The sequence below is a fragment of the Paenibacillus cymbidii genome (assembly GCF_004764705.1).
Lineage (GTDB): Bacteria > Bacillota > Bacilli > Paenibacillales > NBRC-103111 > Paenibacillus_AN > Paenibacillus_AN cymbidii.
This window is the reverse complement of sequence record NZ_SHLX01000027.1, coordinates 1-57,671: the sequence shown is the minus strand read 5'-3', so window position 1 is coordinate 57,671 and position 57,671 is coordinate 1. Positions and strand designations below refer to the sequence as shown.

The following is a 57,671-nucleotide window of genomic DNA, read 5'->3' as shown; positions in this document are numbered from 1 at the left end:
TACATCGATGAAAGCTTGGGTACATCAATAGAGGAACGAGGGGGATGGAGGATGGGGGAGGTACGGCTTACCGTTTCGGTTGCGGCACTGCTTATGAATGAACGCGAGGAAGTGTTGCTGGTGAAAACTCATTGGCGTGCGGATACGTGGGAGATGCCCGGCGGGAATGTGGAAGCCGGTGAGCCTTTGGACAAAGCGGTATGCCGCGAGGTTCGGGAGGAAACCGGCATCGTGATCCGGCCGCTGGGAATAAGCGGCGTTTATTTTAACGCAACGAAACATGTGCTGGTCGTGGTGTTTAAAGCGGCGTACGTGAGCGGGGAAATCGCGATACAGCCGGAAGAGATTCAGGAAGCCAGATACATTGCCATTACCGAGGCCAATATCGACCATTATATCACTCGCCCTCAACAGCGATCGCGCACGCTCGATGCGTTGAAGGCGGAGCGGCTCGTTCCGTATGAAACCTGGGAGGTTGGAGAAGCTTACCGCTTGGCGGGCAGGGTAAGCCCCGACCCCGAGTAAAGCGGCGGCTGGGCCGGCTTTTGGCGGCCTGATCCGCCGCTTTACGCTTTACGTGCGACGGCGCTATTTGTTCGTGGCGTGCTGTTTGTTCGAGAGCTTCTTTTCCGGGCTGCCTTTGCCCTGATGCTTGCGATTGGCTTCGTCCTTCGCTTGCTGGTCATGCAGCTTTTCCACAAACTGTTGCGTATTGTCCATGCTGCGCCTCCATTGTCGGTAAAGTCGAAAGTAGTATTTCCTTGGGCGGGCGAGAGTATGAAGGCGGCGAACAATTGACATGCGCCGAATCTCCCGCAGTAAACGTTGCCTGGTATGCTTGTATTCTCTCCTTTGCCTGCTACAAGTAATTAGGAGAACGAAATAGGCCATGTTTGATGGCCTATTCGGTTCCCGACTTATCCTATGGCAATCGGATCGGGCTTGTCGTACTATGAAGGTACTGATCTTGGGGAGGTTGTCTGCGATGAATCCGCGGAAGGAACGCACCGGCAAGGGGGGATCGTCCTGGACGCCGCGCAAGTTTGGCCTGTTGCTGGCGGGGCTGATCGTGCTGTCGGCCGGGTTGACGATATTGATTCGGGAGCAGCGGCGGGCGGAGGCGCCGGCCGCGGCGCAGACGGCTGCGCCGACTCCTTCGCCGACGGCGACGCCAATCCCGGCGCCCACTCCGCGAGCGGCGACGGAGTTCCGCATGGCCGACTTCGACCGCGGCTGGGTGCGGTTCCCCGACGGAGCCATGCTGACCGAGGACGGCGGCGTCAGCTGGCAAGAAGCGCCGGCAGGCTGGTCGCCGGAAGCGGCGGCTGCGAGCGGAAGCGGCGCAAGCGCGGGAGCCAATGCGAGCGGGAACGCGACGGGGGCGGGCGCAAGTGCGAACGGGACCGGAGGAGCTGGAATGGGTACAAGCGGAAGCCCGGCAGCGAGCGGGAACGCGGAAGCGGCTGCGCCGTCGCCGGCGACGCTGACGTATGCGGGCAAGCTGTACGCAGTGAAGCAGGCGCAGTTCCTCACCGCACGCATCGGCTGGGCGCTGCCTACGGAGCGAGGCGCAGAGTGGCCCAACGCGCTGCTGGTCACCGCCGACGGCGGCCAGACGTGGCAGGCGGAAGTGAACGAAGCCGTGCGCGAAGCGGTCAAGCAGGAGAAGGAGCGGCTGCAGCGGGAACAGACGGAAGCGGCATACTACGGCACGCCGCAGTTGGCCGAGAAGGCGATGCGCGCCAAATGGCAGCTGATTCCGGAAACCACCGCGCCCGGCGATCTGGTGCTTGTGCGCTCCGAAGGGCCGGGCGACATTTCGTGGCAAGGCAAAACGTACACGCTGCAGCCGTTCGCCGCCGGTTATTTCACCTATTTGCCGATTCCGATGGGCGTCAAGGCGGGCAAGTATCCGATCGGCGACCAGACGCTGACGGTGCAAACGAAGAAATTCGAAACGCAGTATTTGCAAGTAACGGAGCAAATGGAAGCCATGAAGCAGGACACGGCGCGCATCGCCGCCGATCAGGCGAAAATCGACGCCGCCCGCAGCAAGTCGGCGCCCGAGTTTCTGTTCACGCAGCCGTTCGTGAAGCCGATCGACGGTATCCTGACGACGCCATACGGCTACACGCGTTATGTCAACGGCAAGTACGACAGCTCGCACATGGCGCTCGACCTCGCCGCCAAAGAAGGCACGCCGATCCAGGCGACCAACGACGGCGTCGTGGCGCTGGCGGATACGCTTTATTTGACGGGCAATTCCATCTACCTCGACCACGGCATGGGGCTGTTCTCACAATATGCCCACATGTCGAAGCTGCTCGTCAAGACAGGCGACAAGGTCAAACGCGGCGACATCATCGGGCTAGTCGGCACGACCGGCTTCTCGACCGGGCCGCACTTGCACTTCACGTTCTGGGCGCACAATGTTCAGGCCAACCCGGACTTGTTCTTCGGCACAACGCCGTTTCGGTGGCTGAAATAGTCGTCACACCCGGTGCAGCTTGCGGTGCGCCGACGGCGTGGTGCCGAGCTTCGCGCGGAACACGCGGCTCAAGTAGAAGCCATTTTCGTATCCACAAAGCTGGGCGATCGCCTCGAGCGGCAGCGTCGTCTCCTCCAGCAGCCGGCTGGCGCGGCCGAGACGCAGGCCGGTGACGAAGTCGGACGGCGTCGCCCGGAACGCCGCGCGGAACCGCCGGGTCAACTGCACGGGGCTAAGCCCGAGCAAGTCGGATAACGCGCGCATCGAAAACGGCGCATACGCATGCTCGAGCAGCCATTGGCGCGCCTGGAGCATGTCCGGCTCCGGCCCGCCGTCTTCCGGCGGCGCTTCCTCCGCGGCCGCGCTGCGCTCGATTTCCACCAGTCGCCACACATCCTCGAGCATGTGCTTTATCCGGCCGAACGCCGGCTCCTCGCGCACCCCGCCGCCGATTTCCCGCATGTAGCGATAAGTCGAGGCCAGCCGATCCGTATCGCGGATCGTCCATTTTCCCCCGAGCGATGCGGCTTCGTCCGCCCCGGGTTCCTGCTCCCACACGAACTGCATGAAATGAAACGACAGCGGCGTGATCGTTCGCCGATGGAACGGGATGCCGGACGGACAGACGACGATGTCGCCGAACGCCGCCTCGCCGGCGTGGCTGCCGATCCGATAAGCGAACCGGCCGCTCTCCACCGCAAACATCGTCCAGAAATGATGCGTGTCACGCTCCAGCAGAAACTGCGCTTTTTCCCGCCAAAAGACGTAGCCCATCGGGTGCAGCGACCAATTGTTGCGCACAGCCGGATCCGCCTCCGTTCTCCGCTCCAATAATTGAAATAAAGTATATGACAATCGTAATACGCTGCATGTTATTTCGCAAGGACGTGATCTACAATAAAAGCATAAAGCGGAGAAAAGCGATTTCCTATGAATATGAAATCATGGATATAAAGGAGCGAGTGACAATGCGCAATGAAACGGTCCAAGCCGACGTCACGGTCGTAGGCGGCGGTCTGGCAGGCGTATGTGCGGCCATCGCCGCGGCCCGGCTCGGGCAGCAGGTAACGCTGATCAACAACCGCCCGGTGCTCGGCGGCAACTCCAGCAGCGAGGTGCGCGTCTGGGTGTGCGGCGCGACCGGGCACGGCATCCAGCGTTATGCGCGCGAAACGGGCATCATGGGCGAACTGTTCGTCGAGAACCAGTTCCGCAACATGGATGGCAATCCATATTTTTGGGACATGGTCGTGCATGAGGCGGTGCGCAAGGAAACGAACATCCGGCTGTTCCTGAACACGGACGTGCATGAAGTCGAAGCCGACGGGGACGAAAACAACCGTACGATCCGTTCGGTCACCGGCTGGATGATGGGTTCGGAGCGGCGGATTCGTTTCGAAAGCCCCGTGTACCTCGATTGTACCGGCGACGGTTTGGTCGGTTTTCTTGCCGGCGCGAAATACCGGCTCGGCCGCGAGGCGCGCGAGGAGTTCAACGAAGAGTGGGCGCCGCTTGTCGCCGACGACATTACGCTCGGCAGTACACTGCTGTTTTATACGAAAGATGTGGGCCATCCGGTCAAATATACGCCGCCGAGCATCGCGATCGACGTGACAAAAACGACGATCCCCGAGCGCCGCATCATCCGAAGCGGCGACAACGGCTGCGCGTACTGGTGGATCGAGTGGGGCGGCGAGCACGACATCGTGCACGACAACGAACGCGTCCGCGACGAGCTGTGGGCGGTCATTTACGGCATTTGGGACTATATCAAAAATTCCGGCAAATTCGACGCCGCGAACATGACGCTCGAATGGGTCGGCTCGCTGCCGGGCAAACGCGAATACCGCCGGTTCGTCGGCGATTATGTGCTTAACCAGAACGATATTTTGGCGCAGACGCCGTTCGAGGACCGCGTCGCGTATGGCGGCTGGTCGATCGACCTGCATCCGCCGCAAGGCGTTTACGCGACCGAAGCGGGCTCGAAGCATCTGCATGCGGACGGCAACTACCACATCCCGTTCCGCTCGCTCTATTCGGCGAACGTCGGCAACATGCTGATGGCGGGCCGCGACATCAGCGCTTCGCACGTCGCCTTCGGCACGACGCGCGTCATGGCGACGTGCGCCGTCATCGGCGAAGCCGCCGGCACCGGCGCCGCGCTCTGCGCCGCCAAAGGCGTCACCCCGCGCGAACTGCACGCGAACCATTTGCGCGAGCTGCAGCAAACGATGCTGCGCCAGGACGCCTCGATTATCGGCTTGCGCAACGAGGATGCCGCCGACCTGGCGCTCGGCGCCACGCTTACGGCATCCAGCGAGCGCAGGCGCGTCGCCGTCGAGCGTACCGTGTCGACGGTTGTGCTGACGACGGACATTGGCATCACGCTGCCGGTCGATCCGGCGCTGGACGGCATCGAACTGCTCGTCGATGCAGCCGAGGCCACAACGCTGACCGTCGAGCTGTGGGAGACCGGCCGGCTGGAAAACTATGTGCCGCATACGTTGGTGCAGACAGCGGAAGCTGCCGTGGCGCCCGGCGGGCTGCAATGGGTGAAGCTGGACCTGCGCTGGCGGCCGGAGTCGGCGCGCAACGCGTTCCTGGCGGTGAAAGCGAACGGCGCGCTGGCGCTCCATATGGACCACAACCCGACTTCCGGCGTGCTGGCCTACTGGAGAGGCGAAAATACGCGGATGAAAGCCGGGCTGGAGGAGCATCGCGCCGAGCAGCCGGTCGTGGAGTGGAGCATGCGCAAGTTCGAGCGCAAGACGCCTTGCTTCCGTCTGACGGCGCCTTCCGATGCCTATTCGGCGGCCAGAGCGACGGACGGCTATGTTCGTCCTTACGGCGGGCCGCATCTGTGGTCGTCGGAGAAGCTGACGGCCGGGCGGCCGGAATGGCTGCAGCTGGCGTGGAGCCAGCCGGTGACGGTGAGCGCCGTTCACGTGACGTTCAACGACGATGTCAACGAGGACTTGATCAACCTGCATCACCACATCACGCCGTTCGAAGCGATTCCGGACCTTGTCAAGGATTACCGGATCGAAGCGTACGTCGGCGGCAGCTGGACGACCGTTGCCGAAGGCCGCGACAATCACAAGCGCAAGCACATCCATGCGCTGGACGCCGCGGTGACGACCGACCGCCTGCGCGTCGTCGTCGAGTCGACCAACGGCGGCGAGTACGCCGAAATCATCGAAGTGCGCGCCTACGCGTAAATGGCCGGACACAGCCGACTCGTTTGAAAAGCAGCCGCTCCCGATCGTCGGGGACGGCTGCTTTTTGGCGGTGGCGCGGCGGCAGAGGCAAAATTGCCATTGCATCCTTCCGTATGATGGGGTAATGTAAAATTATGGACTGTACTCCTGCATATACTGTCTTGCCCGTCTGGCCGGGTTGGTCCTGCCGGTCAAGCGGCATGCGGAGCAGAGCGGAAGGGAGTGGAACCGATGGTCTGGATGCAGGCCGTGGCGTTGTATGGCATGCCGTTCTTCGGGTTCGGCTTCGTCCTTGCGCTTCTCAAGGCCGTGGAGAAAATCGTCAAACGGCAGCCCTATACCGCCGAAACGGTTTGCGCCGGCGTGCTGTTCGCCGTTATTGTGTGGACGATCGCGGTTGCGACGATGATATCGTCGTGATGCCGCCGGCGAAACGCTTCCGCATGCCGAAAGCGCCCATCATGGATCGGAAACGTTGCTTCATGCGCGCCATTCCCCCATCCGCCAACTAGCTCCTTGCCAAATAGGCCATGTTTTCTTGCCTATTTCGCCAGAAACGGGCCGTCCATACGAAATAGCCAGTGATTTCACTGGCTATTTCGCTTGAAATGCCGATTTGAAGGGGATCCGGGGCAAATAACCAGTGTTTTCACTGGCTATTTCCGCCGAACCGGGCGATAGGAGGCAAATAGGCCATTTTTCATGGGCTATTTTCGTTGCCGGGTTATAATCGGGCCATTCAGGGGGCGACTGCGTCCGGTTTTTCTTTTGCGGCGTTATTTTCAGCACGTCGTCGATTTTTTTGCCGTTGGCGATGGCGCCGCTGGCCATCCAGTAGTTGGCGTCCACCTCGAAGACATGGCCCTGCTTGACGGCAGGCACGCTTTTCCAGATCGGGTCCGCCAGCCATTCGTTCGCTTTTGGCCGAGGGCTATTGCTCATGAAGGGTCGACTTCCCCCGACATCCAGTCGCGGTGTTTGCGCCGGTATTCCTGCGGGGTCATGCCGGAGCACTTCTTGAACATGCGCGCAAAATAATTCGGGTCCTCGTACCCGAGCGAATACGCAATGTCCGACACGCGCTCGTCCGAGCCGGCCAGGCGCCGCATGGCCAGCGACGCCTTCAACCGGTGCGCGTACTGCAGCGGCGGCATGCCCGTCTCGCGCAGAAACAGCTTGCGCAGATGCGACTCGCTCGCGTTCGCGGCTTCGGCCAGCTCGGCCGCCGCCGGGAACGCGCCGGGCCGGCGCTCCAGCTGCGCGATCGCTTCGCGCACGCGGGCGTCGAGGCGGCCCGCGTCCGGCAGCTCGTCGCGAGCCGCAGCCGCACCGGCCGCCATCAGGCCGAGCAGGCGCAGCAGCCCGGCCTGCAGCAGCAGCGGCTTGCCGGGGCCGTCCGGCGCGGCGTCGTCCGCGAGCATGCCGCGCAGCACGGCGGCCAGCGGCTCCGTGTCGCCGGCGAGGCGCAGCGGGAACCGCAGCGATACCGGCCAGCGGCCGGCGAACGCCGCTTCGAAGTTGAGGCTGACGATGCGCAGCGACGCCGTCCGGGCGCGGCAGGTCAACCGCGTGCCCGGCGCCAGGAATAGCACATCGCCGGCAACTGCGCGAGCGACGGGCCCGCCGTCGGACAGCTCGATGGCTCCGTCTTCCAGCAGCCAGACGACCGCATTGTCCAGCAAGCGGCCGTCCATGCCCCACGTGTGGGAAAGCTCGTAGGCGTGAATGTGCAAAAAGCGCAGCTGCATCGCTTCCGTAATGCGTCCGGCCAGCGGGAGCATGGCTCAGCCATCCTTTCTTGCCCGCCGCTCGGGAAGTGTCTTGCCCGTCGTCCGGCGGGTTATTCCGCCGGAATCGTGCCGGCGATTTCGTCGTTGCGGCGGAACTTGTCGACGCCGCGCACGAGGTAGGTGCGGATCCGGCTTTTGTCGCCGCCCCAGTCGTCCATTTGGAATTTCACTTCCGGCGTCGTGTAGCGCAGCGAAAACGCCACGCGCGGAATGGCCGACGTGTTCGCCTTGGAGCCGTGAAACGTCGCTTCATTAAAGTAGACGACTTGGCCCGGCGTCATTTCCACGTCGATCGCTTTCGTTTCGTCGATATATCGGGCATCGATGCCTTGCTCGAACGCGCTGCCTGCGTCGCCGAGCTGTACATGTTCGGTCCGGCTGCGGTGCGTGCCGGGGATGATGCGCAGGCAGCCGTTTTCGGTTACCGAGTAGCCGAGCGTCACCCACGCGGTGGCGTTGATCGCCGGCTCCATCGGCCAGTAGTTGATGTCCTGGTGCCACGGGATGAACTTCGGATTGCCCGGCTCCTTGTACCAGAAATGCATCGCCCACAGCACCACGTCGTCGCCGAGAATTTGCGCAATCGGGTCGACGATGGCCGGATGGGTGGCCAGCTCGTATGCCCAGCGGTGACGCTGGTGCCACGCCGACATGTTGACGCCCGCCGCTCCCGGTTCGAACGGCGACATGCCGAGCGCTTCGAAGAACAGCCGGTAATACTTGTCCGCCTCGGCCAGCGTCAAGCCCTGAACGGGGCCGCTGAAGCCGTCCTGCCGGAATTGTTCGATGGAAAAAGGTGCGCCCTGGGTAATCATCGTTTCGCTTCCTCCTCAGTATAATCCGCATGAAACAATCTTGCTATCCTCATCATAAAACCTTTCCATTGGTTATCCCATACGGCAAAATGACTTTCACTAGCACAAAACGCGCCGCGCGAAAATACGGTCCCGCCGCAAACAAGTTGTCAAAAGATAACGATAGAAGAAAAAGTGATATAGGCAGCGCCCGACCCGGCCTTCATACTGAAGCAAGAGGCGGCCCGTCCGGCCGCCATCGTCAGGAAAGCGAGCGATGCAGCATGAAGCTTGGCGTTGCCTATTACCCGGAGCATCATCGTCCCGAACAGTGGAGCGCCGATCTGGCGCTGATGAAACAAGCCGGCATCGAACGCATACGGATTGCCGAATTTGCCTGGTCGCGGCTGGAACCGGCCGAAGGGGATTTTCGCTGGGAGTGGCTGGACCGGTTCGTCGCGTTGGCCGCGGAATACGGGTTGGCGATTATTTTGTGCACGCCGACAGCGTGTCCGCCGATTTGGCTGGTGGAAGCGTATCCGGAGGTGATCCCCGTCGACGACGAAGGCAGGCGCAACGTGTTCGGCGCCCGGCAGCACCGCTGCTACAACACGCCGGCTTATTTGGCTTATTCGCTGCGCATTGTCGAGGAGATGGCGGTGCGTTACGGCGGCAACCCGAACGTCGTCGCCTGGCAAATCGACAACGAATTCGGCGGCGAGCAGAAGCGGTGTTATTGTGACAACTGCCGGAAGGCGTTTCAAGCTTATCTGAAGTCCGTCTATCCGAGCATTCGCGAGTTGAACGAGCGTTGGGGCAACTTCTTCTGGTCGCTCGACTACCAGCGCTTCGATCAAATCGGTCCGCCGCTGAAATACAAAGCCGATCTGTGGCTGAAGAACAGCCCCAGCATCGAAATGGAATACTCGCGCTTCTCGTCGCAGGCGATCGTTGCGTTCTGCCGCGAGCAAGCGGCGCTCATCCGCGAGCATAGCCCGGGGCGACCGGTGACGACGAACCGGTTCCCGCTCAATTGGGGCGACAACGTGCACTGGCCCGAGCTGGTGCGCGATCTGGACGCGGCGGGCATGGACCTGTACAGCGAGAGCCTGCACGAAATCGGCTTCTACGCCGATTTTAACGACAGCTTGAAGCCGGGCCGCTCGTGGTTCATGGAATACGGCCCGAACGTGGCCAATTTGTCCGACGGCATGGAACAGGTGAGGGGACGCGGGTGCGAGTGGTTTACGATTTTCAAATTCAAGCCGTTTCCGTTCGGTCAGGAGCAGAGCTTGCAGGAAATGCTGACGCTGTCGGGCGAACCGACGGCCAGCTACCGCAGCATCGCGGATTGGGCCGCCGGACGCGACGCCGCGGGAGCCCCGGCAGCCGGAGCGGCGTCGGAGCGATTCGCTTTTTCCGGCGTCGGCATCGTGTTTCATTTTGAAAGCTCATGGGCCTATACGATCTCGCGCTGGGGCCGGCAAATTACGGACCGGCTGCATTATCCGAACTACGTCATCGACGTCGTGTACCGCAGCTTGTTCCGGCCGGACCGCTCGCACCGAATCGTCACCGACCCCGGCGGGCTGGAAGGGATGCATACCGTCGTCGTACCGCTGCATATCGTACACGACCCCGCGCTGGAGCAGGCGTTGCTGACATTTGCAAACGGCGGCGGCCGGGTGCTCGTCACGTCGGACTTGTTCCAGAAAAACGCCGACAACGTGTACTTGACACGAATGCCGGCGTTTTATACGGAAGTGTTCGGCATGACTTCCTTCTGCGCGGAACCGAAGGGGGCAGACGCGGTCGTTCGCCGCGCCGCGTACGGGTCTGGCGAAGTGGTCATGCTGCACAAGGACGCCGGCCTGGCGGACTGGCGAGCCGCCGCGGCTGAATGGGGAATGGCCGGGGCGGAATGATGGGGCGCGCCTATCCCTTGAGGCCCGAGGAGGCGATGCCTTCCACGAACCAGCGCTGGCAGACGATGACAACGATCAGCAGCGGCACGAAGCTGGACACGGACGCCGCCATCGACAGCACGTAGTTGACGCCCGCCTCCTCGACGAAGGTGGTGAGGCCGAGCGGGATCGTAAACAGCTGCTTGTCGCGCAAGTAAATGAGCGGCCCTTCGTATTCGTTCCAGTGCCAGGTGAACGTCAGGATGAGCAGCGTCACGAGCGCCGGTTTGGTCAGCGGCAAGCTGATCTGCCAGAACATGCGCCAGAAGCCGGCGCCGTCGACGCGCGCCGCTTCCAGCAGCTCGCCCGGCAGCGTGCTGATGAACTGCCGCATCAGGAACGTGCCGAACACGGTAAACATGCCGGGCAGGATGAGCGACCAGTGGGTATTGATCAGGTGCATGTTGTCGAACAGGATGAACCGCGGCAGCAGCAGCACCTGGCCGGGAATCATCATCGTCGACAGGTAGATCAGGAACAGCGCTTCGCGGCCCTTGAACCGCAGCTTGGCGAAGGCGAAGCCGGCCATGGCGCTCGTCAGCAGGTTGCCGAAGACGGTAATGAACGTGATTTTGAACGAGTTGAGGTAGTAGATGTAGAACCCGTCTTTGCCCGCCCATACTTTGCGGTAATTTTCCCAATGCCACTTGTTCGGAATCCACTCGATCGGATACTTGAACACTTCCCCGTTGATCTTGAACGAGGTGGAGAGCATCCACAGGAACGGCACGATCATCAGCAGCGCGAACACCGCGAGCAGAAGCGTGACGAGCACCCGGCCCGCGACGCGCCAGGCGTCTTTTTTGCGGGCAACGGGTCTTGCCGGTAAATGGGTTGTCATAGCTGGCTGCATGCCGCTCGCCTCCCGCCTAGAAATGATTTTGCCAGCGCTTCTGGCTTTGCCACTGAATGATCGTCACGACGAAGATGATGGCGAACAGCACCCAGGACATGGCGGCCGCGTAGCCCATCTTGTAGAAGCGGAACGCTTGCAGGTAAATGTGATACGACAGCACCATCGACGAATCGATCGGCCCGCCCTGGGACATGATCGCCACGGGCGCAAACACCTGGAACGACCAGATCAGCTGGGTGACCAGGATGAGGAATGTCGTCGGCGTCAGCATCGGGATCGTAATTTGCAGCAGCTGGCGCGCCTTGGAGGCGCCGTCGATTTCCGACGCTTCGTACAGATCCTTCGAGATGCCTTGCAAACCGGCCAGATAAATGACCATCGTGTAGCCGATCGTCATCCACACCGACATGATGATGATCGCGTACATCGACGAATGCGGGCTCGCCAGCCAGCCCGGCGGGTGTGCGATGCCGATGCTGCGCAGGAAAGCGTTGATCGGGCCCGAGGTCGAGTTGTACAAAATGCTCCAGATGACCGATACGGCGGCCAGGCTGCTCATGTACGGAAGAAAAATGAGCGTGCGCAGCGTGTTTTTGAAATACACGTATTTGTTCATCACTACCGCGAGCAGCAGGCCGATCACCATCGAGGCCGGCACGCTGATCGCCGTGAAGAGCAGGTTGTGCTGCAGCGATTTCGTAAACTTCGGATCGTCGGCCAGCGCCCGGAAGTTGTCGAGTCCGACCCACTTGATGCCGGCGAACCCTTTCAGATACTCCCAATCGACGAACACCAGATATAGGCTGAACAGGATCGGCAGCAAGACGAAAAGGAGATAGCCCGCAAAATTGGGCAGGATGAACAAATAGCCGGCCAGTTGTTCGCGAAATTTCGCATTGTGCCAAAGCTTCATAGGCTCGGTCTCCTTCGGGGCGGATTTCTCCCTCTACTGTAGCAAGCCCGGGCCTCGCCGCAGAATGGATGCAGGTTGAAGGTTTCTGTATTTTTATTGACAGGTAAGGGCGGACAAGATCCGTCGGCGCAAAAAACCTCCGGTCCCGCCTGTGTTGGCGGTGCCGGAGGTTTCTTCATCAGCCGCATGCGCGGCTTATTTCTTCGCGGATTTGATCGTGCTGTCGCCGCGCGATTTGAGGTTCTCCATCGTTTTGTCGATGTTCTGCGAGCCGAGCAAATATTTCTCCATCTCTTCCTTGTACACTTGGGTCAGTTCGGTCGGCACCGGCACGTTGTAGGAGGTCGGGTACGTATAGTTGCCGGACAGCACGGCTTGCAGCGAAGTCTTGTCGATCAGCTTGTCGGCGTCGCCGATCAGCATTTGGGCAATTTTCGCCTGGTCGGCCTTCTTGTTCGTAGGAATGCGGCCGCCCGGCACCATGCTCATGTTGCCTTCCTTCAGGTACCAATCCATGAATTTCATCGCGGCTTCCTTGTTGGCGCTGTTCTTGTTGATCGACATGAAGTCGCCCATGCCGCCGCCGAGGTTGACGTTGTTGCCGTCTTTCATTTGCGGCACCGGAGCGAACACGACCTGGAAGTCATGCGGGAAGTTCGCCGTATCCTTGATATAGCGGATCAGATAGATCGCCGAAACGACCATCGCCGCCTTGTCGGTCAGCAGCTCGTTCTGGTACGTCAGCTTGCCGGCGACCGCTTCCGCACGCTTCACCATGTTGCCGCCGTCTTCGAGCGACTTCTGCAGCTCAAGGCCTTTCTTCAGCGCTGCGCTGTTGAAGTTCGACGTGCCGTCGGCTGCGAGATAAGAGTCGATCGGCTTGTCGGAAGCGAGCAATTCCTCGCCGAAGTTGCCGAGCGCCGGGTCGTGCATCGTGCCTTTGCGCGCGCCTTTCGTCAGCTTCTTGGCCATCGCGGCGAAATCGTCCCACGTCCAGGAGGTCGGCAGCTTCTCGCCGGCTTCGTCCAGCGCTTTCTTGTTGATCAGGACGGCGCCGACGTTCTTGTTGGCCGGCAAGTAATAATATTTGCCGTCCGGGAATTTTTTGATGTTGGCGGCGCCGATGATGCCTTCGACGTCGAAGCCTTGTTTGGCGATCAGGTCGTCCAGCGGGATGGCCATGCCGGCCTGCACCCGTTTGGTCATGTACGCGTCGCCGTAAGTCATGAAGATGTCGGGAGAGTCCTGGTTGGAGAGCAGCGCCGTATCCAGCTTCAGGTTGCCCGCCTCGTCGTTGACGTAGCGCGTATATTCGACCTTGATGTTCGGATTCGCTTTATTCCAGTTGTCTACCGCTTCTTGCGGTCCGCTCTCCGGCGGCACGCCGCCCCAGAACTTGAGCGTGACCGGTTTGTCCGCCGGCTTCGAAGCGTCGGACGGTTTGGCCGATGCGGCCGACGATGGCGAGGTCGATGCCGAAGCGGCCGGCTTGTTGTCGTCCTTGGACCCGCCGCAGCCGCTCAAAATCATCGAAGCGGCCAGCACGGCCCCGGTTGCGGTAACCAATGTGCGTTTCATGTGTCCATCCCCTTTATTGGCTCGTAGTAGATGCAATCCTGCTCCGGTTGCGCCGGGCAAGATCACTTTCATCTTAGGCGATCGATAAGGGAAGTGAGAACGGCGCCATCTTGGTTAATTCTGCACGATTCTTTGCGATTGCAGCTTGCCGAGCACGAGTTTGCGGTACTCCGTCGGGTACATGCCTTCCAATTGTTTAAAACTTCTGGAGAAATGATTCGGATCCGCATACCCGACCCGCTCCGACACTTCGTATATTTTGATTTCCGGATCGCGGAGCAAGTCGCGCGCCTTCTTCATTCGCATGCGGGTCATCATGTCGGTGATCGTTTCGCCGGTTTCCTTCTTGAACAGGATGCTCAAATAATTTTCCGTAAATCCGACTTCGCCGGCCAGGTCCGACACCTTGAGCGGCAAATGAAGCCGTTCCGCTATCAGCCGCACGACCGTCTGCACCTCGGTGCGCCACTTGTTGCGGCCGTGCTCGCGTTTGTAAGCGAGAAAATTCGGAATCCAGCCGCGGAACCAGTCGTGAATTTCCTCCAGCGTTTCCGCCTGGCGGATCGTCCGGTACGGGTATCGCTCCTCGTGCGGCGGCACGGCGTAAATGTCGGCGCCCTCCGCCTTCAGCGTCCGGGAGAAGGAGTTGACGAGTTGTTTCCACATCTCGCGCACGGCGGCCGGACGAACGTCGCGCCGCTCCTGCAGCTCGCGGACCCAATCGGCCAGCAGCTTCAGGAGGCCCGCTTCGTCGTGCTCCTCGATCAGCCGCTCCAGCGTTTCCTCCTGCCAGGGCTCCGCCGCGGCATCGTCGCAAGCCGGCATCTCCGCCCGGTACGAGACGTGCGCCCCGCCGTCATAGAACAGATGCTCCAGCGCCTCGCGCGCTTCTTCGTAGGCGGCGTTCAGCGTGTATACGCCATGCTGCGGCCGGGAAACGCCGAACACGAGCGACAGCTTCAGGAACGTCTGCACCGCGTGCCGCATTTCCTCCAGCATGTCCGGGTTCGGCTGCTCCTTCAGCAGCGCGAAGCGGCCGTCGTCCAACGTGGCAAGCTCATTGCGGCCGTACTTCTTCAGCAGCTCCGTCAGCACGTTGCCGACGGTAAACTGCAGCAGAAGCTCGCTCTGGAACCGGTTGTTCGCCAGAAGCTGCTCGTATTGCCCGATCTGCACCAGGGCGACGGTCAGGCCCGACGGGAACGGCGCCACCTCGAACTCGGCCAGCCAGTCGTCCGTTTCCCGGCGCGTGGCCGGGCTGAGCAGCAGCTCGCGCAGCCGTTTCTCTTTCACTTCGCGGCCATACCGCGACGCCTTCGAAGCGAGTTCGCTCGCCTCCAGCCGCTTTTCCCGCTCGCCGAGCAGCTTGTCGCGCACGTCGCGCAGCTTGCGCATCAGCTCGGCCGGTTCGATCTCCAGCTTGACGATATATTCCGCGGCGCCCAGCCGCAGCGCCGTCTGCACATAGGAGAAGTCGCTATGGTTGGACAAAATGAACGTTTTCGTATCCGGCCAGCGCTCGTGGATGTGCTTGAGCAGCTCCAGGCCGTCCATGTCCGGCATGCGAATGTCGGTCAGCACGATGTCGCACGGCGTTTGCTCCAGAATGGCGAGCGCTTCAACGCCGCTGGACGCTTCGCCGACGATTTCGAACTCGTCGCCGCCCATCGGAATAATCGTTTTGAGGCCGATGCGGACCAGAATTTCATCGTCAACGATGAGCAAGCGCAGCATCTTCCGTCACTCTCCTTCGGTAAGGGAACGTTACGGTGACCCGCACGCCTTCCCCTTCTTGGCTGGCGATCGCCACGCCGCTGCCGGGACCGAATTCCAGCCGGATCCGGTCGTTGACGTTGCGAATGCCGATACCGCTGAACTTGGCGTGCGGCTGATCCATCCGCGCTTCTACGCTGCGGATCGTTTCTTCGTTCATGCCGACACCGTCGTCTTGAATGTCGAGCTGCAAATCGGGCCCATGCAGCCGCGCGCCGATTGCGATATGCAGCGGAAACCGGTTGCCGTGGATGATGCTGTTCTCGACGATCGGCTGCAGCGTAAACTTGACGATTTCCGCGTCCAGCAGCTCCTCCGGCACATCGGTCGTCACGGCGATATTGTCGTGGTAACGGATTTCCTGCAGCGCCAGATACACGTTCAAATATTCGAGCTCGTCGCGCAGCGTCACGATTTCCTCCTGCTGGCGCATCGTGTAGTTCAGCAGCTTGCCGAGCTTGGTAATCATTTCGCTGACATGCTCCGCGCCGGACAAAATCGCCATCCATTTGATCGAGTTCATCGTGTTGAGCAAAAAGTGCGGGTTGATCTGCGCCTGAAGCGCCTGGAACTGCGCCTTTTGCTTGCGCTGCTGCTCTTCGGACAGGTTGGCGACGAGCTCCTGGAGCTGCTTCGTCATTTTGTTGAAATTGCGGCCGAGCATCGCCATTTCGCCGCTGCCGCGCACAGCGACTTCCGTCTGCAGCTCGCCTTTGCCGACGCGGTTCATCGATTTCACGAGCCGTTTTATCGGTTTCGTGAACTGGAACGTCAAGCCGACGAAGGCGATGGCGAACAGCGAAAACCAGAGCAGCACGAGCAGCGTCGACTTGTTGCGCTCCGCCGCCAGCTGGGTGCCGAACGACTTGCGATCGACCAGCTGTACGAGCGACCAGCCGGTGACGGGGATGTTCGTCGTGTTGACCATGTAGGGCTCGCGATCGATTGTGACGCGGCCGATGCCGCTGCGATCCGTATGCATCGCATGCATCGCGGCGGAGGCGCTGCCGATCAGGCCGGCGTCGCCGAGCAGCGGCTTGTCGCCGTTCATCAGCACGATGTGCGTGCCGGCGTCGGCCTGCTGCTGCAGCTCCTTGTCCGTGTAGAAGAAGGTGCTGATCGGCACGCCGATCCATACCGTGCCGTCGCCGTTAAGCCGGTACATGTTGAGCAGACGGGTCATGACGAGCAGCGGTTCGCTCGAAAGGTCGGGCGCCTGGAACGGCACGTTCCAGTTCGGCGATCCTTGCAGCGAGATGGTGCGTTCGTACCAGTCTTCCTTCTGCAGCGCGGCGTAGTCGGTTTTGACCGTGTGCGCCCAGGTGGAATGCATGTAGCCGCGAAAATCGTACAGCGCCACATAGGCGTTGCTCCCGGGCAGCAGCTGGCTGATGCTGTCGAGCTTGTTCAGCAGAATGCCGTAGTTGTAGAACGAATTGTATTCTTCCGTCCAGTCCGTCGTTTCGCGCAAAAATTTGGCGATTTCGGAGTCGTTGCGCAGCCAGTTCGACGACTTGAGCATGTTCGAGAACGTTTCGTTCATCGTGGCGGCTTTGCGCTCGAGCGCCGTTTGGTTGGACTGGTACAGCTGCTTCTCGAAAATTTGCTGCGACGACGAATAAAACCGGAACACAATGACGAGTACCGGCACGATGATGAGCAAAACGAGCGAAACGATAATTTTGCTGCGCAGCGAGACGAACCATCTGGCCGGCATCGCAGAGGCCCCTTTCTGCTCGAGGCGGATGTTTGACTACCATCGTAGCCGATTTTGAAAGCGGTGTCCATTGGGCGGTCCTGGCAGCGCCGGCGCCGCCATCGGAGTGAAAAACGAACAAGAGAAGAAGGAATTGAACTTGTACGGCCGCGGAAGCCCGCTATAATGGGGGTAAACAAAAAGCGGGGAGGGCCGGCCATTATGGCGTCCCGGCCCGCAAGAGGAAGGAAATGGTTTCAACATGACGATGACAGAACGCAATCTTGGCAAACAAGTGCAAGAGGAAATCATAGCGATTTGCCGGCGCGCATTGGCAGAGGGTGCGGCGCGGCGCGAAGGAGCGGCGGATTCGGCGCAGTGGCTGGCGCTTCGCGAGCGGATGCTTGCGGTCGTCAAGGAAGCGTTTCCCGCGGACTTGTTCCGCCGGGACCGGCCGCTGCATGCGCGGGTCGTTTCGCGCCATGAGTTCGAACATTTTCGCGTGGAAAATGTGCTGTTCGAATCGCTGCCTGGCTGGGAAGTAAACGCCAGCGTTTATTTGCCCAAGGAGCCGGGGCATTATCCCGGCGTCGTCTGCCCGACCGGCCATTCGGCCAAAACCCGCCCCTCTTACCAGACGGCGGCGCAAACGTTCGCCCGCAACGGGTATGCGGCCGTTTCGTTCGACCCTCCGGGCTGCACCGGCGAAATCCAGACGTGCAACGATCACTTTACGAACGGGCTGATCGGCTATTTGACCGGGTATTGGAGCCAGACGCATTTTGTCGTCGATGCGCTGCGGTGCATGGACTACCTCGAAACGCGCGACGATATCGACAGCTCTGCCGGATTTGCGATGACCGGCGTGTCGGGCGGCGGGCTGACGACGATTTTTGCCGCGATGCTGGACGAACGGGTCAAGGTCAGCGCGCCGGTGTGCTGTCTGTCGGAGCATGAAGGCATCCATCTGACCGATTTGTACACGAGTTGCCCGGAGCAGTTTGGCTACGGCTATATTCGCGAAGGGATCGATTACGCCGATTATTTGGCGATCGCCGCCCCGACGCCGACGCTGGTCGTAGCGGGCAAACACGACGAAGTGTTCGACTACCGGTTGGTCGAACGGCTATACGCGCAGACGAAACGAATCTTCGGCTTGCTCGGCGACGAGGAGCGCTGCGGGCTGTTTATCGACGAGCAGAGCGGCCACGAATATTCGGTGGCGATGGCGGGTCGGGTCGTCGAATGGATGAACCGTTACCTGCTGGGCGAGTCGCGCGAAGCATTGCCGCTGACGGCGGCGGACATCGTTGCGATTCCCGAGGAGCAGCTGCACTGCCATCCTTCGCAGGAAACGAACATGTTCACGATCAACCGCGACGCGGCACGGCAGCTCGAAGCCGAACGCGAGCTGCCGCAAGCGGCGGACGAGCGGCTTGCCCGTCTGCGGCAGGCGGCCGCTTCGCTGCTCGGGGTGGCGCCGGATGCGCCGGCGTTTTATCGCGCGACGGAGCAGGAAGCGCCGCCGGTCCGCTGGGTGCATGAGCTGGCCGAGGTCGATATCGAGCCGGAAGCGGGGCTTCACGTTCCCGGCCTGCTGCTGCGCCGCGCGGCCAGCGACAAACGGCGGCCGGCGCTGCTGTTCATTGACGAGGCCGGCAAGTGGAACTCGCTCCGCCGGGGCGGGCTGGTGACCCGCGCAGGCGGGTTCCTGCAGCGCGAGGAGCCGGCGAACGAGCCGCTTGCGCTCGCCATCGACGCCAGCGGCTTCGGCCGGCTGGAGATGGAGCCGACCTCTTACGATCTGGCGTGGTGGAACGACATCGAGCGCATCGTCACGTACCTGGGGATCGCCGCGGCGCGGCCGGTCATGGGGCTGCGCGTGCGCGATGCCATCGCCGGGCTGCGCTGGCTGCAGCAGCGGGACGACGTCGACCCGGAGCGCCTGATGGTCGGCGGCGCCGGCATCGGCGCGATCGTGGCGCTGCACGCGGCGCTGCTCGTGCCCGAGGTGCGGCGCGTCGTCGCCGTCGACGGCCTCTCGCATTACGGCGCCATGACGGAGCGCTTCCCGTTCTCCTGGCGCCAGAGCGTGACGATCCCGCACGTGCTGAAGCACTACGATTTGCCGGACATCGCGGGCGCTCTTTCCGCCCGGGTGACCGTCATCAACCCGCGCGACGCGGCGAAGGAGCTGGTGCCCGCCGAAACGGCGGAGCGGCTGTACGGCGGCGTTGCGGCGAGCGGCGGCCGCGTTTGCGCCGGCGTATCCGCCGAAGAAGCGGCGCTGGCGGCGGTTGCGGCGATCCGCGCGGATTGGGACTGAGCCGACAGCCTTAGTCCGCCGACATTCCAATGCAGTGCTAAAGTGGTCAACTAAAATGCGTGTTTGCGGGTTATCCCATTGACTCAAGCTGGCGCGGCGGCGAGCGTGCACATATCTCGGTAGCCGTTCGCGTTTGTTGGTTATCCCATTGGCTCAGACAGGTTCGGCGGTGAGTCTATGTGGAGAGGAGGGGAGTGAGGCGCCGGTGGTAAGCTTAAGGATGTGTTTGCCGGGTATCCCCTTGGCTCAAGTTGACGTTTGTGCGTATCGAGTTTGAAGTGTATACCTGAAAGGCGTCCCTGCATCGTAGGGGGCGCTTTTTCTTGAAATGGGATAAAAGCTGCTGATGCTTGAGATTGAGTCAAGGGGATAGCGGACAGAAAGGAAGTTTCGGAGAAGGCCCCTGTTCCAGTCTGAGCGAAGGGGATGGCGGACAGAAGAGGATTCCGGAGAAGACATTTCGGTTAGGTCCGAGTCAAAGGGGAATTAACTGTCAACATCCTTCGTATCTAACGGCATAACGGGAAAACCTCCCGTTATTTTTAGCAAAACCGCCCGTTGGCGCGATTTAACGGGAAAACCTCCCGTTAAAATGGCACCAAATACCGCGATCCGCCCAAATCGCCGAATTTAGCAGGAGATTTTCCTGTTATTTTCGAGAAAAGGGCAAAAATCGTGAAATTAACGGTAGGTTTTCCTGTTATGACGCGATACTCGGCCACTCATGCCCCTAGTCGTCATGTCTGCACCTTCCCCAGTCCCGTTTCCATCGTCTATGTTTCGTGCTGCACCCGCACCGGTCCCCGCGTCTCCGCACCAACAGCCGCGTCCCCACCAGTAGCTATGCCTGCCCTCCCCCCTGCACCAGTTGCCGCGTCCCCCGCCGGCAGTCTCGCCTGCCCCGGTAACCGCGCTACTATGCGGCGGCCCTGCAAACCGCTACTCCGCCCGCAGCCGCGCCGCCGGCACATACACGGCTTGCGCCGAATGCGCGTGCTTGCGGCAAGCGCCGGGCGTCATGCCGTACCGGCGCATGAACTGCCGGCTGAGGTACGCCGCGTCGCCGAGCCCGCACATCAGCGCGATGTGCTCCAGCGTGTGCGGCGTCCGCTCCAGCAGCTGGCGCGCTTTGCGCAGCCGCATGTCGCGCAGCATGTCCATCGCCGTCACGCCGTACACCGCCTGGAACCGCTTGTCAAAATGGTTCGGCGACAAGTGCAGCAGTGCGGCGAGATCGGCGCGCGTCAGCTTCTCGTGCAGCCGCGCCTCCATGAAGCGGACGACGTCGGCGAAACGCTCGTCGACCGTCCACATGCCTTCCAGCGGCGGAACAGCCGCATGGTCGGCGTCCTCGAGCAGTATCGCCAGCAGCTGCATCGTCAACGCCACGGCGGCAAAATCGCCGTAAGCGTTATCGTCCGCCTGTGCCAGGCGGAGCAGCTCCACGAACAGCGCGGAGTACCGGTGCGGGTCGCGCAGCGTGATGACCTGCGGCACCGGATGCAGGCGGAACAGGTCGACGCCGTCGGCGTTGCGTACGTCGAGCGCCATCCAGTGGTGCGTGCCGGGGCCGTCCGCCAGCTCCGAGAAGGGGAGACGGGGAGGGTGGATCATCACGTCTCCGGGCCGTACGCGGATGAAATCGCCGCCGCCGCAATTCGAGCGCACGTCGCCTTGCAGCACGTGGCTGACGATCCATTGCTCGCGCACGGTATCATGCATCGCAAGCGAATCATAACTGGCCTCGTGAATCGTGTACAGCTGCATGCTCCATTGTCCGGCGATGACGCGCCTGCTGCCCATTCTCCCAACCTCCTGATCCTATCCGCGGCAACTCCCGCCGCCGTCGCAGCCTCCCCGGCTTTTATCCGCCGCCACCGTCCCCCGGGGCTATTTCACCGTCCCAGGCGCGGCGTTTGCTCCGGCACTTCCGCCTCGCATTCCTCGCGGCTGATGAACCGCTCGTAAGCCGGCTTGCCGTCCCGCGCGATGACCGGACCGTTCAGGAACACATATCCTTTGTCCGGATTGCGCGCGCCATCGACGGAATACTGAATCACATACGCTTTGCGCGTCGACTGGCTGCGGTTCGGCGTGCTGCGATGGAACAGCAGCGAGTGAAACGCCACCATGCTGCCCTTTTTCAACTCGACCGGGATGCCCGGATCTTCGCCGTCGTAGCAAACCCAGCCGGTGTCGGTGCGGAAATGCTCGACGAAGCCCAGCTTGTGCGAGCCCGGCTGCACCCAGATGCAGCCGTTTTCGATCGTCGCATCCTCGAGCGCCAGCCAGCAGGTCATATAATGCACCGGTTCGGTCGGGACGTAGCCGTTGTCCTGGTGCCACGGAAAGTCACGATCCGTTTCCGGCCGTTTATAAACCGATTGATCCCAATACAACCGGATGTCGGGGCCGAGAACAGCCGTCGTCAGGTCGACGAATTTCGGCTGCGCCACGAATTGCTGCAGCTCCGGGTGCATGAAATTGAGCTTGGCGGTAAAATTGATCTGGTTCGGCCGGCTGATGCCAACGGCGCCTTTCTCGCGAAGCGCCTGCTCCGATTGGGCGTCGAGCTCGTCGATCAGGCCGCGAATCCGGTCGATTTCCTCCGCTCCGAACAATCGGTCGAATACGATGAAGCCTTGCTCGTCATAAGACTGGCGTTGTTCCTGCGTCAGCATGGGGATCGCTCCTTTATCATTGGATGATTTCATCTTCCATACCATCATTATGGATCCAATAAATAAAAGGAACAATGCATCCGTTCCGCATCCTGTTGTCTTATTTACTCGAATGGTCGACAGAAGTTTCGCCAATCGGGGCATCTTCGCTGCGGCTGATGCTGCGGCCGTCTTTTTTCCAGGAAGGATCGCCGGCTTGATGGAGACTGCGATTGATCCGGCTGATAGCCCACGGGATCGCTGCCGACAGGAACGCGCAGAACAATACCGATACCGACGGGAAAAGGGAGATGGCGTTATTCAGCATGGCGTTCCCGGTTGATGTTGCCGTTGTGGCGAAGGATGACACGGATATCGAACGAGCATTCGGCTTTTGGAAACAGTTCGGGTTCCCAGCGGGTGCGAATTTGTTTCCAATAACGGTAGTGCCGCTGGTCGAGGTGCGTGCCTAGGCCGACCGCGTCCGTCTTGCGTGCTTGCAGCGTCCGCATTGTGAGTCGAAGCACTTCGTCGAGTCTCTCCCGGAACCGTTCTTCCATCGCCCGAATGTTCGCTTTTTCGTTCAAATCGACTTGATCGGCCGACTTCTCCACGGCGCCTTCCACGTTGATTCGGAATGTGAACCGGACCGGATCGTCCGTTCCGGCCTTCGGGATGGCGGCCCGTATGGTGCGTTTCGCTCTTTCGATCGACATATCGATGACATCGCCTTTCATCGTCGTTTCGACGATGCCGCCCTGCAGCGTGCCGAGCAGCAAATTCAAGCCCTGGGTCATTTCTCCGGTCAGGAAGCCGACCAGCCGCTGTTCCGTCCCGTTGTAAAGCGCTGCTCCGCCGAATGTACTGTCGTTGCCGAGCTTTTTGATCGACTGCATGGCGAAGCTCTTCTTCTTCAAAAAATATTCATGCACATCGCCGATCCGCGACGGTTTCACCATAAAGCTGCTCGTATGCGTGTTGTAGGTCGTTTGCAGCTGTTCGACCGGCGTTTTTTCGTTGAGCGGGCGGATCGTCAGCGTCTGTTCGGCATTCCCCTGGGAGACGAGCACGTCGACGTCGCGGCGCATTTTGCTGTTGCGCAGGTAGTAGTCGAGCACGTTCGGGAACTCGTTGACTTGCTGCGCCACTTCATCGGAGACAACGATCAGCTTCAAATGTTCGAAATACGGAGGACGGCTCAATTTCAGCGTCATCCGCGCGGCGAGCGACGGCATGGCGTCCTCGGAAGCGCCGATGTTGAAGAAGGCGTTGTCGCCCGTGGTCCCGCCGACGCCCGGCATGTTTTTTAATCCGGCTGGAATGATGATCTGGTAGGTGGCATGATACCGTCCAGGATCGGTATTGACCCGTTCGTCCCGAGTGGCCGGGGTAACGGCGTCGACGGCGATGCCGGTGACGAAGCTGTGCCGGTCGATCTCGATGCGGTCCCAACAGCCGGCGGCGAGCGGCGGCAGCAGGAAGGCGAGCAGCGCGGCGCCGATGCGGCGGCTAATCATGGGCGCGCACCCCGCGCAGCTTGGCGACCAGCAGCAGCAGAACCGGCAGGCAAATGCCAACGGCGATGCCGCCGTAGCTGACCCACTTGCCGAATCGCTCGAAGTCGGCTTCGTCCCGCGGTGTCATGGCGATTATGTATACCAACGGGCTCAGTGCAAGCAGCCAGGCGAAACGCCGTTTGCCAAACAGCGAGCGGCACGTTTCGGCGGCAAGGTCGAGCATCATCGTGGTGGAATTGAAAATCGTCATGATCCAGGTAACGAAGAACAGCGACTCGAACCGCTCGAAAAATTCGCCGGGAATTCGCGCCTCCTTGGCAAGCTCGATCGTCGGGTACTGCACTTCCCGCAGCGCCGGCTGCGAGAAGATGCCAATGCACAGCATGTAAATCAGCAGATACAGGACAACGGGCATGGCAATGCCGATCAGCGTCATCGGCGGCGCCAGCTTCGGCTTGGCCATCATCGCCGTATAGAATAGCACGACCTCCATGCCGAGCAGCGAAAAAACCGTTTGGCCCGCGCCGCTCGCAATCTGCCGCCAACCCGTCACGAAAAACGGCTGCAGGTTGACGAAAAAAAAGTTGTTTTGGCTGAACAGCAGCAGCGCCAGCACGATGAGCAGCACAAGCGGCATGAACAGTACGTTCAGCCGGATCAAGCTGGCCCTTTCGCCTGCCGCCGCATAGAATACGACAAGCAGGAACGACAGCGCCACCACTTCGATAGGCGTTCGTTCGAACAAATATTGCATGGCGATGTTCGCCACCGCTTTGACCTCATACGCGCAGAACAGCAGAAAATAAAGCGCGGTAACGGCGACAACGAGCATCGCGACCGGTTTGGTGACAAGGGCGGAAGCGAACGGGTAGTACGCCGTTCTCCCCATGCGCACGGCGAGTTTGGCCAGCAGCCATCCGGCCGGCAGCGCAAGCAGGCCGGCGAAAGCGATCGACAGCAGGCCGTCCGAGGAAAGCGTGGCGGCGGCGAGCGAACGCGGCAGCGTCAGGATGCCGACGCCGACAATCATCGACATGATCGTAATCGCCATTTCGCTGCCGCTGATCTGGCGGTCGCCGAATTCGAACCGGTTCATGGCGGATGCCTCCTGGCGTCATTTTTGTTGCCGGTCTTTGTCTTGCGGCTGCACCAGATCGGGACGGAGCTTCAGCATCAGCCTAGGCGCCCGCAGGACCGAGTCCTTCCAATCTCGCATCAGCAAGGGGGCGAAAGGGGCGGAGTAGGGAATCCCGAAGCTTTTGAGATTGGCGAAATGGATGTTGAGCACGATGTAGGCGAGAATGACGCCGTACAAGCCGAAGATGCCGGCGGCGAGCATGATGGCGAACCGGACGATGCGCAGCGATATGGCGAACGAGTAGGACGGCAGCGAGAACGAAGCCATCGCCGTAATCGCAACGATGATGACCATAATCGGGCTGACGACGCCGGCGGCGACGGCCGCTTCGCCGATGACGAGCCCGCCGACGATGCCGATCGTCTGGCCGATCGGCTTGGGCAGCCGCAAGCCCGCTTCCCGCAGCAGCTCCAGCGTGCCTTCCATGATGAAGGCCTCGACAACGGCCGGGAACGGCACGCCTTCCCGCGCGCCGGCGATCGAATAGGCGAGCCGCGTCGGAATCATGCCTTGCTGGTATTCCGACAGGGCGATGTAGATCGACGGCAGGAACGTGGCGGCGAATACGGCGACCATGCGCAGCAGCCGGGTCAGCGTCGAAACGAGCCAATGCTGGTAAAAGTCTTCCGACGACTGAATGCACGACGCGAAGGTGATCGGCAAAATAAGCGCAAACGGATCGCCGTCCACCAGGACGGCCAGCCTCCCTTGCATCAGCGCGCCGGTTACCTTGTCCGGACGCTCGGTATTCAGCAGCAGCGGGAACGGGCTCAGGAAGCTGTCGGTGATCCATTGCTCGACATCGCCCGAGCTGGCGACATCGTCGATATCGATCGTGCCGAGCCGGCGCTCCGTTTCGCGGACGAGTTCGGGATTGGCGATGCCGTCGATGTATACGAGCAGCGTGTCTTTGCGCGAACGCCGGCCAAGCCGGAACGGGACGAAACGCAGATGGCGATCGCGGATCCGCCTGCGAATGAACGCCGTATTGGTGCTCAGGTCCTCCGTGAATCCGATGCGGGGGCCGCGAATAAGCGACTCGGTCGGCGGTTCTTCGACGCTGCGCTTCTCCCAGCCGCGGCTGCCGATCAGCAGCGCCGTATCGAGGCCGTCGACGAACAGCGCGGCATCGCCGGACAGCAGCGATTCCAGCGTTTCGTCCAGCGTGACGGAGCGGGCGATTTCGACAGCGCCGAGGCCGCTGTCTTCGATGTCGTCCAGCAGCGCCGCAAGCGGCGGCAGCTGGCGGTTCCGGTACAGCCGCTGCAGGGGCCGCAGCGCCTCGTCGTTCAGCGTACGGCGATCGGCCAGGCCGCCGAGATAAGCGATTGCGGCGGAATAGCCTTCGCCGCCGATGGCAAACTCCCGAATCGTCAAGTCGACCGGTTCGTGCAGCAATTGACGAACCGCCGCGATATTGTCCGCCAGGCCGGTTGCCAAAGGAATAGGCGTGCCGTCTTCTCCGGGCCGCTGTCCGTTCGTTGCGCCGCTTGCGGCGCGGCGCTTCAACAACAGGGACACCCATGATTTGCGCATGCGGCGGCCATCTCCTTCCGAATGTTCCCATCCTCTTCATGGTGTCCAGGAACGGAGACGATTATGAGAAAAACTCCGGTCGAGACTTCTCGGGATGACGGTCGCACGGGACGGAGCCGGTCAGCCGCGATGCTTGCGGCGGAATTGGCCGGGCGGCATCGCCATGTCGCGGGCGAATGTGCGAGTGAAGTAATGCACGGAGGAGAAGCCGGTCGCTTCGGCGACTCCCTTGATCGGCAGGTCCGTCTCCAGCAGCAGCTTGGCTGCCTGCCGGACGCGTTCGCCGCGAATGTAGTCGGTGAAGCTTTCGCGGATGCCGGCGCCGAACAGCCTCGACAGGTGCCGTTCGGATACGTTCAAGTAGGCGGCGACGTCTCCGAGCGACAACGGCTCGCTCAGGTTGTCGCGAACGTACAGCTTGGCCCGGCGCAGCAAGGCGCCGTCCTGGCGCGGGCCGGACGCCGCGCGCCGCTCCCGCTCGCCGAACAGGGCGAGGAAGGACAACAGCAAGGCGCAGGCCGTCGTCGCAACAGCCGCGTCGGGGAGGTTGCCGCGGTCGTCCTCGCGCAGCAGCAGCGATTCCCACAGCAGGGCGGAAGCGGTTCCTCCGCTGTCCGCTGCCAAGACGCGGCCTTTGTCGGCCAATTCGCGCCACGCTTCCAGCAGCCCCTCCTCCGTCGTCGCTTCGTCCGGCTCGAACGCCGCATACAGCAGCGTCAATCCCTTCTTCGTCCGGATCTGGTGCGTGATGCCCGGCCGGGAGCAGAATTGCACGCCTTGTCGCAGTTCGAACTCGACGCCGTCATCCGTATACTCCCCTTCGCCGCCCAATACATAGCAGATTTCAAAAAACGAATGCCGATGCACCGGGTTGCTCTGCAGCCGCGGATTGACGCCCCAATAATGGACCCGGAAGCCGGCGCCGGGCTGGCTCGGCAGCATCGCCAACTCGTGCAGCCGCTTTTCGCTTTCCCTGTAATGATACATGTAGCTTTCGCCCGCTTTCTCGAACGCAGCCATGGCGCCATTGTGCAAAAACTCGTCCGTCCGGAGCAAAGACGCCGCCGCCGATATTACTTATGATTATAAGCATGGAAGCGGTAAAAGCCAATTTTGCGGGACCCGGGAGGAACTGGCATGATTACGCAGAATGACGTCGAATTTTACAAAGAAAACGGCTACTTGCTGGTCAAGGGCGTATTCAATCAGGCGGAAGTCGAGGAAATGCGCGAGGCGGTCGAAAGCATCATCAAGCGCGCCGCCATCGCCAAAAAGGATTCCAACGCGGCGTGGCAAGGCGACTATTTGCCTCCCGAGGAATTGAAGAAGCTGGTGCTGAAAGGGTTTCACGACGTGCACTACCATGACGCCGCGTTCATGCGGGCGATCATTCATCCGAACATGACCGCGGTGCTGACGAAGATCATCGGGCCGAACGTTCACCTGCACCATTCGAAAATGCTGGTCAAACCGCCGGAGAACGGCGCCGCATTCCCTATGCACCAGGATTACCCGTATTTTCCGCATGCGCTGCATACGATGCTGGCCGCCAGCGTCCATCTGGACAAGGCGGACGAAGCGAACGGCTGTCTGCGCGTGATTCCCGGCTCGCACAAGCAGGGAGGGCTGCCGCACGTGGGCGCCCACTATTTGAACCACAAGCAGTATCCGATTTCGGAAGGGCTGCTTTGCCCCGCGGATGCGGGCGACGTGTTGTTCTTCAACTATTTGACCATCCACGGCTCGGATGCGAACCGCAGCGAACGGACGCGCCGCAACGTGCTGTTCCAATACAAGGACCCGGCCGATTTGCCGACGAAAACGACGCATTTCGATTGGGGCATGGGGCTGATGGTGGCCGGACACAATCCGGACTTTGCCAAGGTCAAGCCGGACTTTACGATCCGCCAGCCGGAGCCGACGGCGTAAGCGAAGAAGCGGAACAAACGGGAGATCGAGCAGCAGGCGGGCGCCGGAGGGCGTCCGTCTTTTTTGGCGTATCGGCGTTTGGAAAATAGGCCATGTTTTATTGGTTATTTCGCTAAAAATGGGGGGATGCAAGGAAATAGCCAGTGAAATCGCTGGTTATTTCGAAAAAAAGTCCGCCTTCGGAGCCATTTGGTCAGATTAGCCAGTGTTTTCACTGGCTATTTGCCATGAATGCCTGGAAAACAGGCGAATAAGCCGGTTTTTGTGGGCTATTTGGCTTTTGGCGCGGGAGGCCCCGCCGTGCAGGAGTTGCCCGACGGGCTGTCGAATGGTTAGGGGACTTTGCACCACGATTCGGGAGAGGGCGCATCATGACAAGCACGCTGGAACAAGCGGTTCGCGCTGCCTTGGCGGGCAACCGGCCAAAGGACGCGCTGGCCCGGCTGGAGAACGAAGTGCTGCTGCGGCGCAGCCTGGAACCGGAGCTGCTCGACCTGCTGCCGGAGGAGGAGAGGCATGCGTCCCCCTTGCTGCGCAAGGCGAAGGGGGAGGCGCTTTTCCGGCGCGGCGACTTGCTGGGGGCGCGGGCGGAGCTGGCCGCCGCGGTCGGCGGACTCGCCCGGCGGACGCTGCGCGAGCCGCTGCTGTCCGCGCTTTCGCTGTTGGCGCTGGTCCATATCCGCACGGGACAACTGCAGGAGGCGGCGCCGATTGTCCGGTTCCTGCACGACGAATGGGAGCAGGGAGAAGAGCCGGTCTGCGGCGATCCCGCCTGCGCGCTGGCCGCCGGCATCGGGCTTGTCGCCGGTCCGGGTGCGGAGCGGGACGCGCTGCATTATTACCGGCGCGCGGCGGCGGTCTACGATCGCGACGGCGAACCGGAGCGGGCGGCGTACGCTCTTTTTGCGGCGATGGCGACGCATGCGCTGACGCCGACGGACGAGGCGTGGACGGCGCTGCGGCTGGCGCTTGCCCAGCGGAAGGCAGCAGGTCTGATCGCGGCCGCGCACCTGCATTACGCCGACGCGCTGCGCGCTTATCGCCGCGACGAGCCGGAGCAAGCTCGCGGCATGGCGGACGCCTGCCGTCCGGAGGGGCTTCCTTGCCCGCACAACTGGCTGGCCCGGCTGCTGCGGCTGCAACTGGTAACGACGCCGGACGCGCTGGAAGCGGCGGAAGCGGAATGCGGCGCGATCGAGCGGGAAGCGGGCGGGGAAGCCGAGGTGCGGTTCGAGCTGGCGCTCGCCCGTTCGCAGCTGGCCTCGCTTCGCGGCGATGAGGCTGCCGCCCGCGAGCACCTGGCGCAGGCGCGGGTCATCGCCGAGCTCGCACCGCCGCCCGAAGCGGAAGCGCGGCTGGCAAGAGCCCGCCGCCGACTGGAGCGCACAGCGCCGCCAGCCGCGCAGCCCGCGGCAGTGCAGGAACAAGAGCAGGCGCTGCGCGAAGCCGCCGCGGCCGCCTGGCCCGACTCGCCGGCCGCGTCGTCCCGGGCGCCGGACGAAGCGGAGAAGTGGCGCATCGGCGTATTCGGCGAGCTGACGATTGCCCGGGGCGCGCATGCAGTGCGCGACATGCAGTGGAAACGCAGCAAAACGCGGGAGCTGCTGCTCTACCTGCTGCTGCAGCCGGGCCGCGCGGCGAGGCGGGAGCAGGCGGTGGAGGCGCTGTTCCCCGAAGGCGAGCCCGGTAAAAGCGACACCCGCTTCTACGTCGCCGCCCATCAACTGAAGCGTGTGCTTCGCGATTACTTGGGCGTCGAGACGGGCATCGTGATCCGGGGCGGCGCGGCGAAGCTGGACGACGGCTGGCTCGGCGAAACGGACGTGGAGCGGTACCGGGCGCAGATGCAAGCCGCGGACCGGCTGTGGCCGGCCGACCCGCAGGCGGCAGCGGCATGTTACGAGCAAGCGACGCGAATGTACGGGGCGGTGGCGCCGGAGCTGCCGGCTGCCGAGTGGCTGGATCGCGAGCGGGAGCAGCTGCTCGATCGCCAGTGCGAAGCGCTGCGCCGGATCGGGGAAGCGGCGGAGGCGGGCGGCGATGCGGCCCGCGCGGAGAGCTGCCACCGCGAGCGCATCCGCCTGCAGCCGCTGCAGGAAGCCGGTTATCAGGCGCTGCTGCGCTGCTTCCTCGCGCAGGGCAGGCGCGCCGAAGCCGAGGCGCTATACGTACAACTGGAGAAGCGGCTGCTCGCCGAGCTGGGCGTTGCCCCGCTTCCCGAGACGCAAGCGCTGCTGCGGAGGTGACGGCAAGGTGGACAACGGATTATGGCAAGCGGCGCGGTGGCGGTTTCCGGCGCTGTTCGCCGGCGGCGGCGCGTTAATCATGCTCTGGGGAATGGCGGAAAGCACCTTTATTAAACGGCTTACGTTTGCCTTCCAGCTCGAATTCGCCATTCCGGTAACGATAGCGTTTATTGCCGGCCTCGTCGTGGTGCTCTGCCTGCATGCCTGGCTGCGGCTGGCCGGCATCCGGCGCAGGCTGGAAGCCGCAGCCGCCGAACCGGCGGGTTCGGCGGCAGTCGGCCACAGCTTGCTGAAGCTGCCGGCGGAGCTGTTCTGGTGGACGGTCGGGTATGCGGTGCTGGCAATTCCGATCTATCATATCGTTCACTATGTTGCGTACGGACGTTCGCTGTTGAATATCGACCCTTTTTTTCGTGACAATTTCATTCGGAGTTTTCTTTACGAATGGGCGGTCGGGCTTAGCGCGGCCATTCTGCATTATACCGTCGCCCGCCGGCTGATCCGGCCGTTCCTTATCCCCGCTTCGCCGGTCCGCGGGGAGCGGCTGCCGGACCGCAGCTTCCTGTCGCTGCTGGCGACGACGTTCGGCGTGCTGCTGACGATCAATCTGTTGTCCGTCTTATGGTATGTGCAGGTGGCCGAAATCGAGGCGAAACCCGTTGAATGGCGCGTGCTGCTGCCGCTGGTCGCTTTCGAGCTTGTTTTCGCCGCGGTGATCTTCCACCTGCTGGCCCGCGAGTTTCGCCGCGAACTGCAGCTGCTCGCGGTGCGGCTGCGCATTGTTCCCCAAGGCGAGCGTGCTCGCGCACAGCTGCCCGTCCTTGCCGGCGACGAGGTGGGCCAGCTGGCCGTTGCCTTCAATCGCCTGCAGGAGCGGATCGAACGCGACTACGACGAGGTGGCCGGGGAGCTGCGGCTGGCCCGCGACCTCCAGCGGCAGCTGCTGCCGCCCGCGCAGCAGCGGCTCGGCGGCTGCGCGGTCGCGGCGCTGTCGCTGCCCCGGCACGAGGTGGGCAGCGGATTCTACGACATCATCCCGCTGGCGGGCGGCACCTTCGCGGCCATCGCCGGGGAAGCCCGGGGAGCGGGCATGCCGGCCGCGCTGCAGATGTCGGCGCTGCTCCTGCTGCTGCGCGCCGAAGCTCACGGCGCGGGGACGCCGGCGCAAATTCTCGACCGCTTCGCCCGCGTGCTGCGGGAAGTGTATCCGCAGGAGGCGGGGCTGTCCGTTTGCCTGACGATCGTGGACGGGAACGGCGAACGGATGCAGACGGCGCTGCGGGGAAACATGCGCGGCCGAATATGGAGCGGAGCGGGCGAAGGCCGGGAGCTGCGGGACGGAGACGACGCGCCGTTCCGCCCCGGCGACCGGATCGTCCTGTTCTCGGCCGCCGCCGCGCATGCGGTGCGGCTTGACCGATCGGAGGCGCAGCTCGCCGCGCTGCGGGCGGATGCGCCGCTTGCGGAGCAACTGGCGGCCGACGGCGGCCGCCCGGCGGAGCAGCTTCAGGCAGACGACGATTTGACGCTGCTGCTCGTGGTCCGCTTGCCGGACGGGGAGGAGGCGGCATGAAACGACGCGGCTTGCGCACCTTCGTGCCGTCTTTGCTGACGGCTTATTTGTTGCTTCTTGCGCTGCCCGTGGCGCTGCTGCTTGTTTGCCTGCGCGTGGGGTACGCTTCCGGCGGATCGGCGTTTCCGACATTGTTGTTCATCGTCGCCGGCGCGCTTGCGGTCGTGTTTTTCGGCTTGTTCGGGGGAGTCGCCCGGCGTTTCCGGCGCCGCTTCCGCCGCATGATCGACGGCATGAACGCCATGGCGGCGGGAGATCGTGCGGCCGTGCAGGGGCGGATGCCGATTGACGCCGGCGACGAGTTCGGCCGGCTGAGCCGGGCCTTCAACGAGCTGCAGGCGTATTGGATCGAGCGCAACGACGCCGCGCTGCGCGAGCTGCAGCTGTCCGACCGCCTCCAGCGCCGCCTGCTGACGGCCGGCCGCCAGCAGCCGGACGGGTTCGCCGTGGCCGCCGAGTGCCGCCAAACCCGCGAGGTGGGCGGCGATCTGTACGATGTCGTCCCGCTCGGGGACAACCGTTTCGCCGTGCTCATCGGCGACGTGGCCGGCAAGGGTATGCAGGCCGCGCTGCTCATGTCCGCCGTGATGGCGCTGTTCCGGCGCGAGGTCCGGCTCGGCGGCTCGGCGGCCGACGTTCTGACGCGACTGAACCGGCTGCTGTATCCGGCGCTTCGGGGGCGGACCTACGTGACCGCCGGTCTGGCCCTGTACGACGGCCGCGCCGGGGAGATCGATTATGCCGGGGCGGGGCACATGCCGCCCTATGTGTGGGCGGACGGCGCATGGCATGAAATCGCCGTCGCTTCTTTGCCGCTCGGAGTCATGGAGGACGTGTCGTACCGGGAGCGCGCCATTCCGCTGCCCCCTGGCGCCAAGCTCCTGCTGTACACGGACGGGCTGATCGAAACGACGCTCGCCGACGGCACGTTTCTTGGCTTCGACGGCTTCGCGGCGCTGCTGGCGGAGCTGGATGCGGCGCAGCCGCCGCAGGAGCTGCTGCCGGAGCTGCTGGCGCGCGTGGACGCGTGCGGCGGCGGAGCGACAGGAGAAGCGGACGACCGGACGGCGGTGCTGCTGGAGCGGTTGTAAACCTTTTGTCAAAAACGGGGTGGTATAGTGGCGGCAAAAGGCGGCCGGAAAGCGGATCGGCAACGGAAAGGTCCGGCGGAAGGAAGGGAATGCGGGGTGGAGGAAACGGTGCTGCTGGAGAGCGAATGGATAGTGGCGAGCGAGCTGGGGCAGGAGCGGATTGTGCTCGACGGCTTGACGCAGGTCTTGGCGCAGGCCGGTCTGGACGAACCGCGTCTGGAGGAAATCGTGACGGCCGTGTCGGAAGCGTGCCTGAACGCGATCGAGCACGGCAACCGGTTCGTGAGCGCCCTTCCCGTAACCGCCACGATGCGGGTCAGCCGGGAGCGTTATACGTTCCGGATCCGCGACTGCGGCACCGGCACCGATCCGGAAGCCGCCGGCGAGCCGATGTCGGTTCGCGGCAAAATCGCTTGGGAGCAGCCGCGAGGCTGGGGGCTGCAGTTGATGCGGGCTTACGCGGACAAAGTGACGGCGACTCGGGAGAACGGGGGATTTTGCCTGGAGCTGCAGTTTTGGCGGCATTGCGATGGCGGCAGTTACGATTGCGGAGAGGAGGAGCGCCAATGACGGAACGATTGATCATTGACGAGCGAACATTCGCCTGGGGCTATATTCTTGATTTGCAGGGCGAGCTGACGAAGCTGTCGGAGGAGAAGCTGCTCGGCTGGCGGCCCTGGGCGCAGGGGCTGGACGGCAAACCGTATCTGGTGCTCAACCTGACCGGTATCCGGCTCATCAACAGCGCGGGCATCGCGCTGCTGATCCGGCTGTCGCAGCACGCGCTGAAAGCCGGCTTTTCCATCTATGCCTTCGGCGTCAATGCGCATTACCAGAAAATGTTTCGGCTGATCGGGCTGACGGAGTTCATCCTGCTGTATCCGGACGAATACTCGCTGGTGCTGCGTCTGGAGGAGCACTGAGCCGCTGCGGCGTCCCGCGGGCGCACGGCGCATAATATTTTTGTAAACCGTTTGTCAAATGCCCTTCCGTATAATGCCGGTATGACTTCGGATATACAGGAGGGACTGTGCTTGAAAAAAAAGATCGTTTCATTGCCGCTTGTTTTGACGCTTCTGATTACGTGGAACGCGCTGTTCCCGGGAAGCTTCCCCGTTTCGCCCCGCGCGGCGCACGCGCAGGAAGCGGCCGACGCGGATTGGACCGGATCCGATCCGGCGGGGCTGACGCTGTTCGGCGAAGACCCGCTCACCATGGTCGGCAATCTGGCGATAACGCCGGACGGCCGCTATACCTTGTTCGAATCGTCATCCCGGCACATGTACAGCCAGGAAGAGGACGATTCGCAGCAGATCCATCCGTCGCACGTCTACGTCCACGACCGGCTGCTCGGCAAAACGGAGCTGATCGACGCGACGGCGGCCGGCGCGCCGGGCAACAGCGACAGCCGGCAGCCGTCGATCAGCGATGACGGGCGTTATGTCGCCTTCGAATCGTATGCGACCGACCTGGTCGAGGGCGAGGCGTTTACGGGCAGCGATCCATGGGGGGACGGCAACACCAGCCGCATCTATGTGTATGACCGCGTCGCCCGAACGACAACGCTCGTCAGCGTCAACGAAGCCGGCGAACCGGCCGACTACATGAGCTACAACGCGCGCATCAGCGGCGACGGCACCACCGTCGTTTACGAATCGGCGGCAGGCAATTTGGCCGGTCTCGAAGGCCAGTATCGGTACAATTGGAACATCTATGCCTAATATTCGGTCGAGGCGCCGCATGCCGGGAACGGCCTCGTGCGGACGAAGCTGTACGAAATGCCGGATTTCGCCGGCGTGTACAGCAGCTTCGATACGCCGGCGATCAGCGGCGACGGCACGCGCATCGTGTTTTCCTCGCATTCGCCGGATCTGGTGGTCGGGGATACGAACGGCAAACAGGATATTTTTCTGTACGACAGCCTGCAGCCGGAAGCGCAGCGGCTGACGCTGATTAGCGCCGATGCGGCGGGAATTCCGGGCGATGCGGACAGCTATTCGCCCGACATCAGCCCGGACGGCCGCTACATCGGCTACGTCTCCGGCGCGAACAATTTGCGGCCCGGTATCGTCAGGGAAAACGAGTGGAACCCCGATGTCGCCTACTATTACGATACGCTCACGGGCAAGCTGACGAACCTGGGCGGGCTTCAGCATGCCTTGTACGGTTCTCTGCCCGCTTTGTCCGACGATGGATTCGCCTACTACGACTACCGGGTCAAGGTTAGGCATGACAATGCAGCAGGCCGACGGACGCCGGGTCGAGCTGGACGTGTCCAAGGGGCCGGTGAAGTTTCCGTATGTGGTGGTGCCGGGCAGGGCGTTTCAATTCGAAGTGGTTTTCAACCGCCCGGACCGGGTGGCCAACGTGCAGGTGCGAATCTGCACCGATAACGGGCTGGCTGTCGCTCCGGCGGAGCTTCGCGACGGGGTGTACTACGCCACCGCCATCGTCGAAGGGACGATGCAGGAGAGCTTGTATGTGACGTACGACGTCAAACCGGCCGCAGTGCCGTCCATTGCCAGCGACGCGGCGTTCAAGGCGGAGCTGCCGCCGGCGATGCGCGACTACAAGCTCGCTTCCCGGCAGGAGTTCCGTTCGGCCGGGGCGGGCCTGATGGAAGGATCGGCGGATATCGTCCTGCCGCAGGCCGGCAACCTGGCGATGCAAGTGGGCTTGTCGCTGCAGCGGGGGCTCTCGTATACGCCGTCGGCCGAGGAGCTTGCCCTGGCCCAGACGCTCGGCATCCACGCCTACGGCGCCGGCTACAAGCTGGAGCAGGACGGCGGCAAGGTGAGCCTGACGATCGAAGCGTACGTGCCGGAAAGCGAGATCGGGCAGCTGGACGCTGCGTTCGGCCGCCTGTCGGCATCAGGCAAGAGCCGACAAGTAACCGCCGCCGGCATCGGCGATTACGTTAAAGTTGCGGCCAAGGTGCTGTGGGACGAGAGCAGTACGGTCGGGCAAGCCGGCAAAGGCAGCGCGGCGATCTACGACGCGAAGAATGCGGTCGACGGGCGCGGGCAAGTAGCCGACAACATGACGACGCTGGGCAATCTCGCCGATCAGATCGCCGAATGCAACCCCGGCATGACCCGTCACTTCAGCGAACGCATCGACAGCATGGCGACGCAGGCAATCGCCGTCGAAGCGGCGAAGTGGGGCATGATGATTGCCGGCGCGGTGCTGGCGCCGGCAACGTTCGGCGGCTCGCTTGCCCTGATGGGCGTCAGCATGGGCATCGGCGCGGCGATGGACGCGCACATCAGTCGGCAGACGTCCTTGCTGGCGGATGCGGTCAATAAATATTCGTCGCCGAAGTGCGATCCGAAGGAGCGCGCGGAGGAGGAGAAAACGGATATTCCGGTCGCGCAGCCCGTATGGATTTACGATCCGAGCGGGTATGTGTACGAAACGTTCCCGGACAATCGGATTGCCGGCGCCCGGGCGACCGTACACGTGCGGGATGAGGCCGGCGGCAATTATGTGCCATGGGATGCGGAGTGGTACGGACAGAGCAACCCGCAAACGACGGACGCGCTGGGCAAATACGGCTGGGACGTGCCGCCGGGACGCTGGCAGGTCGTTTACGACAAGGCCGGCTACGAAACGACGCGAAGCGACGAGCTCGACGTGCCGCCGCCGCAGTTCGAAGTGAATGTGCCGATGGTTTCCCACGAGGCGCCGCGGCTGACAAGCGTCGAGGCGGTTGCGGCGGCAGGCGGTCCGATCGTGACGCTGCGGACGGACAAGTATGTAGCCGTGGACACGCTGGCGAACGACGGCGTCCGGCTGAGCCGCGACGGCGAAACGCTGGATGGCGCCGTGCAGGCGGTGGATGCGCAGACGGACGAGGGAGGCGTTTCGCTCGCCCGCACGTTCCGCTTCGTCGGCACGGAGGCGGTTCCGGCCGGAGCCGCGCTGGATATCGCGGTGAGCGGAAGCAGTGTCGTCAGCTACGCCGGCACCGCCATGGCCGACGATTATCGCGCCCGGCTCACGGCGAACGCGGCAGACACGACGGCGCCGCAGCTGCTGTCGGCGGTGTCGTCCGCGGCAGGCGACCGGATCGAGCTGCGCTTCGACGAGCCGCTGAACGTGGCGGCTGCGCTTGGCAAAAGCAGCTTCACGCTGGCCGGCACGACGCTGAAGCCGGCGGCGGCCGATTACGGGCCGGACGGTCGTTCGGTGCTGCTGCTGCTGAACGGCAAGCTGCCATCCGGGGCGGGAGCGCAGGTGACGGTGGCGGCGGGGATCATCGCCGATCCGAGCGGCAACGGGTACGGCGGCGGCACGGCGAACGTGACCAACCGCAGCGTATCCGCCGACGCGGCGCTGGGCTCGTTGCGCGTCGAAGGGTATGCGTTGTCCCCCGCGTTCCAGGCGGATACGCTGGTGTACCAGCTGACGGTGCCGCTTGGGGTAACCCGGGTGCGGATCGGCGCGGCTGCCCGCGACGCGGGCGGCACGGTTCGCATCGACGGGAACCCGGCTCCGGCACAGTCGACCGTTGCCGTTGACCTGACGGACGATGAAGCCGTGCCGGTTACGGTGACGGCCGGGGATGGCGCGACGAAGCGGTATTACGAAATCAACGTGGTGCGCGGCAACGTTGACGTGCCGTCGTCGGGTGGAGATACCGGCGGTTCGTCGGGTTCCGGGTCCGGTTCGGGAGCCGGGTCGGGCGCCGCGCCGACTGCTCCGGCCAAGCCGACGCCGTCTTCGACGGTCGTTACGGCGACCGACGGCAAGCTGGAGCTTCCGGCCGGTCAGGCGGGCGTTATTGCGCTGGGCGGCAAAATCGTGGTGGCGATCCCGCAGGATGCGTTCGGCAAGCCGCTGCGCATCACGATCGACGGACTGACCGGCAGCCAGGCGCCTGCGGCGGATCAAGGGTGGACCTTGCTGAGCCCGGTATACGAAATAGTCAAAAGCGAGTCCGGTTCGTTCGCCCGCCCCGTCGAACTGAGCTTCAAGCTGGCGTCGCTGCCGGAAGAAGGCAAAACCGTCGCGGTCTACTACTATGACGAGACGGCGCAGGAGTGGGTGTTCGTCGGCGGCGAGCTGCAGGGCGATACGCTTGTGGCCAGCATCGATCACTTTACGAAATTCGCGGCGTTTGCCGTCGCCGCGGCTCCGCAGGCGCCTCCGTCAGTGGCGCCGGAGCTGCTCGACTCGACATCGGCGGTCATTGGGCGGAAGCGCTCATTCGCGAGGCGGCGGCAAGCGGAGTGGTTGGCGGCTACCCGGACCGGACGTTCCGTCCGGACGCGGCCGTCACCCGCGCGGAGCTCGCCGTGCTGCTGGCGCGGGGGCTTGGGCTGGCCGCCGCGGATGCGGAGTCGTCGTTCGGCGACGCGGCGGCGATCCCGCTCTGGGCCGCGCCTGGTGTGGCCGCGGCAGCGAAGGCCGGCATCGTCGACGGGTACGACGATGGCACGTTCCGCGCGGAGCGCACGGTTACGCGCGCCGAGTTGGCGGCGATGGCCGCCCGCGCGCTGCGCGCCGGCGCCGACGGCGTGCCGGCCGTGTCGGCCGCGGCCGAGGCGAGCGCGTTCGTCGATGCCGCGGACATTCCGGCCTGGGCGCAGGCGTCGGTTGCGTTTGCCGCTGCGGCCGGCTTGTTCGAAGGCCGCGGCGACAACCGCTTCGTGCCCACAGGTGAAACGACGCGCGCCGAGGCGGTCAAAATCGTGCTCGCGCTGACCAAACAGCGCGCGGCGTTGAGCTAATCGACGATTGGCCTGATAAGATGCCCGAGCGAAGCATTCGCTCGGGCATCTGCCGTTCGGATAGTTTCCTGTCCGCTCATTGGCATATTCCGTTATAATAGGAGCAACGAGATCAGCGTATATTTATTTCTTGGTTCGATTAGATTAATAGAGTAGATTGCGTGCCCGAAGTATGATGAAGGCAGGTGAAACAATGGAATCTCAAGAAGTATTTCATGAGATCGCTGTCGGCAGGGCGAGCCCTCCTTTACACACCAAAGAGTTTGGGTTGTTTATTTTGAACGATATAGCCAGTCTTGCGGAAGAAAACCTGTCATCTGTATTTTATGACGCTATTCTGTTTGGCTCTTATGCCAAGGGGTCTCAAACAGAGCAACCGGATATAGATATTTGTGTCATACTAAATGTTCCTTCGAGAGACATATACTTGCATCAAACGATTTTAATACAGCGATCTTTGGACCTGTTGTGCGAGTACGACATTGATCCCAGCCTATTCGTTTGCTCCTTGGATAAATTCAATACCAGTTTCTCGTTAGTGTACGATGAAATTCGCAAATGGGGGATATCATGGAGGAAAACACTAGAAAGAGGATAGACTCCTATTTTAGTATGGGCAATGAGAAACTGGAATCCGCAAGAGCAAATTTAAATGGAAATAGAATCAAGGCCGCTATTTCGGATGCTTATTATGTCATGTTCAATGCCGCATTGTAAAAGCTGTCCTGTTCCGCCAACTATCCCCTTGCAAAATAGGCCATATTTTCTTGCCTATTTCGCCAAAAACGGGCCATCCATACGAAATAGCCAGTGATTTCACTGGCTATTTCGCTTGAAGTGCCGATTTGAAGGCGATCTGGTGCAAATAACCAGTGTTTTCACTGGCTATTTCCGACGAGGCACCCGAAATGGGGCAAATAGGCCATTTTTCATGGGCTATTTGGGTTGCGGAGCAATCAATCGGGCCACTCAGGGGACGGCTCGCCGGGATAGGCTTCTTACAGCAGCGCGCGAGCACGCTCGTTCACGAAGCAGCGAAGCGGAAGCGCTGCTCTGGAGAAGCGGAGCGCGCGTGCAAGTCGAGGCCCTGTTTCATTGGTTGGCTATATTTCCTCTCACCGCGCAAACACTTGCGGGAAATAAGCGCCTTCGAACTTCTGCCCGGCGTAAGGGCGCGGGCCGAGCAGGCGGATGTTGTCGTGGCGCTGGATGCGGGGACGGTACGCCGTGCCGCCCGGCATCAGGTGCGCGACGATGGACAGCCGCGGCTCGTTCGTCCGGTTCGGGCCGGAGCCGTGGAACGTCAGCCCGTGGTGGAAGCTCGCTTCCCCCGCCTTGAGGATGCAAGGCTCTTCGATCCATGGGCGGCCATCGGCCGTATACTTGGCTTTCAGCGCCCCGAGGTCCTGATCGAAGAAGGTGTTGCTGTCCGGCACAAGCCCCCACTTGTGCGAGCCGAGAATGGTCGACATGCCGCCATTGGTCAAATCGGTGTCCTGCAGCGCAATCCACACGGTGACCATGTTCGGGTTGTCCGATGCTTGCCAGTAGCCGTAGTCCTGGTGCCAGCCGACGTTGCCGACCGGCGTTTCCTTGTCGCCGACCCCCGGCTTGTAAATCATTTGATCGTGCCACAGCCGGATTTCGTCCACGCCGAGCAAGTCGGCGGCCCATTCCCCCATGACGGGGTCCGTCACTGTTTCCCGCACATCGTCGTTCACCCACCAGCTGTTGTCCAGCTTGCGCAGCATATCGGGTATTTTGCTCGGCGTGTAATGGTTCATCGGGAAGCCATCGCCGTCATAGTCGCCGGCCCACACCCGTTCATGCGCGCGGCGCAGCTTGGCGATTTGTTCGTCGGTCAGCAGCTTCGGGCTGATCCAGTAGCCGTCGCGATCGAAGGTGGCTTTATCCTCCGCGGTAATTTTGTACTGGCGTTGTGCGGTTACGGTCATGGTCGTTCCTCCCTGGAATAACGGATTGTGACATCAGCATAAGGCACGAGCCGCTCGGTTGGCGTTCGTTTCGGTATATAATAGAATCACGAACATGGAAGAAGATCACGAACATCCGAGCGGCTAAAAAGGAGCGGGCAACCGGTGACGATGCGATGGACTTACGATACGAATTACGACGGCGTGCTGGAGCGAGTGCCGGAATTCGTCATGTTCGGCAGCGACGAAATCCGCCAGGCCATCCCGCTGGCGGAGCATGCGCATCCGGGGTGCTACGAGTTCGTGCTGGTCGAGCGCGGCAAAGCGGACTGGGAGCTGGGCGGCGCCGTCTACGAAACGAGAGGCGGCGACGTCTTCCATACGCGGCCGGGCGAGCGGCATCGCGGCGGTTTCGACGTGATCGAGCCGAGCAAATTTTGGTGGCTGATCGTGCGCGCGCCGGAAGCCGGATGGCTGCGCCTGCCGCCCGAGGAGACGGCGGCGTTCGAGCAGGCGCTTCAGGCACTGCCCCGCGTCATGCACACGGGCATCGCGCCGGTGAAGACGTTCGCGCAGCTGCGGCAATCGTTGCAGCGGGAAGACGGCCCGTTCCGCGACACGGAAGTGAGGCAGGCGATCGTTGAGCTGCTGCTGCATTTCGCGAGGCAGGAAACGTCGGCTCCGGCGATCGCGGACGATTTGCTGCAGCGGTACGACCGGCTGACGGAACGAATGCAGCGCGAACCCGACTGGCGGCCGACCGCGGCCGAATTGGCGAAGGAAGCGGGGGTAAGCGAATCGTACTTTTACCGCACGTTCCAGTCGCATACCGGCTTGTCGCCAATGTCCTACATGGAGCGGGTAAGGGTCAAGGAGATCGGCCGGCTGCTGGCCGAAACGGACGAACCGATCATCGAGCTGGCGTTTCGGCTCGGTTATCCGTCCAGCCAGCACTTCGCCACCGTCTTCAAGCGGCATACGGGCATGACGCCTTCGCGCTGGCGCCTGAGCCGGCGGCGCGGATAAGCTTGCGTGTTTACCGCTCCGCGAACCCGGGGTAAATAACAGGCAAACGACACCGATTCGCCGAAGGAGCTGCCGCTATGTACTGGGACTGCTTTTACCATTCCTCGCATTCGAACTGGGCGTACGCATACGATGCCGAAACCGTGCATCTGCGCGTTCGCACCAAACGGGACGACGTTGACAGCGTCACGGCCGTCACCGGGGACAAGTACGACTGGGAGCGCAACCGCGCCGACATTCTGATGGAAAAAGTGTTTGCCGACCCGATGTTCGATTACTGGGAAGCTGCGGTGAGGCCGCCGTTTCGCCGGCTTTCCTACTGCTTCCGCATGCACGCCGGCGACGAAACCGCCTGGTTGACCGAAGCCGGTCCGCGCGGCGACGAGCCGCAAGGGTGCGACGGTTTTTTCGATTTTCCCTATATCCACGAAATCGATCTGGGAACGCCGCCGGAATGGGCGAAGGAAGCCGTCTTTTACCAGATTGTGCCCGACCGCTTCGCGAACAGCAACCCGGACAACGATGCGGACGATGTCACGCCGTGGGGCGAGCAGCCGGACGCTTACCGCACATTCGGCGGCGATCTGCAGGGCATTATCGACAAGCTCGATTATTTGGGCGAGCTGGGGGTGACGGCGATTTATTTGACCCCGATCTTCGAATCGCCTTCCTGCCATAAATACGACACGGTCGATTACCGCAAGGTGGACCCGCATTTCGGCGACGAGAAGCTGCTGAAACGGCTTGTCGACGACTGCCACCGGCGCGGCATCCGCGTCATGCTCGACGGGGCGTTCAACCATAGCAGCGAGCATTTTTTTGCTTTCCGCGATGTGGCGGAGAAGGGCGAACAATCCGCCTACAAAGACTGGTACCACGTGCGTTCGTTCCCGATCGAAGTGAAGGACGGCATTCCGTCCTACGATACGTTCGGCTTTTTCGGCCATATGCCCAAGCTCAATACCGCTCATCCGGAGGTGCGCGATTATTTGCTCGAGTCGGCGGCTTATTGGCTGCGCGACATCGGCATCGACGGCTGGCGGCTGGACGCGGCGAACGAAGTCGATCACCATTTCTGGCGCCATTTCCGTCGTATGGTCAAGGACATCAACCCCGATGCGTACATCGTCGGCGAAGTATGGAACGACTCGCTCAAATGGCTGCTCGGCGATCAATTCGACTCCGTCATGAATTATCCGTTCTCGCGCAGCGCGATGGGCTACTTCTCGCATACCGGAATGGACGGGCATACGTTCGCCGGCAGCATCGGCAGCTTGCTGGTGCGGTATCCGCAGCAGAAGAACGAAGTGATTTTCAATCTGCTGTGCAGCCACGACACGCCGCGTCTGCACGATTGTGTCGGCATGGACAAGCGGCGGGTGAAGCTGGCCGTCGTGTTCCTGATGACGTATATCGGCACGCCGTGCATCTTCTATGGCGACGAGATCGGGCTGACCGGCGCCGACAACCTCGAGTGCCGCAAATGCATGGAATGGGACCCGGCCAAGCAGGACCGCGAGCTGTTCGATTTTTACCGGCTGCTGATCGCGCTGCGCAAGGAGCACCCGGCGCTGCGGCGCGGGCGTTTTCGCTTCCTCAAGGCGGACCGGGACGACAGCCGGATCGTTTACGAACGGCTGGACGAGGGGCAGCATTTTGTCGTGTGGATGAACAATACGGAAGAACCGACGACGCTGTCGCATCCGATGGAGACGGACGACTGGCGGGATGCGCTGTCGGGCGAAGCGGCGCCTGCGGCGGACGGGCGGATGGACATCGAGCTGGAACCGCTCGGCTACCGGATTCTGTACCGCAATTTGTCGGGAGAAGGAGGCGGGGGGAATGGATCCGAAGCCGGCCACTGACGAGGAACTGCTGATCGCCGATCTGGAGGAAACGGGGCAAGCGGCGGCGGAGGGAACGCTGAGCATCGAGCAGCTGAAGCGGGTCAGCGAAATGGTGAACGATTACCACGAGAACATCAAGTGCCACCTGAGCGCCCAGCAGCAAAAAAAGACCGGCTGGCCGGACCGGCTCGCCGACATGATCGCTTCGTTCGGAGGAAGCTGGACGTTTATTGTTTCTTTTGCGGCGTTCATGACCGTGTGGATTTTGTGGAACCTGTTTACGGTGCTGAAATTCGACGCGCCGCCGTTTATTTTGCTCAATCTGATGCTGTCGATGATCGCGGCGTTCCAGGCGCCGATCATCCTGATGAGCCAGAACCGCCAGGCCGCCCGAGACAAACAGGAGTCGATCCTCAGCTTCGCGATCAATTACCAGGCCGAGTTGGAAAATAATGAGCTGAAACACCTGCTGCAGCGGATCGAAAAGAAGCTGGACCGGCTGGAGCGCAGCGGCGGCGGGGACAGCGGCAAACGCGGGAACGAAGCGGACGGCGAGTAAACCGGCTATCAACGGAAAAAAGAGAAGGGCGGCAACGACGGGAAAAGCTCCCGTTCGTGTGCTGCCCTTCGTGTGTCGAACGTTACGATTCCCGATCCGGCAATTGCAGCACGTAGTTGTCCGCCAGCTGCAGCAGCCGCAGGGCCGCCTCGTACTGCGTCTGCGAAACGCCGCCGTTGCCGGTGCCGCCTCCGCCTCCGGTCAGCGGGTAGTACTCGCCGTCCTCATATCCGCTGCCGGGGATGAACAGCGTGTCTTCGTCCAGCAGCGAACCCGAAGGCAAATAATACCGCTGCGGCAGCACGTTCGTCGTTTGGTTCAGCAGGTCGTGGCCAAAATGAAGCTGGCCGTCCAGCGGCACGCCGGCCAAATTGGCGATCGTCGGCAGCACGTCGACCTGGCCGCCGACCTGCTCGAACCGCGCCGGATAAGTGACGCCGGGAGAAGCGATGAGCAGCGGCACGTTGATCATTTCCGGATAACCGTATTTGTGCCCGTAAATTTCCGCCAGCAATTCCTTGTCGTCGCGGTCGAGCGAGTAAACCGGCAAGCCGAGATGATCGCCGTAGAGAACGACGAGGCTGTCGTCCCACACGCCGCTGCGTTTCAATTCGTCGATAAACGCTCCGAGCGCTTCATCGGCGTAATGCTGCGCGCGGATGTAGTCGCCGACGAACGTGCCTTCGTACCGCTCCGGCAGCTGCAAACGCTGCTTCTCCTGCGGAATCGTAAACGGATGATGCGCCGTCATCGAAACGACCTGCGCGTAGAACCGCTCGCCGCCGGCGCGGAATGACGCCAGCTCTGCCGCCGTTTTGGCGTACAGCACCTCGTCCGACGCTCCGAAGAACACTTCGTCCTCCGTTCCGAAGAACGACTTGTCGTAATACCGTTCGAACCCGAGCGCCTCGTACAGCTCGCCGCGGTTCCAGAACTCGACGACGTTCGTATGGAAGGTCGCCGTCCGGTAGCCTTCCGCCCGCAGCAGCTTCGGCAAGCTCGGCAGCGCCTTGTCCACGTACGACATCGTCGCCGCGCCTTTCGGCGGAATATACAGCGACGTGTTGACGACGAATTCGGCGTCCGACGTGTTGCCTTGTCCGACTTGCTGGTAGAAGCGCGGGAAGTAGAAATGCTCCGCCGCCAGCCGGTTCATGTTCGGCGTCACTTCCTGTCCATCGATCTTAAGGCCGATCAGGAAGTTCTGGAACGATTCCAGCTGGATGACGATAATGTTTTTGCCGGCTGCGGCTCCTGCCAGCAGCGGCTGCTCGGGAGCGCGTATTCCTTTCAACTCGTCGACGCTCGCCTGGGTGATGTCCTGCGGCGCGACCGGCTCGGGTTCGCTGCGCGCGAACAGGCTGTACGCCTCGTAGCTCAGAATGCCCATCTCCGCCGCTTGTTTGCGTTCGCTCATGCTGGCCCGGTTCGGCAAAATGTTGATCAGGCACAGCGCGAACGAAACGATCAGCAGCATTGCGGCGATGCCCCGGCGTTCCCGCCGCAGCGACACGTATCGCCATGCGGCGCTGAACCGGCCCTTGCGCAGCAGCAGCGCGAGCAACACGATGACATCGAGAAAGAGGAACAAATACTGCGGATCCATCAGCGAAAATACGCTGTTGCTGACCGCCGTCACCTGGTTGACCTGCTGCAGGGCGTGGTAGGTGGCGATGACGCCGTAATATTTGTAATACATGATGACCGAAAAAAAGAGCAGCGTCAGCAGCAAATTCGCGAGCGCGTAGTAGAGCAGCTTGCGCCTCGCGGCGAACAGCTCGATCAGGCAGAAGACGAGCCAGATGAACGGCAATTCCGTCGCCAGCGGCATCCAGGAAACGTCGCCGAAGACGACGAGCCAAGCAAGGCAGCTTTTGGCAAACAGCAGGATAGTAAAGAAGACAAACGGTCCGGTACGCGTCATGCGGCTCCCCTCCAACCGGATTTGTCCGGTAGCATCATTATGCCTTCGCGGAAGGGCGAAAGTCAAAAGCGGCGGACGCTCGGCGTACCCACTGAAATGGCCCTTGTTTGTCGAATGCTGTTTGGGTGATACGAATTGTCGCAAAAGCCGGCGAAGCTTGTCCGATCATTTCCCGGGTAATGTCGGAACATTTGGCACACTCTAATGAAACTCTAACGGGGCTCTAATTTCCGCTTCAGTTTTTTTTCCTATTATCGGGGTAAATAAAAGGGAGGCGCCGAAAAAGAGGAATTATTTCCTCTCGCGCCCAGATGATGAGGTGTCAGGAAGGAGAGCGATCGAAAGTGAAACCGACCAAAACCCGCGTGGCGCTTGCGCTGCTTGCCTTTCTTTTGCTTATGCCGACGATGCCGCACCTTGCGTTTGGCGCAACGACGCCGACGGGAGCGCCGGAATGGACGCGTTACCCGTTGATCGCCCATGGCTTGGGCGGGCTCGACGGCGTCGAACTGACGAACAGCCTGGAGGCGTTCGAGACGAACTACGACAAAGGACAGCGAGTCTTCGAGGTCGATCTGTCGCTGACAGCGGACGGTCTGCTGGCGGGTCGGCACGACTGGATGAGCTATTTGGACGAGCGGTTCGAGCTCGACGTTCCCGCGAGCGAACAAGACCAGGCGCCAACCATGGCCGAATTTCTCGGCCGCAAAATTTTGAAGCAATACACGCCGATTTCGTTCGACGACGTGGCCCGGCTGCTGGTGGAGTATCCCGACGCCTACATCATCACGGATACCAAGGAGGAGGACCCGCAGCTTGTCGCCAGGCAGTTTACGCTGATCCGCGACACGATCGAGCGGGTCGATCCAACGATTGTCGACCGGGTCATCCCGGAAATTTATTCGCCGGAAATGATGGAGACGGTGAAAGCGATCGTGCCGTTTCCGAACGTGATCTTTTCAATCTATTTGTCGAGCATGACGCCGGATGAGGTCGTCCAATATGTCGGCTCGCACGGCATCCGCGTCGTCGCCATGCCGGTCGAGCGCGCCACCGCCCCCTTCATGAAGGCGTTGAGGCGCAAAGGAGCCGTCGCTTATGTGCACGCCGTCAACGAGGTGGCGGATGTAAACGCGTATATGGCGATGGGCGTCCATGGGGTATACACGGATTTCCTCAGCTACGCGGATCTCGGCTGGGCGCAGCCGGAGCCGTCCGCAGCGGCGAAAGAACGGCTTGCCGCGCTGGCGGCCAAAGAGCGGGAGCGGGCCAGCATGCCGTCGATCATCCGGCTCGGCGCCACCTCGGCGGTGCAGGCCGCCGAGCAGGCGGGCGCGTTCAAGCTCAAGGCGGAGGAGCAGGCGGCGGCTTCCGTCCCGGCCAAAACCGGCTTGTGGACGTCGCTGAAAAGCTTCGTCCGGGTGCTGTTTTAAGACAGCCGGGACCTTACTCCCGGCGGAACGTCCATACGTCCGACTTGTTTTGCCCGCCGTACGGGTCCTTGACGACGGCGTACCAGCCGTACGTCGTTCCCTGCTGCAGCCCGGCGTACGCGACGCTTGCCGTACCGCCGCTCGGCGTGCGCTGCGCGCTTCCGATCGGCTCCGTCGTGCGCGCGTTGACGGCGATATAGTCGGTCGCTACCCGTTTGTCGATCGGCTGCAGCTTCAGCGGCAGTTCGAACTCGTCTTCTTCCTTCTTGAAAAAATTCCACTTCTGCAGCAGCGGCGAATAGCTGTTGACGTACAGCTTGCCGTGCTGCACATCGAATTTCAGCAGCCTCATGAAGCCTTCCCCGCCTTGCGGTCCGTTCTGGTAGTCGCTGAGCATCTCCAATACGGTGCGGTCGCCGATCGATTTGACATTATAGGCCGTGCCGGGATTATGGCCGCCGAGCACGAGAAACACGTTCGGATTGGGCGTTACCAAGCGGTCCCAAATGGCCTGGCCTTGCCCGAAGTAAGCATGGTTCGGCTTCAGATACTCGTGCGTGGCGATGATGGCGTTGCGATCGGCATATTGCCGCAGCACGGCATTCGCCCAGGCGAACGACTTGTCGTCGATCAGCCAGCCGAGATAAACGATGACAAAATCGTTGCCGGCGGCGGAGACGAGATCGTAATGGTCGCGGTAGTTGTTCAGGTCGCCGCCGAACGTCGGCTGCGCCGCAAACCGGTCGCGGCCAAAATATTTCCAGAACATCTCGTAGTTCCCGGCATCGAAGGCGACATCGTGATTGCCGGTGACAACGCCGTACGGAATATGGGCGTCGTCGAGTATTTTCATGCTGGAAGAGGCGCGTTCCCACTCGGTTTTGCTGTTCCAGTTGTTGACGATGTCGCCGGTATGGATCAGATAGCGAAATTTGTTGTCCTTCCAGTGGCCGGCGACCCAGGCGGTCATCGTGTCGTAGACGGCAGGAAACGATTCGGCATAGTACTGGGTGTCGCTCATCCAGACGAACGCGTAATCGTATTCGTCAGCGGCCGGGATCCGGTCCTGCACGAGCAGGTCGACCTTGCCGTCCTGCACCATGTCGGCTTGTTTGATCCGGCCGCGCAGCGTAAAATCTTCGGCCCCTTGACCGGAGGCAAGTTCCTCCCAGGCGGCTTTCGTGTTGTTCCAGGCGTACAGCGTCACGAGCCGACCGGGCAGCGAATGGCCGGTCCAGACCGCTTCCAGATCGGCCGGCGGCGCATTTCCCGCCTCGAAGGAGAAGCGGTGGTAAGGGAATTTCTCCTTGGCATCGTTCGTCAAATACTTGCCGTCCGGCGCGGCGACAAGCGCCCGATCCGCGGGCGAGAACGGCGTCTCCCCATCGGGCTCGCGGAGGGCGGGCGGCTCGCGGTCGGCGGCGCCGGCGTAGGCGCGCGCCTGCCCGGCCCCGCCAAGATCGTAGCGGGCGGCTTTGTAGAAGGCGACGTCGAGCTCGCTGTCCGCCGGATCGCGCACGGCCACGCGAAGCGTCGCCGCGGCTGATGCAACGACGGCGCGGTCGGCGGGGGACGACAGTGACGGCGGGTCGGGAATTTCGTCGTTGACCCGGAAGCCGACGGTTGCCGTCGTTTCGTTGCCGGCTTTATCCGCGGCGATCACTTCCAGCCGGTGCGTGCCTTTCGCCAGTCCGGACGTTTCCAGCGTAACGGGAAGCTGCAGCACGGTGCCGTCCAGCTTGGCCACAACCGGCGTGCTGCCCGAGCCGGCGTCGCTGGCCTCGGCGTTCAGGGCAACCCGGTTCTTGTAGGTTCTGCCGTCCACGGGCGAAACGATGCCAATCTTCGGCGGCGTATTGTCGACCTGCACGGTGATCCGCTTCTCGAACCGTTGGTCGTTCATCGACGCGCTCAGTTCGATGGCGTGGCTGCCGTCGGCGACGCTTCGGGTATCCCATTTGTAATAAGATGTCCGGTATTTATCGTCCTTGATGACGAACGTCCATTGGCGCTGCAGCGCGTTCGGCTCGTCGCCGACGGTATAAACGGCCGCCGTCCGGTAATCGGGGTCCTCCAGCACGGTCCCGTCCGCCAGCGTAAACGTAAGCGCGCGGAAGCGCCAATCGTCGTGATTGCCCGCTTCGCTGTCGGGCGACGTGAGATTGCCGGCGCGCAGCGCCACGGTATTGGCCCCGGACTGCAGCATTTCGGCCGGAATGACTACCGCGGCTTTGGCGAAGCCGACCAAATTGCGGTCCAGGATCGCCGCCAGCTTGCCGTTGACCCACACGCTGTCCTGGTAGCCGTCCCCGGCCTCGAGGCCGTCGGCTTCGAACGACAGCACCGCCGGCTGCCGCATGACGGGCAGCAGGTCCGCTTCTTTGCCGTCGATGCGCAGCGACAACCGGGCGTCCGCGTCTGCTGCTGCGGCCAGAACTGTTTTTGCGTCGCGCACGTAATCGCCCGAATCGAGCGACAGCTCGAGCGCCGAATCGGCTGCCGTCCCCGTGATCGTGTGCCGTTCGCCGCGTTCCTGCGCGAACCACACGACGAGGGCGATTGCCGCCGCCAGGGCGAATACGGCCGGCAGCCGCCGCCCGCGCCACGGGCCTAATGAAGGTCGGATCGGCATCGGTTCATCTCCCTTCGCGCATGAAGTCTACTGTCGATTAAACGGAAACGAGACCGATTGAATCGGCGGTTACGGCATCTATCTTCCTTGTATAGCATACCCGCGAACAGCCGGTTGCTTCCAGCGGCCATTCTAATGAAACTCTAATCCCTTTCTAATTTAGACTTAAGTTCCGGTTAAGGACCAGCCACTATGATGGAAGGCAGAGATATAGAATAAGTAACGGGTGGATGAAACCGGATGGATAGGAAGAAAAAGAGTGCTGTTGCCGTGTACAAGCGCCGGCGCGTGCGTTATATCGGGATGTATGCGCTTGTGGCGGCCGTGGCGATCGGCGGCGCCAGCTTGTACATCAGCCGCACGTTCGCGGCGAAAAAAGCGTTGGACTGGCCAACGGCAAGCTGGCAGGTCACGACCCCGGAGCAGGAAGGCATGCGCTCCGAGACGTTGGCCGGCATGTTGGACGCGATGAAGGCGGACAATGTGCATAGCGTGCTTGTCGCGCGCAACGGCCATATCGTGCTCGAGGCGTACAACAAAGACACGGCGGCCGATACGACGCAGAATGTGTTGTCCGTGACGAAGAGCGTCACGTCGGCGCTCATCGGCATTGCCTTGAACGAGGGCAAGCTGCAGGATGTCGCCATGCCGATCGCCCCGTCCTTTCCCGAGTGGACCGGCGACGATGCGCGCAAACAGCAGATTACGGTCAAGAGCCTGCTGACGATGACGTCCGGCATCGCCTGGTCGAACGAAGGCGAAGTGTCGTCCAAAGAAATGATCGCCAGTCCCGATTGGACGCAATATGTGCTGACGAGGCCGATGGATGCGGACCCGGGCACTAAATTCATGTACACCAACGGCGGGCCGCAAGTGTTGTCCAGCCTGATTAGCCGCGCGACCGGCATGGACGAGGAGCAGTATGCCGCGGTCAAGCTGTTCGAGCCGCTCGGCATCAAGGATTTCAGCTGGGAGAAGGACCCGACGCAAACGCCTTACGGCGCATTCGGGCTTCACCTCAACACGCGCGATATGGCCAAGTTCGGCCTGCTGTACTTGCAGAACGGCAAGTGGAACGGCAAAACCGTCGTGCCGAAAGAGTGGGTGGCGGCTTCGACCAAACAATACGTGGGCGAGGATCGTACGGACGGCTCGAAACGCGGATACGGCTACCTCTGGTGGCTGCGCAACGAAAAAGACGGCGTCAACGCGGCAGATTCGTCCAAATACGACATGTTTTCGGCGGTCGGCTCCGGCGGTCAACGCATCGTCGTCGTACCGAAATACGACATGGTCATCGTCTTCACGGCGAACAATACCGATAGTTTCTTCGCTGACAAATATATCGATCAATACATTCTCCCGTCCGTCAGCGGCAAAAAGTCGCTGGAACCGAACCCGGACGGCCAGAAGCTGCTGAACGAGCAAATCTCGGCCTTCCGCACCGTGGGCGATACCGGCCCCGACGCCAGTGTGACAGGCATGCAAACCAATCCATAGCCGAGACGAGGAATAAACCCAATATACAAAAAACGGCCGAGTCCGCATAGACTCGGCCTTCCTTATTTTTCGGATGCGGCGGTCAGCCGTGCATCATCATTCTTGCTTCCGGCGGCGCTTCTTCGCCGGCGGCGGATTTCTTCGGCCTGCTCAGCAGCACCGAAAGCACGGTGCCTGCCGCGGCGATGGCGACCAGCACGAAGAACGTATCGCTGAAGGACAGCGAATAAATTTCCAACTGCTCGGTTTTGCCCGTAGCGAAATAGTGCTTGCCGCGGCTGGCCATAATCGTCGTCAAGCCGGCGACGGCAATGGACGAAACAACTTGCTGCGCGGCGTTCGTCAGCGCGGTGACGCGGCTGACGAGATTGGCCGGCGCGGACTGGATCAGATGCGTGTTCAGCGGCATCATCGACAAGCCCATGCCGGCGCCCAGCATACCGATGGGCAGCAGCATTTCCGTCGACTTGCTGGCGGCGTCGATGCCGGTCAGCAGCCAGGCGGCTGCGGTGACGATCGCCATGCCGACCATAACGAGCGGACGGGCGCCGAACTTGTCGGACAGCTTGCCGCCGATCGGCATGAAGATGGCCGCGGCAATCGCTTGCGGCAGCATAATCAGGCCGGTGTCGAGCGCCGTTTCGTGCTTCGCCTGCTGCAGGAAGATCGGAATCAGGAACATGGTGCCGAACAAGGCGCTTTGCGTAATCCACTGGATGATGATGCCGCGGCTGAAGTTAAACGAACGGAAGACGCGCAGCTCGAGCAGCGGCTCTTTCTTGCGCAGCTCGGCGACGATGAACAGCAGCAATGCAACGACGCCGACCGAAAGGCCGATGATCGTGCGCTCCGATGTCCAACTGTTGCCGCCTTCGCTGACGCCGTAAGAAAGCGCGGCGAAAGCCAGCGGTCCAAGCAGCATGCCGAGTTTGTCGAGAGTGGCGACGGCCGTGCGGCCGATCTTCGGCAGCGTAATCAGGCCAACGATCATGCCGATGACGCCGATCGGGATGTTGATCAGGAAGATCCATTGCCAACTGACTTTGTCGATCAGCCAGCCGCCCAGCACCGGACCGATGGCCGGCGCGAACAGAATCGGGATGCCCATCATCCCCATAACGGCGCCGACTTTATCCGGCGGGGCAAGCCGGTAGGTGAACGCCATGGCGATCGGCATCATGACGCCGCCGCCCAAGCCCTGCAGCACGCGGAACGCAATCAGCATGTCGGCGCTGGTGGCCAGGGCGCAGAGCAGCGAACCGATCGTAAACAGGACAAGCGAAATCAGGAAGATGTTCTTCGGACCGAACCGGTCGGAGAGCCAGCCCGCAAGCGGGATGACGGCGGCCTGCGCGAGCGCGTAGCCGGTGAACGTCCACTGAATGTAAGACAGCGTGGAGTCGAACTCCTGCATAAGACCCGGAATGGCGACATTGACGACGGTGCCGTCGAGGATAACCATGAACAGGCCGATGATGATGGCAATCAGCGGCGCCAGGATTTCCTTGATCGTCTTCGGTTGCCCGCCGAGAGAAGGCGAAGCGGTTGATGCTGACATGTAAGATGTCCTCCTATCCATTGTGCCGCTTCCGGACAACCGGGTCATCTCTTGGCCGATACGGCCGTCCGAACAACGCTTGCGGCATAGGCCGCCGCCTGCGATGCGGGCGCTTCCGTTCCGACATGCCCGTTCCATTGACCGAACCTGAATCCAGGCCGTACAATGGATCCAGACGGACCCTCTGCTGCTATCCACGGATAATAACCGGACAAATGTCCGTTTCATTAACACTCTAGCGGACAATTGTCCGTTTGTCAACAAACATTGCGCGCCAATATTCGCGAATTTTGCGCGAACGACGCGCTTACGAAAGTGAGGCACCGGCTATGGCGGAGCGAAAAGAACGACGGGATGCGGCCGAGCATCGCCGCATTATTCTGCAGAAGGCGAAATCGCTGTTCGCCGAACACGGCGTCGAAGGTGTCAGTATGTACCAGATCGCCCGGTCGGCCGGCGTCGGTCAAGGGACGCTGTACCGAAGATACGCCGGCAAAAGCGATTTATGCCTCGACATCATCCAGGAAAGCTTCCGCGTCTTGTGCGACGAGTTGACGCGTTATTTGGATCGCCATCGCGACACGCCTGTGCGGGAACGGCTCGACATGGCGATCGGCAAATGGCTTGCTTTCATCGAGGACAAAACGCCATGGATTGGCGAGCTGCGTCCGCGGGAATGCGAATCGGAGCTGTTCTTCGCCTCTTCGCTGTACGTGACCGTCCACGGCTTGTTCCGCTCGCTGCTCGAGGAGGCGGGGCGGCTGCCCGGCGCCGCCGCGATTGACGCGGTGCTGGCCGCCGACGGGATCATCGCTTCCGCTTCGCCGTTTCTGTACAGCCACCAGCGGCAAGGCCGCGGCTACAGCATGGAGGCGATCAAACGCCATTTGCTTGCGCTGTATGTCGACCCCCTTTGCGGCAGACGACTCCCCGGGGAAACCACGCAAACAGACGGCAACTCATCGCTGCAACCTTTTATGTGAAATGTGGTGCCGATAACAAAAATATAGGTCTTTGGACCCGATAAAATGAATATCTAGGTATTTCGCATCGTATTGGGGCTGAGGCAGATGAGCAGACGACAGTTTTTCGGCATGCTGTTGGTGGCATTGGCGCTGCTGTGCGGGAGCGGCGGAGCGGCTGCGGCTGGCGGCGTGTTGGTGCTGCAGAATGATTCGACAGCTTACGACCTTGCCCCGTATATGGCGGTTGCCGTCGATCCGGACGGGAAGTGGACGATCGAGCAGGCGGCAGGCGCGGACGCGGCGCTGCAGTATACCGATAGGCCCGAGCGGACGCCCAATTACGGTTACTCTGCCGCCGTGCGCTGGATCCGCCTCGACATTCGCAACGATACCGCCAAATCGATGTGGCTGCTGCAAACCGATTACGCACCGATCGACCGGCTGGACTTTTACGTTGCCGGGGGCGATGGTTCGTTTGCCCACACCCGAATGGGCGATTCCATGCCGTTCGGCGAACGGCCGATCTCCAATCGTTCGCCCACGATGCAGCTGCAACTGGAACCCGGGAAGCAGCAAACCGTGTTCTTGCGCGTGGAAACGGAAGGCGCCATGGCGCTGCCGATGAAGCTGTATGCGCCGCTCGTTTATACGGAGCGGGAACAAAGCACCTATTTGCTGATGGGCGCCTACTACGGGATGATGCTTGTTTTGACCGCATTCAACATCATTCTGGCGTTTTCGATGCGCTCGCGGGCTTACTTCTATTACGTGTTCATCAACGCGTCGACGCTGCTGCTGTTTCTGTCGCTGAACGGCATCGCCTACCAATACATTTGGCCGGACGCGGTCTGGTGGAACAATCGTTCGATCGTGTTCTTCATGTGTTTGAGCCATATCGCCGCGCTGCTGTTTGCGCGCAGCTTCCTGCGGATCACGAAGCAGCGTTTCGGGACGTTGTACCGCCTGTTCGTCGCGATGATCGCCGTGGAGCTTGCCAATATGCTCGTTCTGTTGGCCGACTATAGGACGGGACTGGTCTTGTCGGTTTATTCGATCGGCGTCATCGACGTGTTCATCATCGTAGCGGCTGTCATCAGCTTGCGGAGCGGGAATCGGCCGGCGCGGTATTTTATTCTTGGCTGGGGCGCGTTTCTGTTGGGCGCGATTTTGTCGGCGATGACCGATGCGGGCTTTATTCCGATGATGCCATGGTTGGTGTATGCCTCTCAGGTTGGCTCCGTATGCGAGGCGGTCATTTTGTCGTGGGGGCTCGCCGGCCGGATTCATTCGATCCGCAAGGAGAAGGAAATCGCCATCGCCCAAATGAACGAAACGCGCCGGCTTGCCGATTCGGACGACCTGACCGGGTTGTACAACCGCCGGTACGTGATCGCCGCCTTCGAGCAAGCGGTGATGAGGGGCGGCGGCTCGATGTCGCTCATGCTGCTGGACGTCGACTATTTCAAGCAAGTGAACGATACGTACGGTCACGACACGGGCGATCTGGTGCTGCAGAAGCTGGCCCGCGTGCTGCGCGCCAGCTTCCGGCCGCGGGATATCGTCGGCCGGTTCGGCGGCGAGGAATTTATGGTGCTGTTGCAGGATACGAACCGGGATCAGGCGCATAGAGCGGCCGAGTTTCTGCTCGGCACGATCCGCAAGCAGCCGTTCCTGATCGGCGAGCATACGCTCAGCTGCACGGTCAGCATCGGCATCGCCGAGTGGAAAGGAACGCCGGAGGACGACTTTCACCAGGTGCTGCTGCGGGCCGACGAAGCGCTGTATGCGGCAAAACGGGGCGGGCGCGACCGGGTATGCGAGGCGTCCTGGGAAGGTTGCGGCACCGCGGTCGGCAGCAAATTTTAATCAAAGAATAGGTCCCGTTGCCCTTGCGCGAGTAGGAAAATAACAATCGGCGTTGAATATATATACGTTAGCATCGATTGACACGCAGAGGAGAGCGTACGGGAATATGAATCGTATTATTTCAAGGGCAGGCATTCACCCTGCCGGGTGGAGCTGGTTCAAGTGGTTGCTGATGGCGATCAGCCTGCTCACTTTCGGCGTTTCCAGTTATATGTTTGTCACCCCGGCGGGTGCAAAGGCGCGCGAGTTTTTGGCGGGCACGGTCATTTCCACGCAGCACCGCGAATGGGCCTGGATGTTCGTCGGCAAAAGCCATCGGGAAGAGATGGTGCAGCACGTTCAGGAAATTGTGGCCGAAAACGGCGAGCAACCGCAGCAATTCAACCTGATCCAGATCGTACGGAAAAATCGGACCGCCGAAGAGCTGATTCAGGTGAAAGATATCGAAGGAGCGCGCTGGAAAGGCAAAATGATGTACGTGTTCGATCCGACCAGCATCCGGCTCGTTGTGCCGAAGAAGCCGATCGACGAAAATCACCAGCTCGGCGAACGCATCACGGAAATGGTCAAACGCACGGGAGCGATCGCCGGCGTCAATGCGGGCGGCTTCGACGATCCCGACGGTTTGGGCAACGGCTTCGCCCCGATCGGGATGCTGATGTCCGACACGCAGATTTTGTTCGGCGCGGAGTCCGGCAAGCAGCCGATTGTCGGCTTCACGGATACGGGTTATCTCATCGTCGGCAACTATACGCTGGGCGAGCTGCGGGAGATGAAGGTGAAGGAAGCGGCGTCCTTCTACCCGCGCGTCATTCTGGACGGCAAGCCGCTGCCGGTGCCGACGGATATTCAGCCGCGCACCGCGGTGGGGCAGAAGGCCGACGGAACGGTCATTTTCATCGTCATCGACGGCCGGCAATTCGGCTACAGCATTGGCGCCACGATGAAGGAAGTGCAGGACTTGTTCCTGGCGGAAGGGGTTATCAACGCCGGGTTTCTCGATGGCGGCGCTTCTTCGGAGTTGGTCGTAAACGGCCAGCTCATGACGAAGCCGTCCAGCAGATACGGGGAGCGGCGGCTGCCGTCGGCGTTTCTCGTGTTTGACCATCCGGAGGATTATGTCGTGGTGAATCCCTGGGAAGATATCAAGAAGATCGACGCCGGCGGGGCGCGGTCGCATCCGGAATTTCTGGCCGAGCAGCAGCGGCTGCGCGAATTGGGCATTACGCCGACGCCGGCGGCAACGCCGAAGCCTTCGACGACGCCGACGCCGGAAGGTTCGCCAAGCGGTTCGCCGAGCGGGTCGCCCGGAGCCGGGGCCGGCGCATCGGGCTCGCCAAGCGGTTCGCCGGGGGCGGGCGGCACCACGCCGAAGCCGAGCGGGTCGCCGGGCAGTTCGCCGGGCGCCGGCAGCGGGGCAACGGCAACGCCGAGCGGCCAGCCAAGCGGATCGCCGGGGACCGGAGCCGGCGCATCGGCCACGCCAGGCGGGTCGCCTGGCGCTAGCGGCGCCACGGTCGCGCCGGGCGGATCGCCCGGAGGCGGCGCAGCGGCTACGCCGGGCGGCTCGCAGGGCGCGGGCGGCACGACGCCGAAGCCGGGCGCAACG

44 protein-coding genes and 1 pseudogene are annotated in these 57,671 nt (G+C 61.9%); 25 read left to right on the top strand and 20 right to left on the bottom strand.

Annotated elements, in window-relative coordinates; genetic code table 11:
• Positions 1-51: 51 nt before the first annotated feature.
• Positions 52-525 carry an NUDIX hydrolase gene (locus EXY20_RS28825; RefSeq protein ID WP_135555721.1) on the top strand — a complete coding sequence of 158 codons (474 nt, stop codon included), beginning with the start codon at positions 52-54 and terminating at the stop codon, positions 523-525.
• 63 nt (positions 526-588) lie between these two features.
• On the opposite strand, the gene EXY20_RS28820 is transcribed toward EXY20_RS28825, so the two are convergent.
• Entirely contained in the window at positions 589-720 is a 132-nt protein-coding gene (locus EXY20_RS28820) for a DUF4023 domain-containing protein (RefSeq protein ID WP_135555720.1), read from the bottom strand.
• A gap of 265 nt (positions 721-985) precedes the next feature.
• Between EXY20_RS28820 and EXY20_RS28815 the strand changes: the two genes are divergently transcribed.
• Positions 986-2,488 (top strand): M23 family metallopeptidase, encoded by a 1,503-nt coding sequence (locus tag EXY20_RS28815; protein ID WP_135555718.1) that lies wholly within the window; start codon positions 986-988, stop codon positions 2,486-2,488.
• Positions 2,489-2,491: 3 nt separating this feature from the next.
• Here the strand turns inward: EXY20_RS28815 and EXY20_RS28810 are convergent, their stop codons facing one another.
• Positions 2,492-3,289, bottom strand: a complete 798-nt coding sequence (locus tag EXY20_RS28810) for an AraC family transcriptional regulator (protein WP_135555716.1) — start codon at positions 3,287-3,289, stop codon at positions 2,492-2,494.
• Between the two features lie 167 nt (positions 3,290-3,456).
• Here EXY20_RS28810 and EXY20_RS28805 point away from each other — a divergent pair, with 167 nt between their 5' ends.
• Together EXY20_RS28805 and EXY20_RS28800 are read left to right on the top strand one after the other, a co-directional pair.
• The gene (locus EXY20_RS28805) at positions 3,457-5,706 is read left to right on the top strand and encodes an FAD-dependent oxidoreductase (RefSeq protein WP_135555715.1); all 2,250 of its coding nucleotides are present in this window, start codon (positions 3,457-3,459) and stop codon (positions 5,704-5,706) included.
• A gap of 231 nt (positions 5,707-5,937) precedes the next feature.
• Positions 5,938-6,126 (top strand): hypothetical protein, encoded by a 189-nt coding sequence (locus tag EXY20_RS28800; protein WP_135555713.1) that lies wholly within the window; start codon positions 5,938-5,940, stop codon positions 6,124-6,126.
• A gap of 174 nt (positions 6,127-6,300) precedes the next feature.
• Here EXY20_RS28800 and EXY20_RS28795 read toward each other — a convergent pair whose 3' ends face one another.
• The 3 genes from EXY20_RS28795 to EXY20_RS28785 are packed head-to-tail and all read right to left on the bottom strand — an operon-like array spanning position 6,301 to position 8,311.
• Positions 6,301-6,588 (bottom strand): hypothetical protein, encoded by a 288-nt coding sequence (locus EXY20_RS28795; protein WP_135555711.1) that lies wholly within the window; start codon positions 6,586-6,588, stop codon positions 6,301-6,303.
• Between the two features lie 56 nt (positions 6,589-6,644).
• Positions 6,645-7,487: a helix-turn-helix transcriptional regulator gene (locus tag EXY20_RS28790; RefSeq protein WP_135555710.1), complete on the bottom strand. Its 843-nt coding sequence runs from the start codon at positions 7,485-7,487 to the stop codon at positions 6,645-6,647.
• A gap of 59 nt (positions 7,488-7,546) precedes the next feature.
• On the bottom strand, positions 7,547-8,311 hold the full coding sequence (locus EXY20_RS28785) for a phytanoyl-CoA dioxygenase family protein (RefSeq protein WP_135555707.1): 765 nt from the start codon (positions 8,309-8,311) through the stop codon (positions 7,547-7,549).
• A gap of 263 nt (positions 8,312-8,574) precedes the next feature.
• Here EXY20_RS28785 and EXY20_RS28780 point away from each other — a divergent pair, with 263 nt between their 5' ends.
• Entirely contained in the window at positions 8,575-10,215 is a 1,641-nt protein-coding gene (locus EXY20_RS28780; protein WP_167859598.1) for a beta-galactosidase, read from the top strand.
• 10 nt (positions 10,216-10,225) lie between these two features.
• Here the strand turns inward: EXY20_RS28780 and EXY20_RS28775 are convergent, their stop codons facing one another.
• From EXY20_RS28775 to EXY20_RS28755, 5 genes are all read right to left on the bottom strand, one after another.
• Positions 10,226-11,107 carry a carbohydrate ABC transporter permease gene (locus EXY20_RS28775; RefSeq protein WP_235886239.1) on the bottom strand — a complete coding sequence of 294 codons (882 nt, stop codon included), beginning with the start codon at positions 11,105-11,107 and terminating at the stop codon, positions 10,226-10,228.
• 16 nt (positions 11,108-11,123) lie between these two features.
• The gene (locus EXY20_RS28770) at positions 11,124-12,023 is read right to left on the bottom strand and encodes a carbohydrate ABC transporter permease (RefSeq protein WP_135555704.1); all 900 of its coding nucleotides are present in this window, start codon (positions 12,021-12,023) and stop codon (positions 11,124-11,126) included.
• A 195-nt stretch (positions 12,024-12,218) separates the two neighbouring features.
• Positions 12,219-13,601, bottom strand: coding sequence for an ABC transporter substrate-binding protein (locus tag EXY20_RS28765; RefSeq protein WP_167859597.1), 1,383 nt, complete (start codon positions 13,599-13,601; stop codon positions 12,219-12,221).
• Between the two features lie 114 nt (positions 13,602-13,715).
• Positions 13,716-15,335: a response regulator gene (locus tag EXY20_RS28760; protein ID WP_135555701.1), complete on the bottom strand. Its 1,620-nt coding sequence runs from the start codon at positions 15,333-15,335 to the stop codon at positions 13,716-13,718.
• Entirely contained in the window at positions 15,313-17,091 is a 1,779-nt protein-coding gene (locus EXY20_RS28755; protein WP_135555698.1) for a cache domain-containing sensor histidine kinase, read from the bottom strand. Before EXY20_RS28755 ends, EXY20_RS28760 begins: the two co-directional genes overlap by 23 nt.
• A 241-nt stretch (positions 17,092-17,332) precedes the next feature.
• Here EXY20_RS28755 and EXY20_RS28750 point away from each other — a divergent pair, with 241 nt between their 5' ends.
• The gene (locus EXY20_RS28750) at positions 17,333-19,396 is read left to right on the top strand and encodes an alpha/beta hydrolase family protein (RefSeq protein ID WP_135555697.1); all 2,064 of its coding nucleotides are present in this window, start codon (positions 17,333-17,335) and stop codon (positions 19,394-19,396) included.
• 939 nt (positions 19,397-20,335) lie between these two features.
• Here EXY20_RS28750 and EXY20_RS28745 read toward each other — a convergent pair.
• The 6 genes from EXY20_RS28745 to EXY20_RS28715 all read right to left on the bottom strand — a co-directional run bounded on the left by EXY20_RS28745 (position 20,336) and on the right by EXY20_RS28715 (position 27,303).
• Complete coding sequence (locus tag EXY20_RS28745) at positions 20,336-21,199, bottom strand: AraC family transcriptional regulator (RefSeq protein ID WP_135555695.1); 864 nt, start codon at positions 21,197-21,199, stop codon at positions 20,336-20,338.
• Between the two features lie 92 nt (positions 21,200-21,291).
• Complete coding sequence (locus EXY20_RS28740; RefSeq protein ID WP_167859596.1) at positions 21,292-22,077, bottom strand: phytanoyl-CoA dioxygenase family protein; 786 nt, start codon at positions 22,075-22,077, stop codon at positions 21,292-21,294.
• 296 nt (positions 22,078-22,373) lie between these two features.
• Entirely contained in the window at positions 22,374-23,573 is a 1,200-nt protein-coding gene (locus tag EXY20_RS28730) for a Ger(x)C family spore germination protein (RefSeq protein WP_135555690.1), read from the bottom strand.
• Positions 23,566-24,669: a GerAB/ArcD/ProY family transporter gene (locus EXY20_RS28725; protein WP_135555688.1), complete on the bottom strand. Its 1,104-nt coding sequence runs from the start codon at positions 24,667-24,669 to the stop codon at positions 23,566-23,568. The genes EXY20_RS28730 and EXY20_RS28725 overlap by 8 nt, the downstream gene beginning before the upstream one ends.
• A gap of 18 nt (positions 24,670-24,687) precedes the next feature.
• Positions 24,688-26,247: a spore germination protein gene (locus EXY20_RS28720; protein WP_135555686.1), complete on the bottom strand. Its 1,560-nt coding sequence runs from the start codon at positions 26,245-26,247 to the stop codon at positions 24,688-24,690.
• Between the two features lie 120 nt (positions 26,248-26,367).
• Positions 26,368-27,303: an AraC family transcriptional regulator gene (locus tag EXY20_RS28715; protein ID WP_135555685.1), complete on the bottom strand. Its 936-nt coding sequence runs from the start codon at positions 27,301-27,303 to the stop codon at positions 26,368-26,370.
• Positions 27,304-27,384: 81 nt separating this feature from the next.
• Here EXY20_RS28715 and EXY20_RS28710 point away from each other — a divergent pair, with 81 nt between their 5' ends.
• The 11 genes and pseudogenes from EXY20_RS28710 (at position 27,385) to EXY20_RS40720 (ending at position 39,416) form a co-directional block, all read left to right on the top strand.
• On the top strand, positions 27,385-28,176 hold the full coding sequence (locus EXY20_RS28710) for a phytanoyl-CoA dioxygenase family protein (protein WP_135555684.1): 792 nt from the start codon (positions 27,385-27,387) through the stop codon (positions 28,174-28,176).
• Positions 28,177-28,547: 371 nt separating this feature from the next.
• Positions 28,548-30,422 (top strand): AfsR/SARP family transcriptional regulator, encoded by a 1,875-nt coding sequence (locus EXY20_RS28705; RefSeq protein ID WP_135555682.1) that lies wholly within the window; start codon positions 28,548-28,550, stop codon positions 30,420-30,422.
• A gap of 7 nt (positions 30,423-30,429) precedes the next feature.
• The gene (locus tag EXY20_RS28700) at positions 30,430-31,995 is read left to right on the top strand and encodes a PP2C family protein-serine/threonine phosphatase (RefSeq protein WP_135555680.1); all 1,566 of its coding nucleotides are present in this window, start codon (positions 30,430-30,432) and stop codon (positions 31,993-31,995) included.
• The gene (locus tag EXY20_RS28695) at positions 31,992-33,086 is read left to right on the top strand and encodes a PP2C family protein-serine/threonine phosphatase (protein WP_135555678.1); all 1,095 of its coding nucleotides are present in this window, start codon (positions 31,992-31,994) and stop codon (positions 33,084-33,086) included. The genes EXY20_RS28700 and EXY20_RS28695 overlap by 4 nt, the downstream gene beginning before the upstream one ends.
• 96 nt (positions 33,087-33,182) lie before the next feature.
• On the top strand, positions 33,183-33,656 hold the full coding sequence (locus EXY20_RS28690; RefSeq protein ID WP_167859595.1) for an ATP-binding protein: 474 nt from the start codon (positions 33,183-33,185) through the stop codon (positions 33,654-33,656).
• Positions 33,653-34,009: an STAS domain-containing protein gene (locus EXY20_RS28685; protein WP_135555674.1), complete on the top strand. Its 357-nt coding sequence runs from the start codon at positions 33,653-33,655 to the stop codon at positions 34,007-34,009. Before EXY20_RS28690 ends, EXY20_RS28685 begins: the two co-directional genes overlap by 4 nt.
• Positions 34,010-34,120: 111 nt before the next feature.
• Positions 34,121-34,807 (top strand): TolB-like translocation protein, encoded by a 687-nt coding sequence (locus EXY20_RS28680; RefSeq protein ID WP_167859594.1) that lies wholly within the window; start codon positions 34,121-34,123, stop codon positions 34,805-34,807.
• A 36-nt stretch (positions 34,808-34,843) separates the two neighbouring features.
• Positions 34,844-35,479 (top strand): TolB family protein, encoded by a 636-nt coding sequence (locus EXY20_RS28675; protein WP_135555670.1) that lies wholly within the window; start codon positions 34,844-34,846, stop codon positions 35,477-35,479.
• A 70-nt stretch (positions 35,480-35,549) separates the two neighbouring features.
• A pseudogene (locus EXY20_RS40510) lies at positions 35,550-37,679 on the top strand (cadherin-like beta sandwich domain-containing protein); the annotation flags it as partial.
• Between the two features lie 449 nt (positions 37,680-38,128).
• Positions 38,129-38,818 carry an S-layer homology domain-containing protein gene (locus EXY20_RS40725; protein ID WP_135555668.1) on the top strand — a complete coding sequence of 230 codons (690 nt, stop codon included), beginning with the start codon at positions 38,129-38,131 and terminating at the stop codon, positions 38,816-38,818.
• Between the two features lie 172 nt (positions 38,819-38,990).
• Positions 38,991-39,416, top strand: coding sequence for a nucleotidyltransferase domain-containing protein (locus EXY20_RS40720; protein WP_135555666.1), 426 nt, complete (start codon positions 38,991-38,993; stop codon positions 39,414-39,416).
• A 517-nt stretch (positions 39,417-39,933) separates the two neighbouring features.
• On the opposite strand, the gene EXY20_RS28655 is transcribed toward EXY20_RS40720, so the two are convergent.
• Positions 39,934-40,773 carry a phytanoyl-CoA dioxygenase family protein gene (locus EXY20_RS28655; RefSeq protein ID WP_135555664.1) on the bottom strand — a complete coding sequence of 280 codons (840 nt, stop codon included), beginning with the start codon at positions 40,771-40,773 and terminating at the stop codon, positions 39,934-39,936.
• Positions 40,774-40,923: 150 nt separating this feature from the next.
• On the opposite strand from EXY20_RS28655, the gene EXY20_RS28650 reads away from it, so the two are divergent.
• From EXY20_RS28650 to EXY20_RS28640, 3 genes are all read left to right on the top strand, one after another.
• Positions 40,924-41,778 carry a helix-turn-helix transcriptional regulator gene (locus EXY20_RS28650; RefSeq protein WP_235886244.1) on the top strand — a complete coding sequence of 285 codons (855 nt, stop codon included), beginning with the start codon at positions 40,924-40,926 and terminating at the stop codon, positions 41,776-41,778.
• A gap of 77 nt (positions 41,779-41,855) precedes the next feature.
• A complete protein-coding gene (locus tag EXY20_RS28645) occupies positions 41,856-43,643 on the top strand; it encodes an alpha-glycosidase (RefSeq protein WP_135555661.1) in 1,788 nt (595 codons plus the stop codon).
• Positions 43,621-44,184: a DUF1003 domain-containing protein gene (locus EXY20_RS28640; protein ID WP_207671350.1), complete on the top strand. Its 564-nt coding sequence runs from the start codon at positions 43,621-43,623 to the stop codon at positions 44,182-44,184. The genes EXY20_RS28645 and EXY20_RS28640 overlap by 23 nt, the downstream gene beginning before the upstream one ends.
• 82 nt (positions 44,185-44,266) lie before the next feature.
• Here the strand turns inward: EXY20_RS28640 and EXY20_RS28635 are convergent, their stop codons facing one another.
• On the bottom strand, positions 44,267-46,108 hold the full coding sequence (locus EXY20_RS28635) for an LTA synthase family protein (protein ID WP_135555660.1): 1,842 nt from the start codon (positions 46,106-46,108) through the stop codon (positions 44,267-44,269).
• A 344-nt stretch (positions 46,109-46,452) separates the two neighbouring features.
• Here EXY20_RS28635 and EXY20_RS28630 point away from each other — a divergent pair, with 344 nt between their 5' ends.
• Complete coding sequence (locus EXY20_RS28630) at positions 46,453-47,541, top strand: phosphatidylinositol-specific phospholipase C/glycerophosphodiester phosphodiesterase family protein (protein ID WP_167859592.1); 1,089 nt, start codon at positions 46,453-46,455, stop codon at positions 47,539-47,541.
• A gap of 13 nt (positions 47,542-47,554) precedes the next feature.
• Here EXY20_RS28630 and EXY20_RS28625 read toward each other — a convergent pair whose 3' ends face one another.
• Positions 47,555-50,173 (bottom strand): metallophosphoesterase, encoded by a 2,619-nt coding sequence (locus EXY20_RS28625; RefSeq protein WP_135555656.1) that lies wholly within the window; start codon positions 50,171-50,173, stop codon positions 47,555-47,557.
• A 240-nt stretch (positions 50,174-50,413) separates the two neighbouring features.
• Between EXY20_RS28625 and EXY20_RS28620 the strand changes: the two genes are divergently transcribed.
• Entirely contained in the window at positions 50,414-51,673 is a 1,260-nt protein-coding gene (locus tag EXY20_RS28620; protein ID WP_135555654.1) for a serine hydrolase domain-containing protein, read from the top strand.
• 82 nt (positions 51,674-51,755) lie between these two features.
• On the opposite strand, the gene EXY20_RS28615 is transcribed toward EXY20_RS28620, so the two are convergent.
• The gene (locus EXY20_RS28615) at positions 51,756-53,231 is read right to left on the bottom strand and encodes a DHA2 family efflux MFS transporter permease subunit (protein WP_135555652.1); all 1,476 of its coding nucleotides are present in this window, start codon (positions 53,229-53,231) and stop codon (positions 51,756-51,758) included.
• A 329-nt stretch (positions 53,232-53,560) separates the two neighbouring features.
• On the opposite strand from EXY20_RS28615, the gene EXY20_RS28610 reads away from it, so the two are divergent.
• From EXY20_RS28610 to EXY20_RS40345, 3 genes are all read left to right on the top strand, one after another.
• Positions 53,561-54,214, top strand: coding sequence for a TetR/AcrR family transcriptional regulator (locus tag EXY20_RS28610; RefSeq protein WP_135555650.1), 654 nt, complete (start codon positions 53,561-53,563; stop codon positions 54,212-54,214).
• A gap of 87 nt (positions 54,215-54,301) precedes the next feature.
• The gene (locus EXY20_RS28605) at positions 54,302-56,062 is read left to right on the top strand and encodes a sensor domain-containing diguanylate cyclase (protein ID WP_135555649.1); all 1,761 of its coding nucleotides are present in this window, start codon (positions 54,302-54,304) and stop codon (positions 56,060-56,062) included.
• Between the two features lie 106 nt (positions 56,063-56,168).
• Positions 56,169-57,671, top strand: a 1,503-nt coding sequence (locus EXY20_RS40345) for a phosphodiester glycosidase family protein (protein ID WP_135555647.1), incomplete at its 3' end; no start/stop codon positions are given.

Coding starts and splice junctions, on each gene's coding strand:
- EXY20_RS28645 (WP_135555661.1), top strand. CDS start 41,856: ATGTACTGGGACTGCTTTTACCATTCCTCGCATTCGAACTGGGCGTAC.
- EXY20_RS28625 (WP_135555656.1), bottom strand. CDS start 50,173: ATGCCGATCCGACCTTCATTAGGCCCGTGGCGCGGGCGGCGGCTGCCG.
- EXY20_RS28610 (WP_135555650.1), top strand. CDS start 53,561: ATGGCGGAGCGAAAAGAACGACGGGATGCGGCCGAGCATCGCCGCATT.
- EXY20_RS28750 (WP_135555697.1), top strand. CDS start 17,333: ATGACGATGACAGAACGCAATCTTGGCAAACAAGTGCAAGAGGAAATC.
- EXY20_RS28775 (WP_235886239.1), bottom strand. CDS start 11,107: ATGCAGCCAGCTATGACAACCCATTTACCGGCAAGACCCGTTGCCCGC.
- EXY20_RS28765 (WP_167859597.1), bottom strand. CDS start 13,601: ATGAAACGCACATTGGTTACCGCAACCGGGGCCGTGCTGGCCGCTTCG.
- EXY20_RS28605 (WP_135555649.1), top strand. CDS start 54,302: ATGAGCAGACGACAGTTTTTCGGCATGCTGTTGGTGGCATTGGCGCTG.
- EXY20_RS28790 (WP_135555710.1), bottom strand. CDS start 7,487: ATGCTCCCGCTGGCCGGACGCATTACGGAAGCGATGCAGCTGCGCTTT.
- EXY20_RS28780 (WP_167859598.1), top strand. CDS start 8,575: ATGAAGCTTGGCGTTGCCTATTACCCGGAGCATCATCGTCCCGAACAG.
- EXY20_RS28820 (WP_135555720.1), bottom strand. CDS start 720: ATGGACAATACGCAACAGTTTGTGGAAAAGCTGCATGACCAGCAAGCG.
- EXY20_RS28815 (WP_135555718.1), top strand. CDS start 986: ATGAATCCGCGGAAGGAACGCACCGGCAAGGGGGGATCGTCCTGGACG.
- EXY20_RS28615 (WP_135555652.1), bottom strand. CDS start 53,231: ATGTCAGCATCAACCGCTTCGCCTTCTCTCGGCGGGCAACCGAAGACG.
- EXY20_RS28650 (WP_235886244.1), top strand. CDS start 40,924: ATGCGATGGACTTACGATACGAATTACGACGGCGTGCTGGAGCGAGTG.
- EXY20_RS28710 (WP_135555684.1), top strand. CDS start 27,385: ATGATTACGCAGAATGACGTCGAATTTTACAAAGAAAACGGCTACTTG.
- EXY20_RS40720 (WP_135555666.1), top strand. CDS start 38,991: ATGATGAAGGCAGGTGAAACAATGGAATCTCAAGAAGTATTTCATGAG.
- EXY20_RS28800 (WP_135555713.1), top strand. CDS start 5,938: ATGGTCTGGATGCAGGCCGTGGCGTTGTATGGCATGCCGTTCTTCGGG.
- EXY20_RS28685 (WP_135555674.1), top strand. CDS start 33,653: ATGACGGAACGATTGATCATTGACGAGCGAACATTCGCCTGGGGCTAT.
- EXY20_RS28720 (WP_135555686.1), bottom strand. CDS start 26,247: ATGCGCAAATCATGGGTGTCCCTGTTGTTGAAGCGCCGCGCCGCAAGC.
- EXY20_RS28825 (WP_135555721.1), top strand. CDS start 52: ATGGGGGAGGTACGGCTTACCGTTTCGGTTGCGGCACTGCTTATGAAT.
- EXY20_RS28755 (WP_135555698.1), bottom strand. CDS start 17,091: ATGCCGGCCAGATGGTTCGTCTCGCTGCGCAGCAAAATTATCGTTTCG.
- EXY20_RS28695 (WP_135555678.1), top strand. CDS start 31,992: ATGAAACGACGCGGCTTGCGCACCTTCGTGCCGTCTTTGCTGACGGCT.
- EXY20_RS28770 (WP_135555704.1), bottom strand. CDS start 12,023: ATGAAGCTTTGGCACAATGCGAAATTTCGCGAACAACTGGCCGGCTAT.
- EXY20_RS28785 (WP_135555707.1), bottom strand. CDS start 8,311: ATGATTACCCAGGGCGCACCTTTTTCCATCGAACAATTCCGGCAGGAC.
- EXY20_RS28760 (WP_135555701.1), bottom strand. CDS start 15,335: ATGCTGCGCTTGCTCATCGTTGACGATGAAATTCTGGTCCGCATCGGC.
- EXY20_RS28730 (WP_135555690.1), bottom strand. CDS start 23,573: ATGATTAGCCGCCGCATCGGCGCCGCGCTGCTCGCCTTCCTGCTGCCG.
- EXY20_RS28805 (WP_135555715.1), top strand. CDS start 3,457: ATGCGCAATGAAACGGTCCAAGCCGACGTCACGGTCGTAGGCGGCGGT.
- EXY20_RS28745 (WP_135555695.1), bottom strand. CDS start 21,199: ATGGGCAGCAGGCGCGTCATCGCCGGACAATGGAGCATGCAGCTGTAC.
- EXY20_RS28725 (WP_135555688.1), bottom strand. CDS start 24,669: ATGAACCGGTTCGAATTCGGCGACCGCCAGATCAGCGGCAGCGAAATG.
- EXY20_RS28705 (WP_135555682.1), top strand. CDS start 28,548: ATGACAAGCACGCTGGAACAAGCGGTTCGCGCTGCCTTGGCGGGCAAC.
- EXY20_RS28620 (WP_135555654.1), top strand. CDS start 50,414: ATGGATAGGAAGAAAAAGAGTGCTGTTGCCGTGTACAAGCGCCGGCGC.
- EXY20_RS28740 (WP_167859596.1), bottom strand. CDS start 22,077: ATGCTGACGCAGGAACAACGCCAGTCTTATGACGAGCAAGGCTTCATC.
- EXY20_RS28655 (WP_135555664.1), bottom strand. CDS start 40,773: ATGACCGTAACCGCACAACGCCAGTACAAAATTACCGCGGAGGATAAA.
- EXY20_RS28635 (WP_135555660.1), bottom strand. CDS start 46,108: ATGACGCGTACCGGACCGTTTGTCTTCTTTACTATCCTGCTGTTTGCC.
- EXY20_RS28640 (WP_207671350.1), top strand. CDS start 43,621: ATGGATCCGAAGCCGGCCACTGACGAGGAACTGCTGATCGCCGATCTG.